57 protein-coding genes, 3 tRNA genes, 2 pseudogenes and 1 riboswitch are annotated in these 51,553 nt (G+C 64.1%); of the genes and pseudogenes, 21 read left to right on the top strand and 41 right to left on the bottom strand.

Features of this window, described 5'->3' with window-relative positions; all coding sequences use genetic code 11:
* The 3 genes from QZ378_RS01900 to QZ378_RS01890 all read left to right on the top strand — a co-directional run.
* On the top strand, window positions 1-883 hold an 883-nt coding region (locus QZ378_RS01900), incomplete at its 5' end, for a recombinase family protein (protein ID WP_291257124.1).
* A 51-nt stretch (window positions 884-934) separates the two neighbouring features.
* Window positions 935-1,642 carry a nucleoside recognition domain-containing protein gene (locus QZ378_RS01895; RefSeq protein WP_291257123.1) on the top strand — a complete coding sequence of 236 codons (708 nt, stop codon included), beginning with the start codon at window positions 935-937 and terminating at the stop codon, window positions 1,640-1,642.
* 154 nt (window positions 1,643-1,796) lie between these two features.
* Entirely contained in the window at window positions 1,797-3,842 is a 2,046-nt protein-coding gene (locus QZ378_RS01890; protein ID WP_291257122.1) for a serine hydrolase, read from the top strand.
* A 197-nt stretch (window positions 3,843-4,039) separates the two neighbouring features.
* Here the strand turns inward: QZ378_RS01890 and QZ378_RS01885 are convergent, their stop codons facing one another.
* From QZ378_RS01885 to QZ378_RS01875, 3 genes are all read right to left on the bottom strand, one after another.
* Window positions 4,040-5,434: a sodium-dependent transporter gene (locus QZ378_RS01885; protein ID WP_291257121.1), complete on the bottom strand. Its 1,395-nt coding sequence runs from the start codon at window positions 5,432-5,434 to the stop codon at window positions 4,040-4,042.
* A gap of 288 nt (window positions 5,435-5,722) precedes the next feature.
* Window positions 5,723-7,384, bottom strand: a complete 1,662-nt coding sequence (locus QZ378_RS01880) for a tryptophanase (protein WP_191378642.1) — start codon at window positions 7,382-7,384, stop codon at window positions 5,723-5,725.
* Between the two features lie 135 nt (window positions 7,385-7,519).
* Window positions 7,520-7,897: a RidA family protein gene (locus QZ378_RS01875; RefSeq protein ID WP_291257120.1), complete on the bottom strand. Its 378-nt coding sequence runs from the start codon at window positions 7,895-7,897 to the stop codon at window positions 7,520-7,522.
* A gap of 263 nt (window positions 7,898-8,160) precedes the next feature.
* Here QZ378_RS01875 and QZ378_RS01870 point away from each other — a divergent pair, with 263 nt between their 5' ends.
* The 9 genes from QZ378_RS01870 to QZ378_RS01830 all read left to right on the top strand — a co-directional run bounded on the left by QZ378_RS01870 (window position 8,161) and on the right by QZ378_RS01830 (window position 15,495).
* Window positions 8,161-8,877 carry a PAS domain-containing protein gene (locus QZ378_RS01870; RefSeq protein WP_291257119.1) on the top strand — a complete coding sequence of 239 codons (717 nt, stop codon included), beginning with the start codon at window positions 8,161-8,163 and terminating at the stop codon, window positions 8,875-8,877.
* Window positions 8,878-8,962: 85 nt separating this feature from the next.
* Complete coding sequence (locus tag QZ378_RS01865; protein WP_291257118.1) at window positions 8,963-9,751, top strand: GNAT family N-acetyltransferase; 789 nt, start codon at window positions 8,963-8,965, stop codon at window positions 9,749-9,751.
* A complete protein-coding gene (locus QZ378_RS01860) occupies window positions 9,748-10,410 on the top strand; it encodes a hypothetical protein (RefSeq protein ID WP_291257117.1) in 663 nt (220 codons plus the stop codon). The genes QZ378_RS01865 and QZ378_RS01860 overlap by 4 nt, the downstream gene beginning before the upstream one ends.
* A 48-nt stretch (window positions 10,411-10,458) precedes the next feature.
* Window positions 10,459-11,397 carry a LysR family transcriptional regulator gene (locus tag QZ378_RS01855; protein ID WP_291257116.1) on the top strand — a complete coding sequence of 313 codons (939 nt, stop codon included), beginning with the start codon at window positions 10,459-10,461 and terminating at the stop codon, window positions 11,395-11,397.
* A gap of 365 nt (window positions 11,398-11,762) precedes the next feature.
* Window positions 11,763-12,839, top strand: coding sequence for a hypothetical protein (locus QZ378_RS01850; RefSeq protein ID WP_291257115.1), 1,077 nt, complete (start codon window positions 11,763-11,765; stop codon window positions 12,837-12,839).
* A gap of 33 nt (window positions 12,840-12,872) precedes the next feature.
* Window positions 12,873-14,054 carry a M20/M25/M40 family metallo-hydrolase gene (locus tag QZ378_RS01845; protein WP_291257114.1) on the top strand — a complete coding sequence of 394 codons (1,182 nt, stop codon included), beginning with the start codon at window positions 12,873-12,875 and terminating at the stop codon, window positions 14,052-14,054.
* A 28-nt stretch (window positions 14,055-14,082) separates the two neighbouring features.
* Window positions 14,083-14,739 (top strand): nucleoside recognition domain-containing protein, encoded by a 657-nt coding sequence (locus tag QZ378_RS01840; protein ID WP_009260853.1) that lies wholly within the window; start codon window positions 14,083-14,085, stop codon window positions 14,737-14,739.
* Window positions 14,736-15,257 (top strand): nucleoside recognition domain-containing protein, encoded by a 522-nt coding sequence (locus QZ378_RS01835; protein ID WP_191378650.1) that lies wholly within the window; start codon window positions 14,736-14,738, stop codon window positions 15,255-15,257. The genes QZ378_RS01840 and QZ378_RS01835 overlap by 4 nt, the downstream gene beginning before the upstream one ends.
* Window positions 15,258-15,279: 22 nt before the next feature.
* Window positions 15,280-15,495: a hypothetical protein gene (locus QZ378_RS01830; protein WP_191378651.1), complete on the top strand. Its 216-nt coding sequence runs from the start codon at window positions 15,280-15,282 to the stop codon at window positions 15,493-15,495.
* A 123-nt stretch (window positions 15,496-15,618) separates the two neighbouring features.
* On the opposite strand, the gene QZ378_RS01825 is transcribed toward QZ378_RS01830, so the two are convergent.
* The 33 genes and pseudogenes from QZ378_RS01825 to QZ378_RS01665 form a co-directional block, all read right to left on the bottom strand.
* Entirely contained in the window at window positions 15,619-16,650 is a 1,032-nt protein-coding gene (locus QZ378_RS01825) for an ABC transporter substrate-binding protein (protein ID WP_366935112.1), read from the bottom strand.
* Window positions 16,651-16,837: 187 nt separating this feature from the next.
* Window positions 16,838-17,593, bottom strand: coding sequence for an ABC transporter permease (locus QZ378_RS01820; protein WP_291257112.1), 756 nt, complete (start codon window positions 17,591-17,593; stop codon window positions 16,838-16,840).
* Complete coding sequence (locus QZ378_RS01815; RefSeq protein ID WP_291257126.1) at window positions 17,590-18,345, bottom strand: ABC transporter ATP-binding protein; 756 nt, start codon at window positions 18,343-18,345, stop codon at window positions 17,590-17,592. The genes QZ378_RS01820 and QZ378_RS01815 overlap by 4 nt, the downstream gene beginning before the upstream one ends.
* Before the next feature lie 8 nt (window positions 18,346-18,353).
* Window positions 18,354-19,013 carry a thiaminase II gene (tenA, locus tag QZ378_RS01810; protein WP_291257111.1) on the bottom strand — a complete coding sequence of 220 codons (660 nt, stop codon included), beginning with the start codon at window positions 19,011-19,013 and terminating at the stop codon, window positions 18,354-18,356.
* Window positions 19,010-19,648 carry an HAD family phosphatase gene (locus QZ378_RS01805; RefSeq protein ID WP_291257110.1) on the bottom strand — a complete coding sequence of 213 codons (639 nt, stop codon included), beginning with the start codon at window positions 19,646-19,648 and terminating at the stop codon, window positions 19,010-19,012. Before QZ378_RS01805 ends, tenA begins: the two co-directional genes overlap by 4 nt.
* On the bottom strand, window positions 19,641-20,297 hold the full coding sequence (thiE, locus tag QZ378_RS01800; RefSeq protein ID WP_291257109.1) for a thiamine phosphate synthase: 657 nt from the start codon (window positions 20,295-20,297) through the stop codon (window positions 19,641-19,643). Before thiE ends, QZ378_RS01805 begins: the two co-directional genes overlap by 8 nt.
* On the bottom strand, window positions 20,278-21,114 hold the full coding sequence (gene thiM, locus QZ378_RS01795; protein WP_291257108.1) for a hydroxyethylthiazole kinase: 837 nt from the start codon (window positions 21,112-21,114) through the stop codon (window positions 20,278-20,280). Before thiM ends, thiE begins: the two co-directional genes overlap by 20 nt.
* 9 nt (window positions 21,115-21,123) lie before the next feature.
* Window positions 21,124-21,654 (bottom strand): energy coupling factor transporter S component ThiW, encoded by a 531-nt coding sequence (gene thiW, locus QZ378_RS01790; RefSeq protein ID WP_191378657.1) that lies wholly within the window; start codon window positions 21,652-21,654, stop codon window positions 21,124-21,126.
* A gap of 17 nt (window positions 21,655-21,671) precedes the next feature.
* Complete coding sequence (locus QZ378_RS01785) at window positions 21,672-21,968, bottom strand: thiamine-binding protein (protein WP_191378658.1); 297 nt, start codon at window positions 21,966-21,968, stop codon at window positions 21,672-21,674.
* Window positions 21,969-22,002: 34 nt separating this feature from the next.
* On the bottom strand, window positions 22,003-22,518 hold the full coding sequence (gene thiW / locus QZ378_RS01780; RefSeq protein ID WP_207728518.1) for an energy coupling factor transporter S component ThiW: 516 nt from the start codon (window positions 22,516-22,518) through the stop codon (window positions 22,003-22,005).
* Between the two features lie 23 nt (window positions 22,519-22,541).
* Window positions 22,542-23,351, bottom strand: a complete 810-nt coding sequence (gene thiD, locus QZ378_RS01775; protein ID WP_291257107.1) for a bifunctional hydroxymethylpyrimidine kinase/phosphomethylpyrimidine kinase — start codon at window positions 23,349-23,351, stop codon at window positions 22,542-22,544.
* 97 nt (window positions 23,352-23,448) lie between these two features.
* A riboswitch (TPP riboswitch) is annotated at window positions 23,449-23,549 on the bottom strand.
* Between the two features lie 53 nt (window positions 23,550-23,602).
* A complete protein-coding gene (locus QZ378_RS01770) occupies window positions 23,603-24,583 on the bottom strand; it encodes a lipoate--protein ligase (protein WP_291257106.1) in 981 nt (326 codons plus the stop codon).
* A 184-nt stretch (window positions 24,584-24,767) separates the two neighbouring features.
* A complete protein-coding gene (locus tag QZ378_RS01765; protein ID WP_291257105.1) occupies window positions 24,768-25,961 on the bottom strand; it encodes a hypothetical protein in 1,194 nt (397 codons plus the stop codon).
* Window positions 25,962-27,110: a hypothetical protein gene (locus QZ378_RS01760; protein WP_291257104.1), complete on the bottom strand. Its 1,149-nt coding sequence runs from the start codon at window positions 27,108-27,110 to the stop codon at window positions 25,962-25,964.
* Window positions 27,107-27,958 carry an ABC transporter ATP-binding protein gene (locus QZ378_RS01755; RefSeq protein ID WP_291257103.1) on the bottom strand — a complete coding sequence of 284 codons (852 nt, stop codon included), beginning with the start codon at window positions 27,956-27,958 and terminating at the stop codon, window positions 27,107-27,109. The genes QZ378_RS01760 and QZ378_RS01755 overlap by 4 nt, the downstream gene beginning before the upstream one ends.
* Window positions 27,945-28,694, bottom strand: coding sequence for a hypothetical protein (locus tag QZ378_RS01750; RefSeq protein WP_191378664.1), 750 nt, complete (start codon window positions 28,692-28,694; stop codon window positions 27,945-27,947). Before QZ378_RS01750 ends, QZ378_RS01755 begins: the two co-directional genes overlap by 14 nt.
* The gene (locus tag QZ378_RS01745) at window positions 28,684-29,223 is read right to left on the bottom strand and encodes a sigma-70 family RNA polymerase sigma factor (protein ID WP_191378665.1); all 540 of its coding nucleotides are present in this window, start codon (window positions 29,221-29,223) and stop codon (window positions 28,684-28,686) included. Before QZ378_RS01745 ends, QZ378_RS01750 begins: the two co-directional genes overlap by 11 nt.
* Window positions 29,224-29,791: 568 nt before the next feature.
* The gene (locus tag QZ378_RS01740) at window positions 29,792-31,165 is read right to left on the bottom strand and encodes a hypothetical protein (protein ID WP_291257102.1); all 1,374 of its coding nucleotides are present in this window, start codon (window positions 31,163-31,165) and stop codon (window positions 29,792-29,794) included.
* Window positions 31,166-31,192: 27 nt separating this feature from the next.
* A complete protein-coding gene (locus tag QZ378_RS01735) occupies window positions 31,193-32,548 on the bottom strand; it encodes an FAD-dependent oxidoreductase (protein ID WP_291257101.1) in 1,356 nt (451 codons plus the stop codon).
* A gap of 6 nt (window positions 32,549-32,554) precedes the next feature.
* Window positions 32,555-33,469, bottom strand: coding sequence for a dihydrodipicolinate synthase family protein (locus QZ378_RS01730; protein WP_087236936.1), 915 nt, complete (start codon window positions 33,467-33,469; stop codon window positions 32,555-32,557).
* Between the two features lie 27 nt (window positions 33,470-33,496).
* Window positions 33,497-34,675 carry an FAD-binding oxidoreductase gene (locus tag QZ378_RS01725; protein WP_291257100.1) on the bottom strand — a complete coding sequence of 393 codons (1,179 nt, stop codon included), beginning with the start codon at window positions 34,673-34,675 and terminating at the stop codon, window positions 33,497-33,499.
* A complete protein-coding gene (locus QZ378_RS01720) occupies window positions 34,666-34,959 on the bottom strand; it encodes a (2Fe-2S)-binding protein (protein WP_291257099.1) in 294 nt (97 codons plus the stop codon). The genes QZ378_RS01725 and QZ378_RS01720 overlap by 10 nt, the downstream gene beginning before the upstream one ends.
* Window positions 34,959-35,423 carry a 4Fe-4S dicluster domain-containing protein gene (locus QZ378_RS01715; protein WP_191378670.1) on the bottom strand — a complete coding sequence of 155 codons (465 nt, stop codon included), beginning with the start codon at window positions 35,421-35,423 and terminating at the stop codon, window positions 34,959-34,961. The genes QZ378_RS01720 and QZ378_RS01715 overlap by 1 nt, the downstream gene beginning before the upstream one ends.
* Window positions 35,423-36,520, bottom strand: coding sequence for an NAD(P)/FAD-dependent oxidoreductase (locus tag QZ378_RS01710; RefSeq protein ID WP_291257098.1), 1,098 nt, complete (start codon window positions 36,518-36,520; stop codon window positions 35,423-35,425). The genes QZ378_RS01715 and QZ378_RS01710 overlap by 1 nt, the downstream gene beginning before the upstream one ends.
* The gene (locus QZ378_RS01705) at window positions 36,517-36,831 is read right to left on the bottom strand and encodes a (2Fe-2S)-binding protein (RefSeq protein WP_191378672.1); all 315 of its coding nucleotides are present in this window, start codon (window positions 36,829-36,831) and stop codon (window positions 36,517-36,519) included. The genes QZ378_RS01710 and QZ378_RS01705 overlap by 4 nt, the downstream gene beginning before the upstream one ends.
* A 265-nt stretch (window positions 36,832-37,096) precedes the next feature.
* Window positions 37,097-37,765, bottom strand: a complete 669-nt coding sequence (locus tag QZ378_RS01700; protein WP_191378701.1) for a Crp/Fnr family transcriptional regulator — start codon at window positions 37,763-37,765, stop codon at window positions 37,097-37,099.
* A gap of 378 nt (window positions 37,766-38,143) precedes the next feature.
* Entirely contained in the window at window positions 38,144-38,587 is a 444-nt protein-coding gene (locus QZ378_RS01695) for an arsenate reductase ArsC (RefSeq protein ID WP_366765989.1), read from the bottom strand.
* Window positions 38,579-39,091, bottom strand: a pseudogene (locus QZ378_RS01690) (DUF5714 domain-containing protein); the annotation flags it as partial. The gene QZ378_RS01695 and the pseudogene QZ378_RS01690, both read right to left, overlap by 9 nt.
* A gap of 149 nt (window positions 39,092-39,240) precedes the next feature.
* Window positions 39,241-39,930, bottom strand: a complete 690-nt coding sequence (locus QZ378_RS01685; protein ID WP_191529341.1) for an alpha/beta hydrolase — start codon at window positions 39,928-39,930, stop codon at window positions 39,241-39,243.
* 54 nt (window positions 39,931-39,984) lie between these two features.
* Window positions 39,985-40,443 (bottom strand): metallophosphoesterase family protein, encoded by a 459-nt coding sequence (locus QZ378_RS01680; RefSeq protein ID WP_291257097.1) that lies wholly within the window; start codon window positions 40,441-40,443, stop codon window positions 39,985-39,987.
* Window positions 40,440-40,907: a flavodoxin family protein gene (locus QZ378_RS01675; RefSeq protein WP_191378675.1), complete on the bottom strand. Its 468-nt coding sequence runs from the start codon at window positions 40,905-40,907 to the stop codon at window positions 40,440-40,442. Before QZ378_RS01675 ends, QZ378_RS01680 begins: the two co-directional genes overlap by 4 nt.
* A gap of 11 nt (window positions 40,908-40,918) precedes the next feature.
* Window positions 40,919-41,329: a peptide deformylase gene (locus tag QZ378_RS01670; RefSeq protein ID WP_191378676.1), complete on the bottom strand. Its 411-nt coding sequence runs from the start codon at window positions 41,327-41,329 to the stop codon at window positions 40,919-40,921.
* Window positions 41,330-41,653: 324 nt separating this feature from the next.
* Entirely contained in the window at window positions 41,654-41,833 is a 180-nt protein-coding gene (locus QZ378_RS01665) for a hypothetical protein (RefSeq protein WP_191378677.1), read from the bottom strand.
* A 110-nt stretch (window positions 41,834-41,943) separates the two neighbouring features.
* Here QZ378_RS01665 and QZ378_RS12955 point away from each other — a divergent pair, with 110 nt between their 5' ends.
* Window positions 41,944-42,603 carry a helix-turn-helix transcriptional regulator gene (locus tag QZ378_RS12955; protein ID WP_366935110.1) on the top strand — a complete coding sequence of 220 codons (660 nt, stop codon included), beginning with the start codon at window positions 41,944-41,946 and terminating at the stop codon, window positions 42,601-42,603.
* Between the two features lie 65 nt (window positions 42,604-42,668).
* Here the strand turns inward: QZ378_RS12955 and QZ378_RS01655 are convergent, their stop codons facing one another.
* A complete protein-coding gene (locus tag QZ378_RS01655; RefSeq protein WP_191378679.1) occupies window positions 42,669-43,310 on the bottom strand; it encodes a hypothetical protein in 642 nt (213 codons plus the stop codon).
* Between the two features lie 172 nt (window positions 43,311-43,482).
* Between QZ378_RS01655 and QZ378_RS01650 the strand changes: the two are divergent.
* A pseudogene (locus QZ378_RS01650) lies at window positions 43,483-43,782 on the top strand (IS3 family transposase); the annotation flags it as partial.
* A gap of 75 nt (window positions 43,783-43,857) precedes the next feature.
* Here the strand turns inward: QZ378_RS01650 and QZ378_RS01645 are convergent.
* Together QZ378_RS01645 and QZ378_RS01640 are read right to left on the bottom strand one after the other, a co-directional pair.
* Window positions 43,858-45,054, bottom strand: a complete 1,197-nt coding sequence (locus QZ378_RS01645; RefSeq protein ID WP_191529335.1) for a coenzyme F420-0:L-glutamate ligase — start codon at window positions 45,052-45,054, stop codon at window positions 43,858-43,860.
* Window positions 45,055-45,186: 132 nt separating this feature from the next.
* Window positions 45,187-46,077, bottom strand: coding sequence for a LysR family transcriptional regulator (locus QZ378_RS01640; RefSeq protein ID WP_291257096.1), 891 nt, complete (start codon window positions 46,075-46,077; stop codon window positions 45,187-45,189).
* 110 nt (window positions 46,078-46,187) lie between these two features.
* Between QZ378_RS01640 and QZ378_RS01635 the strand changes: the two genes are divergently transcribed.
* Entirely contained in the window at window positions 46,188-46,322 is a 135-nt protein-coding gene (locus QZ378_RS01635) for a hypothetical protein (protein ID WP_291257095.1), read from the top strand.
* A gap of 98 nt (window positions 46,323-46,420) precedes the next feature.
* Here QZ378_RS01635 and QZ378_RS01630 read toward each other — a convergent pair whose 3' ends face one another.
* Entirely contained in the window at window positions 46,421-47,698 is a 1,278-nt protein-coding gene (locus tag QZ378_RS01630) for an adenylosuccinate synthase (protein WP_291257094.1), read from the bottom strand.
* Window positions 47,699-48,263: 565 nt separating this feature from the next.
* On the bottom strand, window positions 48,264-48,950 hold the full coding sequence (locus tag QZ378_RS01625) for an RsiV family protein (protein ID WP_291257093.1): 687 nt from the start codon (window positions 48,948-48,950) through the stop codon (window positions 48,264-48,266).
* Between the two features lie 153 nt (window positions 48,951-49,103).
* On the opposite strand from QZ378_RS01625, the gene QZ378_RS01620 reads away from it, so the two are divergent.
* The 6 genes from QZ378_RS01620 to QZ378_RS01595 all read left to right on the top strand — a co-directional run bounded on the left by QZ378_RS01620 (window position 49,104) and on the right by QZ378_RS01595 (window position 51,420).
* A complete protein-coding gene (locus QZ378_RS01620) occupies window positions 49,104-49,415 on the top strand; it encodes a YerC/YecD family TrpR-related protein (RefSeq protein ID WP_087239440.1) in 312 nt (103 codons plus the stop codon).
* Window positions 49,405-50,151, top strand: coding sequence for a class I SAM-dependent methyltransferase (locus QZ378_RS01615; RefSeq protein WP_291257092.1), 747 nt, complete (start codon window positions 49,405-49,407; stop codon window positions 50,149-50,151). Before QZ378_RS01620 ends, QZ378_RS01615 begins: the two co-directional genes overlap by 11 nt.
* 5 nt (window positions 50,152-50,156) lie before the next feature.
* Window positions 50,157-51,035, top strand: coding sequence for an Hsp33 family molecular chaperone HslO (hslO, locus tag QZ378_RS01610; protein ID WP_291257091.1), 879 nt, complete (start codon window positions 50,157-50,159; stop codon window positions 51,033-51,035).
* 120 nt (window positions 51,036-51,155) lie between these two features.
* Window positions 51,156-51,231, top strand: a tRNA-Val gene (locus QZ378_RS01605).
* Window positions 51,232-51,264: 33 nt separating this feature from the next.
* Window positions 51,265-51,341: transfer RNA gene (locus QZ378_RS01600), tRNA-Asp, on the top strand.
* 3 nt (window positions 51,342-51,344) lie between these two features.
* A tRNA-Phe gene (locus QZ378_RS01595) sits at window positions 51,345-51,420 on the top strand.
* Window positions 51,421-51,553: the final 133 nt, after the last annotated feature.

The raw sequence follows: 51,553 nt of genomic DNA, 5'->3' as shown, positions 1-51,553 counted from the left end.
GCGGGTACGGGACAACATGCGCCTGCTGGCCCGGACGGGGCGGTGGCTGGGGGGCGTGCCCCCCACCGGCTTCCGGGCCGAGCGGGCGGCGGAGGTGATCGTGGACGGCCGGCTCCGCACCGCCTGCCGCCTGGTGCCGGAGCCGGCGGAGTGGCTGGCGGCGGGGGAGATCTTCCGCCTGTTCCTGGCCCGGCAGAGCCTCACCGGCCTGCCCGCCGCCCTGGCGGACATGGGGGTGGTCAACCGGCAGGGCAAACCCTTCTCCCCGGCGGGCCTGCGGGAGATTTTGCAGAACCCGGTGTACTGCGCCGCCGACGGCGACGCCTGGGCCTGGTTCGCAGAGCGGGGGGCCGATCTGTGCTTCGTCCGGTCGGACTGCGACCCCCGCCGGGGTTTGCTGGCCTATCAGAAGCGGGACTACACCGGCGGCCGCTCCCCCCGCAATCCGGTGGAGAGATGGATCGTGGCCCTGGGGAGGCACCCGGCCCTGGTGCCGGGGCGCACGTGGATTGCCGCCCAGGCCCTGCTGACCCCGGGCCGCGCCCCGGCGGTGCACAACCCCAAAGCCCTGCTGTCCGGTCTGCTGGTGTGTACCCGGTGCGGCGCCCCCATGCTGCCCAAGGCCCGGAGGGGCGGGGCCTACGACTACATCTGCCGGACCAAGCTGCGGGGCGGTGTGGCCGCCTGCCCCTGCCAGAACCTGGCCGGGGCGGAGACCGACCATCTGGTGCTCTCACAGGTATTGGAGCACCTCCCCGGGAAATACGCGGCCCTGGCGGGGGCGGCGCTGGACCGGGCGGAACAGCGGGCCCTGTGCCGGGCCATGCTCCAGGGGTGCCGGTGGGACGGGGAGGCACTGACTTTGACCCTCTGCCGGCTGTGAATTTGCCCTTTCTCCGGAGGCCCATTCCCGACGCTGATTGCAATCCTCTCCATGTTCTTCGCGGGCACGGCGGGAGGGCTGGCGGGGGGCCTGCTGGCCGCCCTGCTGCTGACCGGGGTGATCCTGCTGGGCATCCTGCTCACCTTCTGGGCCTCCCGGCTCCTGTCCGCCACGGTCTTGAAGGGGGTGCCCTCCTCCTTCACTCTGGAGCTGCCCCCCTTCCGAAGGCCCCGGGTGGGGCAGGTGGTGGTGCGCTCGGTGCTGGATCGCACCCTCTTCGTGCTGGGGCGGGCGGCGGCGGTGGCCGCCCCGGCGGGCCTGCTGATCTGGCTGTGCGCCAACGTGCAGGTGGGGGGAGACAGCATTCTGAATTGGTGCACCGGCTTTTTAGACCCCTTCGCCCGCCTGCTGGGCCTGGACGGGGTGATCCTCATGGCCTTTCTGCTGGGCTTCCCCGCCAACGAGATCGTACTTCCCATCGTCATCATGGCCTATCTCTCCACGGGGAGCCTTGTGGAATACGAGAACCTGGCGGCGCTGAAAACCCTCCTGGCAGACCACGGCTGGACGTGGCTGACAGCGGTGTGCACCATGCTGTTCTCCCTGGCCCACTGGCCCTGCTCCACCACCTGCCTCACCATCGCCAGGGAGACCAGGAGCATCAAGTGGACGGCCCTGTCCATCGCCCTTCCCACCGGGGTGGGCATGGCCCTGTGCCTCCTGATGGCCTCCGCCGCCCGCCTGTTGGGACTGGTCTGATTTTAAGGAAAATTTAACTGTACATCTACCGGTGGTCGTGCTATCCTGAGCAGTGGATTCTTGACCTTCCACGGGGTGGAAGGTGTATGGTTCCCCCGTGGTGCGCCGGACACAGCCCCGCACCGCAGGAACCATGAAAAAGGAGGAATTGGATATGAAACGAATTTGCTCCCTGCTCGTGGCAGGGGCCCTGGTCTTTCCCCTGGTGATCCCCGGCGCCGGCGCGGCGGAGGCGGCCCCGGCCACCCTGGAGGAGACGGCCCAGGCCGCCGCCCAGGCGGCTTTGACCACCGGCGGGGCCCAGAGCATCCAGTACGCCGTCTGGCAGGACGGGGAGATCATCCTCACCGGCCACGCCGGGGACTACTCCCGGACGGAAAACCGGGCCCTCACCGACGATATGCTCTACGGCATCGGCTCGGTGAGCAAGGTGTACACCGCCGCCGCCGTGCTCAACCTGGCGGAGGAGGGGAAAATCGATCTGGACGCCCCGGTGACCGCCTATCTGCCCGATTTCACCATGGCGGATGATCGCTATACCGATATCACCGTGCGGATGCTGCTCAACCACTCCTCCGGCCTGCCCGGCTCCACCACCGCCAACGGCTTCCTGCTGAACGACCCGGACACCCTGGCGGCGGACACCCTGCTGGAGGAGCTCTCCGGCGAGACCCTGAAGGCCGACCCCGGCGCCTTCAGCGTCTACTGCAACGACGGCTTCACCCTGGCGGAGCTGGTGGTGGAGGCGGTCAGCGGCATGGACTTTGACGCCTATGTCCGCCAGGCCATTCTGGAGCCCGCCGGGCTGGACAACACCTGGTTCCCCGGCGAGGACTTTGACCAGAGCCTGCTGGCCAAAACCTACCTCACCGCTGAGGACACCCGTGCCCTGCCCAACGAGACGGTGGGCATCCACGGCACCGGCGGCATCTACGCCTCCGCCTCCGACCTGGCCGCCTTCGGCGGGCAGGTGTGGTGTACCGACGCGGTGCTCAATCAGGAGAGCCGCGCCGCCGCCCTGGCTGACGAGTACGCCCGCGGCCTGTGGCCGGAGGACGACGAGGACGTGGTGAGCTACGGCCTGGGCTGGGACAGCGTCCACTGGTATCCCTTCGCCTACAGCGGCATCCAGGCCGCGGCCAAGGGGGGCGACACCATCGTCTACCACGCCGGGCTGGTGGTGATCCCCGAGTACAACCTGGCGGCGGCGGTGCTGTCCTCCGGCGGCGTCAGCACCTACAACGAGATGGCGGCGGGACAGATGCTCATCGCCGTCCTGGCTCAGCAGGGGGTGGAAGTGGACCAGACCGCCCACACCCTCCCCGCCGCCGAGCGGGCGGAGATGCCCGCCGAGCTGATGGAATACGCCGGCATTTACGGGGATTCCTCCTCGGCGGCCATTGTCACCGTGACGGCCGACGGCGTCCTGTCCACCGGAAACACGCCCCTGTACTACTACAGCGACGGCTCCTTCCGGGATGAAAACCAGATCGTTATGCTCAAGTTCGTGGAGGAGAACAACGGCCAGGTCTACCTGTGGCAGAAGGGCTACTCCTCCATTCCCGGCCTGGGGGAGCAGCCCAGCTCCTCCTACATCTATGTGAAGCTGCCGGAGAATCCGGTCTCCCCGGAAACCCAGGCCGCCTGGGATGCCCGCAGCGGCAAGCTCTACCTGGCCCTGAACCTGAAGTACACCAACATCAACTACCCCCTGGCCCTCCCCGCGGCGGCCCTGGCCACCGACCCGGTGAACATGCCCGGCTACATGGCCTTTGACCGCATCGTGGACGCCAACCGGGCCGAGGGCGCGGCCCAGATCCCCAGCCTGTACGGCCGGGACTGGCAGAACATCACCATGACGGAGCAGGACGGGGTGGAGTACCTGTCCCTCATGGGGGGCCTCTACGTGGACGGAACTACCATCGAGACCCTCTACGGCGGCCCCTCCTCCCACTCCACCATCCAGGCCGACGGCTATGCCCGGTGGTATCAGATCGGCGCCGACGCGGCGGGCAAGACCCTGACCGTCCAGGTGCCGGAGCACGGCGGCTTCGCCGTCTACGACGCCAACGGGGCCAACGTGGCGGCCTCCTGGGCCTGGGGCGACACCTCCGCCACTCTGCCCGCAGGCGGCTGGGTGGTGTTCGCCGGCGACCCCGGTATGCGGTTCCACCTGGCCCTCACTGAGGCCGCAGAATGAGATTTCCCTTGGACCTTAAAAATGTCGCAGCTCAACAGAGAGGCGCGGAGATTTCCTCTCCGCGCCTCTCTCCTGCAAAAGAAACGCACCGCCCATTTGGGCGGTGCGTTTCTTTTGCAGGGATTCCCGTTCAAAACGATGGGATACCTGCGTGCCATACTTTTGCGGACTGCATGGATGGTTTTGTTCTGGTTTGATCAGCCGATGCCGCCCCACCAGATGCCCAGCACGAAGCAGGCAACACACAGGGGGACAAAGACATACTTGCCGAAGGGCATGAACCACTTCGTGATGGGCTTGTCGGAGCCCAGCTGAGCGGCGGCCAGGGCATCCTTCTTCTTCATGACCCAGAAGAACATGATGCCGGCGGCCACAGCACCCAGCGGCAGGATGTAGATGGAGACCATGTCCATCCACTGGGAGGTCCAGGGCTGGATCAGCAGCGCCACGATCACGCCCACGACGTGGATGAGGCCCACGGCCATCCAGCGCTTCAGGTGGAACTGCTGCTGCAGGAAGTTGACGGGCGTCTCAAACAGGTTGATGACGGAGGAGACGCCGGCGAAGAGGATGGCCACGTAGAAGAAGATGACGATCAGTCTGGCGATGCCGCCCATGCCGTTGAACACGGGGAGCACGTAGATGAACATCAGGCCGGGGCCGCTCTTATCCAGCTGGGCGCCGGTGGAGGCCATGGCGGGAATGATGATGAACATGGCCAGCAGGGCCGCGGAGGTATCCAGAATGGCGCAGATCACAGCGGACTGGCGGATCTTCACGTCATCGCCCAGATAGGAGCCGTACACCACGGAGCCGGAGCCAGCCACCGACAGGGAGAAGAAGCACTGTCCGAAGGCGTAGACCCAGACCTGGGGATTCAGCAGGCCAGCGGGATTAAAGGTGAAGATGTACTGATAGCCGGCGGCGGTGCCGGGGATGAAGATCATCACGATGGCCAGCACGATGAAGAGGACATACAGGATGGGCAGCATGATCTTGCAGGAGGCCTCGATGCCGTTGGACACGCCGGCCAGCATGATGACCAGAGAGACCACGATGCCGACGATGATCCAGAAGTTGTTGGCGCCGCCGGTGGCGAAGGTCATCTGAAGGGCCTCGGGGAGGCTCTGCGCCTCCGGAGCCATGGCTCCGAAGGTGCCGCCGATGACATCCATGTCGGTACCCATGGCGGTCAGCTCACCGGTGATGGCCATCTTGGTGTAGGCAAACACCCAGCCCATGACCACGGAGTAGCCGATGGCCAGGAGCAGGGAGCCCAGCACGGGCACGCCGCCGATCCACTCGCCGAGCTTCTTGGAGTGGCCGCCGTTCTCCATGGCCTTGCCGAAGGCACCGGAGGGGCCGCTCTTGGCCCAGCGGCCCAGAGAGAACTCCTCCATCATGCCGGACTGGCAGATGATGAATGCGAAGATGAAGTAGGGGATCAGGAAGGTCAGGCCGCCGTACCGGGAGACCAGCATGGGGAAGCGCCACACGTTGGCCATGCCCACGCAGGAGCCCACAGCGGCCATAATAAAGCCGAATTGGGACTTAAAGCCATCCTGCTTCTGCAGGGTGTTATTATTCGCCATAAATTGCACCTCTCATTCTTTCCCCGCTGCCTCCGCAGAGGCAGCTTCGAAACAAAACCTTTGCATTGCAAAAGGGCCGGCATCCAACAAACGAATGATTTTGTCTGCCGAACACCGGTCCTCCTTTTGATCCTGCATTGTTCCACGTCATGCAGTCACGCAAAATTGTGCCGGGAAAAGAACGGCGCCCAACAAACCAGACTATTCTGTTTGTTGGGCGCCGGTTCCGCCAGAATGGCCGCATTGTTACCACGTCATGCGGTCACGCAAAGTTGTCGGAAAGGGAGCTTACTTCTCCTCGTTGGGATAGGGCTCCAGGAAGGCGTGGAAGTGACGCATCGGCAGGTTGTGGCCCCAGACAATGCGCATGTTGGGGATGTTCTCGCGGTCCTTGTACAGGTCGGCCACGGCGGCGATGACGTAGTCCAGGTGCTCCTGGGTCAGGCGGCTGCGGTCGATGGCAAAGCGGACCACGTTGCAGACCTCGGCCTGCTGCTCGGGGGTCTTCAGGTCATACTCCATGGAGTAGTCGCCCAGCTCGGAGACACGGATGCCGTAGCGGCGGATCAGCTCCAGGCTGAAGCCCTCGCCGGCGAAGGTGTCATGGCCGCGCTTGCCGTCGAAGAACTCGTCCATGTTGATGTACACGGCGTGGCCGCCGGCGGGCAGCACGACGCCCTTGACGCCGGCCTTGTAGAAGCCCTCGGCCAGGTAGTTGCACTGGGCAACACGCTCGTTCAGGTAGTTGAAGTCGCAGGACTCATACAGGCCGACAGCCAGAGCCATGATGTCACGGCCGGACATGCCGCCGTAGGAGTCGTTGCCGTAGCAGGAGATCTGCTTCACCTTCAGCAGAACGCCCACATCGGTCTTAACGGTGCCGTCCTCGTTGAAGTCGGAGAAGTTCTTCCAGAACAGGCCCTTGTCGCGGAAGGCCAGCATGCCGCCCATGTTGGCGTGGCCGTCCTTCTTGGCGGACATGGTGAACACGTCGCAGTAGGAGAACATCTCGGTGGCGATCTCAGCGATGGACTTGTCGGCGTAGCCTTCCTCGTTGGTCTTGATGAAGTAGGCGTTCTCGGCCCAGCGGGCGGCGTCGAACACCAGGGGGATGTTGTACTTGTGGGCCACGCGGTTGATCTCCTTCAGGTTGGCCATGGAGACGGCCTGGCCGCACACCGGGTTGTTGGTGATGCAGGTGAAGATCAGGGGCACGTTCTCGGGGCCGACGCCCTCAATCAGCTGCTCCAGCTTCTCGATGTCCATGTTGCCCTTGAAGGGGTTCTTCTCGTACTTGCCGCCCTCGGGAACCTCCCACAGCAGCTCCTTGTTGTACAGGTTGCGGGGGATGGAGCCCATCTGCTTGATGTTGCCCTCGGTGGTGTCGAAGTGGCCGTTGGAGGGGATGGTGAACTTCTTGCCGGGATAGCGCTTGGCGAGGATGTTCCGCACGATCTCCATCAGGACGGACTCAGCGGCACGGCCCTGCTGGATGATGAAGGTGTTGGGGCGCTCCATCTGCGCGGCGCCGCCGTTGAACAGGCCGCCCTCGTACTCGCAGAGGTAAACCTCGTCCATCATCTTCTCAACGTCGCGGCAGTCGGTGCGGACCAGGTCGATGATCTTCTTCCAGTTCTTCTCGCCGCCGCGCTCGAAGATGTCGCGGAAGGTGTCCAGCAGCACATAGTAGCCGGTGTTGCGGCCATAGGCCTCGTCGCCCAGGAACAGGGAGGCCCACTGATGGTTGGTCATGGCGGTGGTGCCGGAGTCGGACAGCATGTCGATGGTCAGCATGCCGGCGGGGAAGGCGAACTCGTTGTAGTGAGTGGCCTTCAGGGCGCGCTCGCGCTGCTCGATGGTGACGGTGGGCACGTCACGGACGGCGAAGGTGTAGTGATGGGGGGCGGGAACGTTCAGGGGATAGTTCGGCAGATTCTTATCGATGTCCATTTTGATTACCTCCAATAATCTTGGCGCGATGCGCCTTTGTTTTCAGAGGATACCCCGGTCGTCGGAAGCGGGAAGACCCCGCTCCAGCAACTGGCGGACAGTAACCTTCCTGAACAAAATTGTGTGGGAACCTCTTTACAGTGCAGCGGTGACCTCGATTTCCACCAAGGCATCCTTGGGCAGACGGGCCACCTCGACGGCGGACCGGGCGGGATAGCTCCCCTCGGTAAAGAACGTGGCGTACACCTCGTTCATGGCGCCGAAGTTGTTCATGTCGCTCAAGAACACCGTGGTCTTGACCACCTTGTCCATGCCGCTTCCGGCGGCCTCCAGAATCGCCTTCACATTGGTGAGGGACTGTCTGGTCTGGGCCTGAATCCCCTCGGGGAACGCGCCGGTGGCGGGGTCAATGGGCAGCTGACCGGAAGTGATGATCAGTCCATTGAGGGTCACGGCCTGCGCGTAGGGCCCGATGGCGGCGGGCGCGCGGTCTGTGCTGACAACTTGCTTCATAGTCTGGGTTCCACCTCCCTTCAACTGTAATGATTTTATTACAAGGAGAATAGTGTGTCAAGATGGAATTGTTCATTTCGTTGAAAAGTATATTTTACGATGTATATTTTGTGTAAAATAGCAACAACAAAAGAGTTATAGCGCAATAATAAATTTTAGTTATAAGAATTTATTCAAACTCTTTGACAAAGCCTGATTCTCTTATTATAATAGGCTTAAGAGAAAACTCTCACGCTGCAAAAAATGAGGGGAGGGGACTGAATATGGCCAGCCAGTTGCTCCAGCAGTATGTAAAATTAACCGAATTTCTCGGCCATACACTGGGCCCGGACTATGAAGTAGCCCTGCATGACCTGACGGACCGGAACCGATCCATTGTGGCCATCGCCAACAGCCACGTCAGCGGCCGGAAACTGGGGGCGCCGCTGACCAATACGGCGCTGAAAATCCTACGGGACAAGAGCTATGAGAGTCAGGACTACCTGCTTCACTACCGCGGCGTCTCTGCGGATGGGCGGGTGCTGCGCTCTTCCACCTTTTTTATCAAACAGAACGGCAAACTGCTTGGGATGCTGTGCATCAATTTCGACGACAGCCGATACCATGCGGTGAGCGAGGAGATCCTGCGTCTGTGCCATCCTGACAAATTTGTGGATACGAATTTCCAGGTGGACACGGGCCGGGCTGACGAGCTGTCCGCCATTCCCGCCCCGCCGCCGGAGCGGTTTCACAGCTCCAGCGGGTCAGTGGCCGAGGAGGCCGTCTACCGGGCGCTGGACCGGCTGGGCCTTTCTCCGTTGCGCCTGACGCCGGAGGAACGGATGGAGATCATCGCAGGCCTGGAGGCTGACGGAATTTTCCTGCTCAAGGGGGCGGTCAAGCCGGTGGCGGATGCGCTCCAGTGCTCTCAGGCAAGCATCTACCGCTACCTGTCCCAGATCCGGCGTGAGCGGACGGGACAGCGTGTGCGCCCGGAATAGCGCACGCAGCCGCGCCGGCGGTCCGCAGGGCGGCTTTTATAGGAGAAGGAACAAGCAAAACAAAATATTGCTGGGAGGAGACATCATGGTGATGGAACTGACGCCGGAAAGAGCGGCGGATTTTCAGACTGCCTGCGCGTACGAACGTGTATTTGGCTCGGAGATTCTCGCTCTGCTGAGGGTTTACGGCCTGGATGACGGAAGGGTGTGCTTCTACCTGGAGGAGCAGGAGGGGAGCCCTGCGGCGGCCATCGCCCTGCAGGACAGGGCGCTCTGGGTGTCCGCCCGCCCCGGGACCGGAGTGGATGGGCTGACAGCCCTGGCCCGGAGTATCGACGGCCTGCTGGAGGTCAACGGAGATCTGGCCACGGCCCAGGCCCTCCAGCCCATACTTGGCGGCGAGATCGACAGCAGTGTCTACATGGTGTACCAAGGGGAGATGCCGCCGGCCGACCCGGCGGTGCACACGGGCACCCGGGAGGAGGTCTTTGATCTGCTCCAGCGGGGACACCCCTATTTCCGGGCCCACCATGCCGACTTCGCCCCCTGGGCGGAGGAAATGGCCCGTAAGCAGGAGCTGGGCCTGGCAGAGCTCTTTGTTATGGAGGCGGAGGGGCAGCTGGTGGGTACCGGCAGCATCGGCGCCGAGGATGACGAGTGCGGTGTGATTACTTCTGTGGCGGTGGTGCCCGAATTCCGCCGCCGGGGTTACGGCGGCCGCATCACCAGCGCGGTAACCCGGCGGATTCTGGAAAAGGGGAAGGTCCCCCGGATGAACGCCGGCTATGAGGCGGTAGCCCGCCTCTACCGCAGCTTGGGCTTTGTGGACTGCGGGAGATGGGGCTGCCTCTGCCTGGAGGGGCTTCCCACATGACAGCCGGATATATGCGGCGCATTGCCGATATCGTCTTGGGCATGGTGGTCAGCGCCGTGGGGATCGTGATGATGCTCCAGGCCAACATCGGCCTGGAACCATGGAGCGTCCTTCAGGAGGGCATGTCCAACACCCTCGGCATCACCTATGGCACCGCATCTATGATTGTGGGGGCCGTGGTAGTGGCGGTGTCCCTGCTGTGCGGGGAACCCATCGGGCTGGGTACAGTCCTGAACATCATTCTCTGCGCACTCTTTATTGACGGCCTGCTGGCCCTGGACTGGATTCCCCGGATGGAGACACTGTGGGGCGGCCTGCTCATGCTGGTGGCTGGGCTGGAGATCCTGGTCATCGGTACCTGGCTCTATATGCGGACTGCCCTGGGCTCCGGCCCCAGAGATTCCCTGATGGTGGCGCTGGCCCGCAAGACCGGACGGTCGGTGGGGATCTGCCGTGCCACGGTGGAGATTGCCGTGATTGTGGCAGGCTGGCTCCTGGGCGGACAGGTGGGCATTGGCACCGTCATCTCGGCGGTGGGGCTGGGCTCCCTGTTCAATCTGAATTTTAAACTGCTGCATTTCCATGCGTCAGAACTGCGCCAGGAGAGCATTCTGGAGACGCTGCGCAGCCTGTGCCGGCTTGGCCGGAAGACCTCCTGAGCGCCTCCCTTCCTTTGATATATGTTGGACTCAGAAAGGAGGGATCCTATGCAGCTGCAGCAGCTGATCTACTTTGTGACCGTGGCGGAGCAGGGCAGCATCAACAAGGCGGCGGAGAAGCTGTTTATTACGCAGCCCAATTTGAGCAAGGCCATCTCCAACCTGGAGAATGAGTTGAAGGTGCGGGTATTCAACCGCACCAACAAGGGCGTGGCCCTCACCGACGGAGGTAAGAAGCTCTATCAGTATGCCCGCACCATCCTCAACCAGATGGAGCTGATTCAGGGCCTGTCCCAGAAGGAGCGGCCCCGGATTCTCTCTGTTGCCGCCTATCCCATCATCACCATGGGCAGGCTGGCGGCGGAGTTCCACAATGCACACCGGCAGGACAATATTGAGATCAAGCTGGTGGAGCAGCGGCTCCAGGCGGTGCTGGAGAGCGTGGAGGGCGGCCATGCGGAGATCGGCTTCGTCATGGTCAACAACGCCCAGCTCAAGGAGTTCAAGCACACCGTCGCCTACAAGGATCTGGAGTTCCACCTGCTGGGCATGGACACCTGGTACCTGAACGTGGGCCCCCACAGCCCCCTGTACGGCCGGAGCGAGGTGACCATGGAGGATCTGCTGGACTGCTCCTTTGTCCGCCTCCCCGACGACTACTTCTCCAACCTGACCCACTACCTGGAGGTGGGGGGCATCCACCTGTACAAGATCCGCCGGGTGGTCCACGTCAGCGACAGCGCCGCCATCCTCACCCTGCTGCGCCAGACCGACGTGATCCGCTTCGGCCCCGCCCTCAGCGCCCCCGACTTCGCCGAGTACGGCATCCGCTCCATCCCGGTGCGCAACTCCGGGGTGGAGATCAGCATCGGCTGGGTCCAGCGCAAGCGTGAGCTGCTCACCCCTGAGGCGGAGGAGTTCGTGGGCCTGCTGAAGGGGCTGTTCCCCTCCCCCGGGGCGGCGGATCCAGAGCCGCATCCGCTATAACCTGTTATTCATATTTTTTATGGCCAAGTTATAACCGAATGGGAATATATGTTCAAAATGTCGAAAACAGTTTGAAAAACCTACAAAAAGAACGGCACTGTATTTGGTTACAGTGCCGTTCTTTTTGTCTGAACTGCATAAAATTTAGGCTCTTCTATCGCCTTTTTTACAAAGCGCTCCGGTTATAGCTACGTTATAACTATTAGGACTTGGACATGGCCGAAATTGACATGCTATGCTTTCCGTGACAAGAAAATCGCGAAAGGATGAGGGCCTTGGAACCGATTATCGCTCTGACTGTTCTATTCTGCGTCTATGCGGCGGGTGAGCTTATTGCCCAGAAGTCAAAGGCAGTCTTTTCCACTGTGCTGGGCATTGCAATCCTGCTCCTGGCCGGCTTCTGGAGCGGCATTCTGCCCCGCTCGGTGATCGAGGATGCCCAGGTCACCGGCTTCGGCAATGTCATCGCGGGAATCCTCATTGTCTCCCTGGGTACCACCATCGACTTTCCCGAGCTGCGGCGGCAGTGGAAAGTGGTCGTCACTGCCCTGGTCTGCGTCGTCGGAGCCACTCTGGCAATCATCCTGATCGGCTATCCCCTCATTGGAAAGGAGATGGCCCTGTCCGTGGCCCCCATCTTCGCCGGAGGCAGCGCGGCCACCCTGATCATGACCACCGCCCTGGATGAGATGGGCCTGGTGACCGCCAGCACCCTGTGCATTGTGATGTATGTGGTGCAGAAATTCATCGGTGTACCCATTGCATCTCTGCTGCTGCGGCGCACCGCCGTCCAGTTCCGGGACAACCCGGCGCTGGTGGCCGAGTACAGCCAGCAGCAGGAGACCGTCGCCGGCTCCCGCCGGGGCCTGCTCCAACTGCCCGCTTCCTTCGCACGCCCCTCTGTCTATCTGGCCAAGCTGGGCCTGGTGGCGGTGGCGGCCCACTTCCTCTCTGAGCTCACCGGCGGGGTGATCCACTACTTCGTCCTCTGCCTGGTGATGGGCGCGGTGTTCTTCGCCCTGGGCTTCCTGGAGAAGGGCATCATGTCCAAGACCCAGTCCGGCGGTCTGATCACCTTCTTCGTTACCATCCTGATCTTCTCCAATCTGGCCACCACGACCCCGCAGCAGGTGCTGTCGGTCCTGCCCGCCCTGCTGCTCTCCGCGGCCTGCGGCGTGGCCGGCACGGTGCTCCTGGGCTTCATCTGCGCCAAAGTGATGAACTTCCCCTTCGGCCTGGCCGTCTCCTTCGGCATCAGCTGCACCTTCGGCTTCCCCACCACCATGCTGATTCCCCAGGAGGTGGCCGAGGCCTTCGGCCGAACTGAGACAGAAAAGGCCGCCATTCTCAACTACCTGTTACCCAAGATGCTGACAGCGGGCTTTGTGACGGTAACCATCGCCTCGGTGCTCATCGCCGGCGTGGTCGTCCGCATGCTGTAGCTGATAGAGAACGAAACCAAAGGAGGAATTCGTATGGAGGAATTGTTTGAAAAGATCCGCCGGTATGTGGACGAACACCACGACGACATGCTGGCCCTCTGGGAGGAGATGGTCAACACCGAGAGCGGCTCCCGCCAGCTGGAGGGTGTGGCCGCTATGGACGCGATTCTCCAGCGCGAACTGGAGAGCGTTGGCGCCAAGATCCAGGTGCTCCCTGTGGAGAACGCCGGCGGCGTGCTGGTGGCTGAGTGGAACAGCGACAGCCCCAAGGCCCCCCTGCTGTTCATCGGCCATGTGGACACCGTGTTCAAGGAGGGGGCCGTCGCGGCCAACCCCTTCCGCATTGATGAAAACGGCTTCGCCCACGGTCCCGGTGTGCTGGACATGAAGGCCGGCCTTGTCATCGCCGTCTTCGCCCTCAAGGCCCTGGCCGCCGCTGGTTTTGCCGGCCGGCCCATCAAGTGCGTCTTTGCCGGTGACGAGGAGAATCTGCACATGCTCTCTAACGCCAAGCAGGTGATGATGGAGGAGGTCAAGGGCGCCGCGGCCGCCTTCAACTTTGAGACCGGCTTCATGGACAACCGCTTCGTGGTGGGGCGCAAGGGCGGCGGCCCGGTATCCCTGACGGTCCACGGCGTGTCCGCTCACTCCGGCAACGCCCCGGAAAAGGGCCGCTCCGCCGTGCTGGAGGCCGCCCACAAGATCGTGGCGCTGGAGGCCTGCAACGACATCCCCCGGGGCAAGCTCATCAACTGCGGCAAGATCACCGGCGGCATCGGGGAGAACACCATCCCGGATTTGTGTACCCTCAATATCGGTGTCCGCTTCCCCTCCACCGAGATCAAGAATGAGATCCTTGATGCCCTGGAGCAGGCCGCGTCCCACAGCACCGTCCCCGACACCTGGGCAGAGCTGGACACCAGCCGCCTGATGGAGTGCATGGACACCACCGACGGCGTCATGGCCCTGTTCCGCCACATCCAGCGCACCGCCGTCAGGTGCGGCATGGACGAGCCCGGCTGCTTCCAGGTGGGCGGCCTGTCCGACTCGGGCATCACCGTGGCCTGCGGCATCCCCACCGTGTGCGCCATGGGCGTGCGGGGCGAGGGAAACCACACCCCCACCGAGTATGCTGAGGTGAAATCGCTCTTCGAGCGCTGCATTCTGGCCGCCTGTGCGGCCGGCTCTCTGGAGGACGACTTCACGGAGCAATAAAACCGCGAAAGAAGGAGGAAACATCACCATGGAAGAGAAAAAAGCAAAGAGTGAGAAGGTCGGCGTAGGCGCATGGATTGCGCTCATCGTGCTGATCCTGATCCTCTCCGGCGCCTTCCGCACCATGGACGGCCCTATCAAGGTGCTGGACTTCACCAACCTGTCGGGTGCTTTCGGCACCATCGGAGACACGGGCGCCAACCTGATCGGCTCAGGCGGCACCGGCGCCAAGGACGGCTTTATGGCCGGCTTCAACCTGATCCCCGCCGTCATGTTCTTCTGCGGCCTGCTGGCCGTGTTTGAGCAGCTGGGCGCCTACAAAGCCTCGGAGATCCTGTTCCGTCCCCTGCTGCGCCCCCTGCTGGGCATCCCCGGCAAGTGCGGCATCGCTTTCATCTCCAGCTTTACCGGCTCCGACGTGGCCGCGGTTATGACCCGCGACCTCTATGAGGAGGGCTCCATCACCGATGACGAGCGCACCATCTTCGTGGCCTATCAGTACGCCGGCTCGGCCTGCATCAACAACACCATTACTGGCGGCGCGCCCCTGGTGGCCATCAGCCCGGTGGCTCTGGGCCCTTGCATCCTGATCATGGTCTTCTGCAAGATCATCGGCGCCAACATCGTGCGCATCATTCTGCGCCTGTCCGGCAAGAAACGCAGCAAGGAGGGAAAGACAGCATGAGCAACGAGACGAAAACTGCGGCCGTCCAGCCGGCCGCCCCGGCAAAAGAGAAAAAACCCTCTGTCGTCGATACCTTCCTGAAGGGCTGCGCCAGAGGCTTCAAGGTGGGCATTGAGAACATCACCCCCGCCATGATCCTGGGCTATGTGCTGGTGTATATCCTCCAGGAGACCGGCCTGATGGACCTGCTGGGCGTGGTCATGTCCCCCGTCATGAACCTATTCGGCCTGCCCGGCGAGGCCTTCGCCGTGCTGATCTCCGCCTTCTTCGCCAAGGCCTCCGGCTGCGCCACCGCCGCCTCCATGTACCAGGCTGGCACCCTCACCCTGGGCCAGGCTTCCATGATGCTGCCCGCCTGTATCCTGATGGGCACCCTGATCGGCCACTATGCCCGTATCGTGCTGGTCACCGGCTCCAACAAGAAGTGGCACCCCCTGCTCATCGTGGTCTGCCTGCTGGACGCGGCCATCAGCCTGGTGATCATGCGCGTCATCCTGGCGATCATGGGCATTCAGTAAGTTTGGAGAGGAGAGAATCAGCATGTCCAGACAGCGGGGGCGGCAGCTTCAGGGCTTTGGCTGTGTCCTGATCGTGACCGTCATGCTCATCGACCACTTTTTGTTCACCCTGCAGGACAATTTTGTACTTGCCTGCGCCATCGTCTCTGCCGTCGCGCTGATTGTCGGCATCCGCGTGGTCAAGCGAGCGGATGACCAGGAACAGGCGTCGGCGTGCGGAGTGCCGACCCGCCAGTGAGCCCGGCTCAGCCGGATGGTCGGCCTGCGATTCGGATGCCGCCATTTCCACAGTGATACAGTGATAAAAAAGGCTCAGGCCCGGACGTTTGTCCGGGCCTGAGCCTTTTTTCAGCAGATGTGGTCAGTTTTCGGTCAGCTCCACATAGAGGTCATCCAGGGCCGGGGCCTCGTCAATGAGCCCCTGCTCCAGCAGCCAGTCCACGTTCTCCTGCCAGCACGCCGCGCTCTGGGAGAGGAAGGGGGCCTCGTCGGTCTCCATCAGGGGGAGCAGAGTCTCCAGGCTCTTCTGCTCCACCGTCTCGGACAGGGGGAAATTCTCCTCGTTCTGGTTGTCCAGCAGGGTCTGGAGTCCTCCCGCCGGGTCGTTCTTCACGTCCGCGAAGCCCTTGGCGGAGGCCCGCAGGAAGGCCTGCAGCACCTCCGGCTCGTTCTGGATCATCTCGTCGCTGGCCAGGAACACCCCCTCGTAGTAGGTGGGCACGCCGTAGTCGTCCAGCTCGAAGTAGTTGACGGCGAAGCCCTCCTCCTCCATCTGGGGCACCTCGTGGTTCACCAGGCAGCCGATGGTGGCGTCCACGTTGCCGGTGGTCATGGAGCTCATCAGGTCAAAGCCCACGTCGATCATCTCCACGTCGCTGGAGTCCGCCCCCACATAGGCCATGATGGAGCGGATGAGGGCCTCGGACAGCTCGGTGCCCGCGTAGCCGATGGTCTTGCCCACCAGATCCTCCGGGGAGTGGATGTCCTTCTCCGCCAGGGAGAGGACGATGTTCAGCGGGGCCTGCACCACCGCGCCGATGGACTTCACCGGCACATCCTGGTTGGCCCGGGCGATGATCACGTCCTGCTGGTAGTACAGGCCGATCTCCGCCTGGCCGGCGGCCACCAGGGAGATGGCGTCGTTGGTGTTGGAGGGGAACTGGATGTTGACCTTCAGGCCCTCCTCCTCGTAGTAGCCCTTCTCGATGGCGTCATAGAGGAAGGCGTGGAGGGCGTTGGGGTACCAGTCCAGCACCACGTTCAGCTCCCGCAGCTCCCCGTCTGTGCCGCCGGTCTGGCCGGCGGCGGGGCTCTCCGAAGCCGGGGCGGAGGCGCAGCCGGTGAGCAGGAGCAGGGCGCCCAGGGCAAGGGCAAGTTTCCGTTTCATGGTCATTCATTCCTTTCCAAGCAGTTTGCCTCGCAGAGTTTTGCCGGCCGCAGCCGGCAAAATAAAATGAAATCTTGCTTTCTCCCAGGACATGCGCCTGGGAGAAAACACTTCTCAGCCCACAAGTGTGCCCAAAGGGCGCGCGCAGGGGGCTGCGTCTTTATCAAACAAGTGGCTTCGCCACTTGTTTGACTCAGGATTCGCCGCGCCAGCGAACCACTTTTCGCTCCAGCAGGGCCACGATACCCACCGCCAGCATGGCGGCGGCGGCCAGGAGGACGATGGGGGCGAACACCCCGGCCCCGTCCAGCTGGGTCATCATGCGGCGGGAGAAGTAGCCCAGGCCGCTCTTGGCCCCCAGCCACTCGCCGATGGCCGCGCCGATGACGCTCATGGGCACCGCCATCTTGACGGCGGAGAAGAAGTAGGGCAGGGCGCAGGGGATTTTGATCTTTTTGAAAATCTCCCATTGGGAGGCCCCGTAGGTCCGGAGCAGCTCGATCATCTCCACCTTGGCGGCGCGCAGGCCGTCGTAGACGGTGATGGTGATGGGGAAGAAGGTGATGAGCACCGTCACCAGCACCTTGCTCCAGATGCCGTAGCCGAACCACAGCACAAAGAGGGGGGCGATGGCGGTGGTGGGGATGGTCTGGGACACCACCACAAGGGGGTAGAGCATCCGCCGCACCAGCTCGCTGGCGTCCATGGCCACCGCCAGGGCCAGGCCCAGCACCAGGGAGATGGCCAGGCCGATGCCGGTGACGGTCATGGTGGCGGGGAGGTGGACCAGGAACAGGGGCTCCCGCAGCTCCCACAGCCGCTGTAAAATCTGCACCGGCGTGGGCAGGATATAGGCCGCGTCCATCTCCGCAGCCCCGGCCTGCCACAGCAGGAGCAGGGCAAAGAGGAAGATCAGGGCGGGCAGATTGGCCCTGCAGGCTTTTTTCACGGGCTCACCTGCTTTCTCAGCAGCGTAATCAGCCGCTCCTTCAGCTCCACCAGCTCCGGCCGGGCCAGGCAGGCGCGCTCCCGGGGGAAGGGGGCGGGTATGGGGATCTCCGTCAGGGTGCGGATGGGGGTGGACTCCACCACCAGCACGCTGGAGGAGAGGAAAATGGCCTCCTCCACATCGTGGGTGATAAACAGGATGGTCTTCTGGTGCCTCTGCCACTGCTCCAGCAGCCACTCCTGCATGGAGATGCGGGTGAGGAAGTCCAGGGCGGAGAAGGGCTCGTCCAGCAGGAGCAGGTCACTGCCGGTGAGCATGGTGCGGGCAAAGGCCGCCCGCTGTCGCATGCCGCCGGAGAGCTCGCCGGGCATCTTCCCGGCACACCCGGCCAGCCCCACCTCCGCCAGGGCGGCCTCCGCCCGCGCCTGCCGCTGGGCGCGGCTCAGGCCGCCAGCCACCTCCAGGGGGAGGGCCACGTTCTCCCCCACAGTGCGCCAGGGAAAGAGCAGATCCTTCTGGGGCATATAGCCGCAGTACCGCTTGCGCCCGGCGATGGGCGCGCCGCCCACCTTGATCTCCCCGGCCTTGGGGTCGAGCAGGCCGTTGATCAGGCGGAAAATGGTGCTCTTGCCGCAGCCGCTCACCCCCAGGATGCAGTGGAAGGAGCCCGGCTCCACCCGGAAGGAGAGAGCGTCGATGATGTCAAAGTCCTCGGAGGGGTACTGGTAGGACACCTTGTCAAATTCCAGGATGGACATGGCTACCGCTCCAGATTCCAGGACATGTCCCAGAAGCCCAGCTCGTACCGGCTGCAGGTGACGAAGATCTCCTCCAGCCGCCGGTACTCCGCCTCGGTGCACCCCTCCGCCAGATCGTCCATCAGCGCCACCAGGGCGTCGTTGGTCTGCTGGTAATCCTCTCCGGCGTAGCTCTGCACCCACTCGCCGTAGAAGGGGTGCTCCGCCGCCCCGGGGATGGCGGCCAGCCGGGCGCCAATCTCGGCGTAGCTCCAGGAGCAGGCCAGGATGGCCGCCACGATCTCCGCCGGCCCCCCGGCGGCGGCCGCCGCCAGCATGTAGTGGGTGTAGGACAGGTTGGACAGGGCGGGGCGCACGGCGAACACCTGCTCCTCCGTGATGCCCAGCCGGGCCATGTAGGCCCGGTGCACCTTCATCTCGCCCCCCAGGATGGCGTCCACATTGGCGGCGAATGTACGCATCAAATCCGGATCCCGGGCCTTCACCACCCCGTAGGCGAACACCCGGGCATAGTCAAAGAGGTACAGGTAGTCCTGGAGCAGGAAGTGGCGGAACTTCTCCAGCTCCAGGGTGCCGTCCCCGATACCCCTGACAAAGGGGTGGCTGTGGCAGGCCTCCCACACCGGGCGGGCGGCCTCATAAAGGCGTTGCGTCACGGTCATACCGCATTCCTCCAATCCAGGATGCACTCGTCCGCCAGGGCGGACAGCTCCGGCCAGTCCCCGGCATAGGACGGCTCGGGGACGGCCACGGTGTAGAAGCCCGCCTCCCTGGCGGTGCGGGCGGCGTAGAGGGCGTCCTCAAAGACGGCGGTCTCCCCCGGGGCGGCCCCCAGGCGGCGGGCCGCCTCCAGGAACACGTCCGGCCGGTTCTTGCTCATCCCCAGGGTCTCGCAGCTGAGGATGAAGTCGAAGAGGTGATCCACCCCCAGGCGGGAGAGGCACTGGTGGGACAGGGGCTCGGCGGTGGCGGTGGCCACGCACAGGCGGCAGCCCCGCGCCCGCAGACGCTCCAGATATTCCTTCACCCCCGGTTTGAGGGGCACGTCCCGGCGGTAGTGCTCCTCCATCATGGCCTCCATCTCGTCCACGATGCGCTGGGGCGGGCCGGGTATGTGGAAGGTGTCCATGAAATAGGCCGCCCCCTCCAGCATGGTCATGGCCTTCACCATCCACAGCAGCCTCTCGTCGGGGTGGATGCCCAGGGACTCCAGATAGTCCCTCCCCAGCCCCTTCCAGTAGTGCATGGAGTCCACCAGGGTGCCGTCCATGTCAAAGATGCAGAACCGCTTATCCATGGGCCGTCAGCTCCTCCGCCAGGGCCCGCAGGCGCTTGGCGGCCGCGCCCGGGTGGGGCTGGGCGAAGATGGCGGACACCACCGCCACCCCGTCCACGCCGCTGCCCCGGAGCGCCAGGATATTGTCCGCGCTGATGCCGCCGATGGCAACCACCGGGATGTCCACCGCGTTACAGATGGCCCGGAGCTGTTCCACGGTCAGGTTCTTGGCGTCCTTCTTGGTGGTGGTGCCGAACACCGCCCCCACGCCGATGTAGTCCGCCCCCGCTTTTTGGGCGGCAACGGCGGTGTCCACGGTGTTGGCGGAGATGCCCAGGATCCTGTCCGGCCCGATCAGGGCCCGGATGTCCCGGCCCTGGATGTCCGACTGGCCCACGTGAACCCCGTCGGCGTCACACGCCAGGGCCACCTCCACCGAGTCGTTGACCACGAAGGGCACGCGGTACCGGGCCGCCTGCTCCTTCAGGATTTTGGCCTCCGCCAGAAAGGCGTCGTGCTCCATCCCCTTCTCCCGCACCTGGAGGAAGGTGGCACCGTTGGCCAGCACCTCCTCCACCACCTCGGGGAGGGTGCGTTCCCCCAGCCAGGCCCGGTCGGTGACGGCGTAGAGCAGCATGGAGGCTCTGATTTCATCCCTGGTAAATTTCATAGCGTACTCCTTGTGTCAGTTGGGTTTCCGTGAGGTTGAACACGGCGTCGATCAGATCATTGCGGAAGGTGGCATTGCCCGTGCCGTTTTGCAGGCGGCGTTCCTCGGCCGCCTCCCCGGCCACCCCCAGGGCGGCCATGGCGGCGGCAGCGGCCTCAAAGGGGTTCTCCGGCGACGCGCCGCAGAAGGCCCCGGTGAGGGCGGTGAGCATACAGCCGCTGCCCGTGATGCGGGCCATGGTGGCCACGCCGTTGCGGAGGAAGATCACCGTCTCCCCGTCGGAGAGCACGTCCACCGCCCCGGACAGGGCGATGACCGCGCCGGTGCGGCGGGCCAGGGAGCGGGTCAGCTCCGCCGCGGCGGGGAGGGTGCCCTCGGTGACCGCGTCCCCGGCGGCCACGTCCACCCCGCTGCCGCCCCCCTGGCCCAGGGCCAGGGCCCGGATCTCCGAGGCGTTGCCCCGGATGACGGCAAAGCGCACCTCTGAGAGCAGGCGGCCCACCGCCTCCCGCCGCAGGGCGGTGACCCCGGCGGCCACCGGATCCAGCACCACCGGGATGCCCAGGGCGTTGGCCCGCTTTCCGGCCAGGAGCATGGCCTCCAGATCTCCAATGGCCCCCAGGTTGCACACCAGGGCCTGGACGCCGGCCACCGCCTCCTCCACCTCCCGCACGTCGTGGGACATGGTGGGGGAGCCGCCGGCGGCCAGGATGATGTTGGCGCAGTCGTTGACGGTGACGAAGTTGGTGATGCACTGCACCAGGGGGGCGCGCTCCCGCACCGAGCGCAGCCGGGCGGCAAAGTCAAGCTGTTCCATATCCGCCCCTCACCGGTTGAGCTCTTCCAGCATCCGATCCAGCACCCTGGCCCGCTTGAGCAGCAGGAGCACGGCGCAGCCCATCAGGCCGCCCACCACCGAGGCGGGCAGGTAGAAGGGGATGTAGTAGAAGGGGGACTGGGCGTCCAGGGCGTAGAAGAACTTCATCAGGGGGTAGGCCACCATGGCGCTGACAAAGCCGGTGCCGATGGTCTCTCCCAGCAGGGCGCCCCACAGCTTCTTCGTCAGCTGGTAGAGCAGGCCGGACAGGAAGGCGCCGAACACCGCCCCCACCACCGCCTGGATGGTGCGGCCGGTGAGCATCCGCAGCAGCCCGGTGAGCAGGGCGGCGGCGAAGTTGTACCAGGGCCCCAGGAACACCGCCCCCAGCACGTTGCAGAAGTGCTGGAAGGGGGCCATGGATGGAAAGTAGACAAAGGTGGACAGGACGAAGCCCAGGGCGCCCAGCATGGCGGTAAGCACCAGCTTGCGCACCGAAAGCCCCTGGGCGCGCAAGGTTTTGGCATTGGCTGTTTTCATGGGGGATTCCTTCTTTTTCACGGATTTTGGTATTTGCCGGTCTTGTCGTCGATCGTCCACACCCCGCCGGGCTTGTAGCTGATCTTCACATAGGCCAGCATGCTGGGCTCCCCGTGGGACACGCAGATGCGGCAGCACTCCTTCACGATGTCCAGCAGCTGATCCAGATCCCCCTCCAGGGTGGTCTCAAAGGGCCCCACCACGTAGTGCAGGCCGGTGGAGGCCAGGTAGGAGATCACCTCGTCCACGATGCGGCGGGTGTCCTCCTGCTCCATCACCTTGGGCAGCACCTGAATGGCAATGCTTGCGTTCATGTCTGTATCCTCCTCTTTTCCGGATTCTGTCGGCTCAGTGCTCCATGACCGCCTGCATGGCGTTGAGGCCGCCGGAGCGCTTCAGGGCGAAGAGCACCGCGCCGGCGATGATGGCCCCGCCCGCGGTGGACACCAGGAAGGGGCCGATATAGGCGTACACCGCCGCCGTCTTGCCCAGCAGGAACACCGCCACCGGCCAGGCCGCCAGGCCGCCCAGCACGCCGGTGCCGAAGACCTCCGCCCCGCAGGTGGCCAGCAGGCTGCGGGTCTTATGGTACATCAGGCCGCACAGCAGGGCCCCCACCATGCTGCCGGGGAAGGCCAGCAGGGTGCCCAGGCCCAGCAGGTTGCGGAGCAGGCTGGCCAGAAAGGCGGCGGCAAAGCCGTACCAGGGCCCCAGGAACACCGCGCAGAGGATGTTGACCATGTGCTGCACCGGGGAGCAGCGGGAGGCCAGCACCGGGAAGGAGAACATGCTCCCCACCACGGCCACCGCCACCAGGATGGCGGCCACGGCCAGCTTCTTGACGGAACTGTCGGATCTCATCATGTTTGATACACTCCTTTGCTTGCTTACAAATCCAGTCCGATGGAGCCGCCCTCCGGGACGGCGTAGTTGTGCTTCAGCGGGCCGCTGCCGGAGCCCAGGTCCAGCCCGGCCTCCATGCAGGCGGTGATGTAGGCCTTGGCCTTCCCCACCGCCCGGGGCAGATCGCAGCCCAGGGCCAGGAAGGAGGCGATGGCGGAGGACAGGGTGCAGCCGGAGCCGTGGTTATTGGGGTTGTCCACCCGGCCGGCCCGGAACCAGTGGGCCTCCCCCCGCCGCCACAGCAGGTCGTCGGCGTCCTCCGACCGGTGGCCCCCCTTCACCAGCACCCCGCCGGGCAGGGCGCTGCCGATGGCCTCCGCCGCCCGGAGCATGGCGTCCTCGTCCTCAATGGCGAAGCCGCACAGCCGCTCCGCCTCGGGGATGTTGGGGGTGATCACCTCCGCCAGGGGGAACAGCTCCTCCATCAGGGCGGTGAGGGCGCTGTCCTGCATCAGGCTGGAACCGCTGGTGGCCACCATCACCGGATCCACCACGATGTGCTCCGCCCGGTACTCCCGCAGCTTGGCCCCAATGGCCCGGATGATGTCCGCGCTGGACACCATGCCGATCTTCACCGCGTCGGGCCGGATGTCCCGGAACACGCAGTCCAGCTGCTGTGCCACAAACTCCGGGGTGGCCTCCAGCACGCCGGACACCCCGGTGGTGTTCTGGGCGGTGAGGGCGGTGATAGCGCTCATGCCGTACACCCCCAGGCAGGTCATGGTTTTCAGATCCGCCTGGATCCCCGCGCCGCCGCTGGAGTCGCTCCCCGCGATGGTCAGCACCTTTTTCATACACATGCCTCCTCTTTTTTGCAGACAAAAAAACTCGGAACGCCCCGCAGAGCGTTCCGAGTACCAGAAACAGACGCCATGAGCACCTGGCCCTGGCTGCTTCCCACTCGCCGCGTCCCTACGTTGGCATTATCCACATCAGGTCGGGTCGGGCATACGCCCCTCTCAGCCCTTTTCAGAGCTCCCCTGCGAACGATTCTGATTCAGTTTTCCTGAGTATAGCACAAAAGCGCGGAAAAGAAAAGCCTTTTTTATCCACGCAGCAGGCGGCTCAGCTCCTCCGCCGTGATGCCGCTCATGTAGTCCCCCACACGGAGGGCCTCCAAAGCATCTGTCAGGTGCTCGTCCAGGGGCAGGCCAGCCATGGCCCCCTCCAGCTCGCCCAGCTCACCGCCGAAGAAGTCCCCATAGAAACGGACGGCCTTGATTTTCCCGCCCTCCGCGCTCAGGTGGGCGGTGACCAGCCCTGCCGGGAACTTCATCTCCCGCCGCATGTCGTAGGCGGGGGAACAGCCGTAGTTCCACGCCCAGGTGGCGTACTTCTCGTCCCGCAGCTTCCGGACGGCGGCCAGATCTTCCTCCGTTAGAGTGTAGGGCTCCAGCGCCCCGCTGGCCATGGCGCACTCCTTCAGGGCCCCCTTGAAGTCCTCCATGGAGATGGGCGCAGGGGCGTGGGCGTTGATGGTGGTCACCCGGCTGCGCACCGACTTCACCGCCTTGGAGGCGAACTTGGCCTCCTTCACCCGCAGGGCGTCGGCCACGCTGGTCAGGTTGGAGTCCAGCATGATGCACCCGTGGTGGAGCAGCCGCCCCCGGCGGGCATACTGGGCGTTGCCGGAGAACTTCAGCCCGTCGATGGTCAGGTCGTTGCGGCCGGTGAACGCCGCGTGGACGCCGAAGCGGGCCAGGGCCTGGATCACCGGCTCCACAAAGATTTTGAAATTGAGGCCGGGGGCGTCGGCCCGGTCCACGATGAAGGTGAAATTCAGATTGCCCTTGTCGTGGTACACCGCCCCGCCGCCGGACAGCCGCCGGGCCACCCGAATGCCGTGGGCGTCCACATAGGCCTGGTCGATCTCCTCGGCAGTGTTCTGATATTTGCCCACCACGATGGTGTTGTCGTTCTGCCAGAGCATGAAGTAGGACTTGCTTTTGTCCATCCGCTCAAAGACATACTCCTCCAGGGCCAGGTTAAAGTAGGGATCCCTGGACGGGGATTCCAGATAGAACACGCGCTTCTCTCCTCTCGCCCGGGATTTTCGACGGACGGCCCTTCCGGCCTATACATATCCGGCGGAGCCCATCTTCTTCGGAGACGTTCCACCCCGGGCCGCCTTCCGGCTGCTTCCATAATAATAGTAAATCGGAAGAAGCAGCCTGTCAACAGAGAATGGGCATCCGCCGGGACCACCTGCACTACAGCAGGTCGCGCCGCCTCTGCCGCCGGCACACCAGGCCGCACAGCAGCAGGGCCAGGGCGGCGCACAGGGCGGCGACCACCCACTCCCCGCCGGGCAGGCCCAGCAGCCGGGCGGGATCCCCCCAGAAGGTGCCCGCCCCTTCCATGACCCAGGGCACCAGCCCCCACTCCAGCACGAACACCAGGGGCAGGAGCTTGAGCAGCATGGCCACATAGGCGCCGCTGAACCAGGAGAGGACCACGGTGAAGCCGGAGGTGGCCAGGGCCAACACCACCGTCAGCGCGCACAGGGAGAGCACGTACTGGCCATAGGTCCAGTCGAACCAGGGGAAAGCGAGCTGCCACACCGAGGTCATGGGGCAGCTCCAGAAGGTCAGGGCATCGGTGGACAGGAAAGGCCCCAGGTAGACGGCGAAGTTGACCAGGGTGAGCAGCAATCCGGAGAGCAGAGCCGCCCCCATCTGCGCGCCCAGCACCCCCCGCCCCCTGCGGGAGGCCCACAGCATGGCCCTGGTGCGGTAGAGCCGGTCCCGCACCAGGGTGGGGGCCAGGAGGAGCGCCGCGCTGAAAGAGCACCAGATGGCGAAGTAGTGGAAGAAGTCGTTGGTGTCGGACGTCACGCCCCCAGGCAGGAAGCCGAAGGCCTCCGGTCGTGCCGCTGCCTCCTCAAGGCGCCGGGTCTCCCATTCCGCCACCCAGTCGGGCCAGTCGGCCACATGGCCCAGGGCGCTCGCGTCCCCGGCGGCCAGCCGGTCATACCGCTCCAAAAAGGTCTCCAGGGCCTCAATCTCCCCGCAGTTTGTGTTGGAATGAACTGCCCAATAGAGGTCGCGGTTCCGCTCTCTCTCCGCCCGGGCATCCTCGTTATACTGATCTTCCCAGGCCAGCCAGGAGGGCCAGTCGCGGACGCCGGCCTCCGCCGCGCCGTCCAGCTGGGCCACCTGGGCGGAAAAGGCCGCCTTGGCCTCCGCCAGCTGGCCGTCCAACTCCGAGCGCTCGGCCGGCTCTATGGTGGTGCCGTACTCCTCCAGCCAGCGGTTGGCCAGCCCGATCTCGTCCTCCCAGCTGCTGCCCAGGTGCTCGATGTAAAATTCGGTGCGGATCTGCCAGAACACCAGCCCGATGAGGGCGATGGCGGCCAGCAGGGCGGGCCGCCAGATTTTTCTCAGTTCCCAGCCCAGCAGGGCCATTTACGCCACATCCTTTCTGTGAAACCGCCCCAGGGCCCACAGGGCCGCCCCGCCCGTCAGGGCCAGGCTGACGGCCAGGCCCGCCGTCTCCTGCCAGGGGACGGCGCCGTACAGCCCCATCTCGGTGAACCAGGCGCTCAGGGAGAGCCACAGGTTCACAGGAAGGAAGTTGGCCAGCAGATAGGCTGTCCACCACCCCGCTGTCGCCAGGCCGGACGCCGCCCCCACCGACAGGGTGCAGAACAGAACCACTCCGATGGCGGCGGCGTAGGCGTGGCCGGTCAGCAGGCCCAGCGCCCCGGCCAGCAGGGTGAATACCGCCGTCAGGGCTCCGCCCCCCGCCAGCGTGGCGGCCAGGTACTGCCCCACGGTGAAGTCCCCCCAGGTGAGGTAGGGCCGGATATAGAACATCTCGCTGTAATAGTTGAACTGGCTGGACACGCTGGATGCCCACAGCCCTCCGTAGTCCAGCAGCAGAAAATAGGCCCCCAGGGTGGCCAGGACCAGCAGTGCATACAGGAGCAGATCCACCCCCAGGGCGGCCAGCAGCTTGACGCGCCACAGCCTCCGCCCGGTGCGGGTGGCGCACAGCTGCCCCCCGGTGCGCCACACCCCCTCGCACCCTGTCAGGCAGATGGCCGATAATACCCCGGCCAGGATGCCCTCGGTGACCACCGCCCGGATGAGGGTGTTGAACAGGAACTGGTGGCTGCCGTGAGTGGCAGGGCCGGCGTAGAGATCCAGGGCCGCGCCAGTGTCCGCCAGGTGCTCCACCCGGCCCTGGAGCAGATCGTACTTCCAGGCCAGCCACCGCTGGGCCAGGAGATCCCCCTCGATCACGCTCTGATAGAAGTTCGCCAACTCGTCGGTGTCGTAGGCCTTGAAGGTGTTCTCCAGGCCGGCGACCGCCTGGAGGAGCAAGTCCCGTTCCTCCGTCTGCGGCAGCTGGGACAGCCCGGCCACGAAGTCCGCGCCCACCCGGACGCCCAGCGTCTCCGCCGCCTGGGAGGTCTGGTGGAAAAAGGCCTGATCCCCCGGCGTGACGGAGCCCAGCAGCAGGCCGTTGAAGGCCAGGCACAAGCCCAGGAATACCCACAGGGCGGGCAGGTGGAAGAGCTTGCCCCACTCGTAGGCCAGCAGCCGCCTCATATCTGCCCCTCCCGGTAGATGGCCAGGAAGGCGTCCTCCAGCCCCGGTTCCACCGGCGTTCCCCCGGCGGGCGGGGTATCGGCAAGCACCCGCAGCACCGGCCCGTCCGCCCCCTGCCCCTCGCTGAGGAGGAACTGCCCGGGCTCCAGCGCCGTCCCGGCGGGGAACTCAAAGACCCTGCCCCGGAACTGCTCCCGGATGTGGGTGGGGCTGTCGCAGCAGTAGAGCCGGTGGCCCTTGAACATGACGATCTGCCCGGCGATGGTCTCGATGTCCGAGACGATGTGGGTGGAGAGGATGACAATGCGCTCCCCGGACAGGGCGTGGATCAGGTTGCGGAACCGCACCCGCTCCCGGGGATCCAGCCCGGCGGTGGGCTCGTCCAGGATCAGCAGCCTGGGATCGTTCAGCATGGCCACGGCGATGCCCACCCGCTGGAGCATGCCGCCGGAGAACTTTTTCATCTTTTTGTCCGCCGCGTCGGACAGACCCACCAGCTCCAGCAGTCCGTCAATGCGGCCGTCCGCCTCCCGCCGGGGGATGCACTGGAGGGCGGCGGCATAGCGCAGGAACTGCCGGGGGGTGTGGTTGGGATAGTACCCGAACTGCTGGGGCAGGTAGCCCAGCAGGCCCCGGTACTCTGCCCCCAGGGCCTGGATGTCCTCTCCCTCCCATAAAATCTGTCCTTTGGTGGGGAACAGCAGGGTGGTGAGCATCTTGATGAGGGTAGTCTTGCCCGCTCCGTTTGGGGCCAGCAGGCCGTAGACCCCCGGTGTGAAGGTCAGGGAGATGTCCTCCAGGGCGGTGAAACTCCCATAGTTTTTGGTCACATGTTCAACGGACAGCATAGGAAAAGCCTCCTTCCACACAGCGCCGGCAGAAACAGCGCAGCTCCGCCAGGTACAGGGCCAGGGCCGCCCCGCAGAGCAGGCAGAAAACCACCGTCGGCACGGTATTCAGCCACTCCGCCGCTGTCGGCCACAGAATGGGGACCATTCCGGCCGCCAGCCAGACGGCCGGCGCGGCCAGCGTCCCCGCCGCCCCCCGCAGCCGCAGGCAGAACAGGGAGAGTGCGCCGTACAGGAACAGGCCGGACAGGGACAGGGACAGCATCCAGCTCAGGGAATACAGGCGGCCGGACATGATCCACACCAGGAGATTGGCAGGCACGCACACCAGCACGGAGGCGGCCCCGAAGCACAGCATCCGCAGGGCGTTCACCATCCGGGACGAGATTCGGAAGGTCCAGGTCCACTCCCGAATGCCGGTCTGCACATCCTTCCAGGTGGTCAGCAGGGACAGTGCGGCGTAGAGCAGGGGCGACATCAGGAGCAGAACCTGGGCCAGCCCGCCAGTGTAGCTGGCCAGAAACGAGGCCGGGAACAGGCCCAGGACCCAGACCAGGACCGCCAGCGCCAGACAATCCCCCACCCCGCAGAACAGAGTGTGGACGCCCGCGACGCGCAGGATGTCCCACAGCTCCCGCCGGAGGCTGACCGGCCGGAGCAGCCCCGCGTCCAGGATCTGAGAGATGGCCCGCAGTTTCTCCTGCTGGGTGGGCATGGGGATGTCGTCAGATTTCATCCGAACCAAACTCCTTTCTCAGCCGTCCTATCAGGCGGTAATAGCGGGATTTGACTGCCGCCTCAGATTCCCTCAGTGAGGCGGCGATTTCCGGAAAGGTCTTTTCCCCGTAGATCCGCAGGCGGAAGACCGCCTGCTCCCGGGGCTCCAGGCCGGAGACCCAGGCCTCGATCCGCTCCAGCAGTACACGGTCAAGAATCCGGACGGAAAAGTCCTCCTCCGCCGGCAGTTCCGCCTCCTCCCATGGTACCGGGACCGGCCGGGCACGGCGGCGGGCATCGATGACTTTGTTGGCGGCGATGCGGTACAGCCAGGTGCGGAAGGACGCCTTCACTGCCCGATAGCCGGGCAGTGAGCGCAGAGCGGCGATAAAGATGGACTGTGTCAGATCCAGGGCATCCTCTCTGCTGCCGGTCTGGCGGTAGACGAAGCGGTAGATTTCGTCGTAATAGACGCCGATCAGATGTTCTGCCGCCTCCCGGGAACCGTGGCGCTGGATTGCCCGGATCCACTTTTGCTCCTGCTCCACTGCCTCACCGCCCTTCAAAAATATATTCGCGTATGAGCGTGCCATCGTTTCCGGAAAAGAGAAAAATTGCCCCTCTGTAGGGAAAGCCGCAGCAAGGAGCGTATGTCCCCTTCCGCTGCTCCCCTCCCTTCTGTGAGCACTTTGCAGCCCCAAATCTGCCCCGCGGCTATCCCAAAACAGTCAGACCGGCAAAAATCATTGAATTTCCGCCGGTTTGGTCTGCGGGGCAGCATTCGCCCCCGCAAAGCCAGAGCCGCTGCCCACGGGTGCCCTAGCACCGGAAAAGACGGGCCGCCAGCGCGGGCACAGGGCGATCCAGAAGGGCGGCTCTTGGCGCGGAGATGAACCGTCAGGGATCCCTTTTGTGTTGGCTCAAACAACTTTTTGAAACTTTTCCGAAATTTTAAAAAGTTCATCAGCTTGGCGAAAAGCCTTTCTTTACAGGCAGAGCCGGCGGAAATCATTCGATTTCCGCCGGCTTCTGGAAGAGAGGCTGTGACCGGCCTGCTGGCTGCAGTCAGGATATGGAACGGGGAGCGGCTACAGAATACGCAGAGCGGCCAAGCATTCAGATGAACAGGAACAAGAAACCAACAATGACGAAGTAAATGGACATGGGCAATGTGAGTACCATCACCCGGATGGGGTCCACCTTACCGGCGTCCTTGCCCAGCTTCTGCACCAGGATGCTCTCCACCACGGCGGAGATGGCCAGGGCGGGGGCGCTGACGGGCGGGAAGGCCTGGCCGCCGGAGGCGATATGGGCGGAGGCCACGGCCGCATGGACGGGATCCACGCCCACAGAGGCCAGGGCGGGGGCCAGGAAGGAGAAGATGGTGTTCTGGCCGGTGGACTGGGAGCCGGTGAGGGCGGAGATCAGCAGGATGCCCAAGCCGCCGCTGACCTTCAGGGCGCCGGCCTCCATGGAGGCGGCGAAGGCCTGCACGGCCTCAATCTGGCCGGCGGCATAGAAGGCGCCCAGGAGCAGGGCGGCGCCCAGTTCCACCTTGACGGCGGGCAGTGCGCCCACCACGCCGTTTTTGACCACCTTGGGCAGGTTCTTGCGCACCGGCTTGAAGAAGAGGGAGACCAGGGTGGCGGTGATCAGGAAGGTGACGATGTTGTTGCTCAGACCCTTGAGGATGGTGATGTTGCTGAGCCAGCCCATCAGGGGCCCGGTGGCCATCTGTACCAGATTGATGCCGGCCGCCGTCTGGAGAATCACCAGCAGGATCAGCACGGCCAGGGGGAGCATCAGATGCCAGTTGCCGTGCATAATCTGGCCGGCGGTCTTGCTGGGAATCAAATGCTCGGGCAGGGCCTTGATCTTCACAAAGGCGAAAACCGCATAGATGGTACAAATCACAAAGCCGATGCCCACGGTGATGTAGGAGATATTGACCACGGGGGTGGTGTCCACCTGGGCCAGGGAGGAGGCCAGGAACACCGCCTGGGTGATGGGGGGCATGATGGAGCCCAGAGAGGCGCCCATCATGATGATGCAGCCGATCCCCGCCGCGGAGATCTGCATATCGCTGAGAATACCGATGACCAGAATGCCAACCACGGTGGCGCTGGCCACAGAGTCGCCCAGCAGGGAGCCGGCCAGGCCCAGCACCAGGATGATGGCCACGATGAGGCCCTTGGGAGAGCGGCCCAGTGAGACCCGGGCCACGTTCAGCACCAGATCCAGGGTCTTCATTTCAGTCTGGGAGGCGGCGTAGATGCTTCCAAAGATGTTCAGGGCCATGATCCAGGCCAGCTTGTCGATACCGTCAATCCAGGCCAGGACCCATTGCAGGGGGTTGAACACGCCGCCCATAAGCAGGGCCAGCAGGCCGGCAATAATCAGCGCATAGGTGACCTTTCCCCCGACAAAGGGGATTTTTTTCACCATGATCAGAACGATCAGGACGAGGACAGGGACGATAACAGTAATCATCTGCTCTCACCTCTCTTGATTCTGTATTTACGGGTTTACCAGCTTCATGGCCTGGCTGGCGGCGATCAGAATCGGGTCGTAGACCGGGGCCACCGGGGGGGCATAGACCAGATCCAGCTCGTTGATCTGGGCCACGGTCATGCCGGCGGTGATGGCGGTGGCGAACACGTCCACCCGGCCGGCCACGGTGGGACCGCCCACGGCCTGGGCCCCCAGCAGGCGGCCGGAGGCACGGTCCACAACCAGACAGATGTGCATGTCGGAGCCGCCGGGGTAGTAGGAGGCGCAGTCCCGCTTGCGGATCAGGCTGGCCGCCGCGTCATAGCCGGCGGCGCGGGCCTGCTCCAGGGACAGGCCGGTGGCCGCAATGTGCAGCTCAAAGACCTTGGTCACCATGGAGCCCAGCACGCCGGGGAAGGCGGCCTCCTCGCCGGCCAGATCCGCGCCGGCCACCCGGCCCTGCTTGTTGGCCGTGGTGCCCAGGGGGACGTAGACCGGCTGGCCGGTGAGCAGGTGGCGCATCTGCACACAGTCGCCGCAGGCCCAGATGGCGGGGTCGCTGGTCCGCTGGTGTTCGTCCACCACAATGCCGTCCTTCAGGCCCAGCTCCAGGCCGCAGGCACGGGCCAGCGCAGTGGCCGGGCGCACGCCGATGGAGATCAGAACGCCGTCCACCTCCACGCGCTGCCCGTCCGAGGTCTCTACGGCAGTCACCCGGCCGTCTGCGCCGTGGATGGCGGCCAGGGCGGTGCCGGTAAAGAGGCGCACGCCGTGGCGCTCCAGGGTCTGGGCCGCCGCCTGGGAGAAGCTCTCGTCCAGGAAGGGCAGCAGGCGGGGCAGCTGCTCAAAGACCGTGACCTCTGCACCGGCCTGGGTCAGCTCCTCGGCCATCTCCAGGCCGATGAAGCCGCCGCCCAGGATGGCGATGCGCCGGCGGGCGGCCAGGGCCCCCTTCAGGCGGATGCCGTCCTCCACGGTGCGCAGGTAGTACACCCCGTCCAGCTCTGTGCCGGGGATGTCCGGCCTGACGGGGGCGGCGCCGGTGGCGATCACCAGCTTGTCGTAGGGCCGCCGGAACTGCCGCCCGGTGTCCAGGTCGGTGACGGACACGGTCCTGGCGGCGCGGTCGATGGCGGTGACCTCGTGGTGGGTGAAGGTGGGGATCCCCCGCTTGTTGGCCATCTCGTGGGGGAACAGGGAGACCAGCTCGTCCGGATCGTCAATCATGCCGCCCACGAAGTAGGGCAGGCCGCAGGCGCCGTAGCTGATGTACCCGGTCCGCTCATAGACCTCGATGTCCAGGTCGGGGCGGACGCGCTTGGCCTTGGAGGCGGCACTCAGGCCGGCGGCCGTCCCCCCGATTACAATGACTCTTTCCCCCATGGGCGCTTACCGGACGCCGTACTTGTCGATGACGCCCATCTCGCCCATCAGGCGCTCCAGCTCGTCCCGGCCCTTGCCGGTGAACTCCTCGTAGGGGCGGCGCAGGTGGCCGCCGGGCAGGCCCAGGATGTCCAGGGCGGCCTTGATGCACACGGGGTTGGAGAAGGTGTAGAGCATCTTCAGCAGGGGATACCAGTGGGTGTACTCCCGGCGGCAGTCCTCCATGATCTCCATGCTGGTCCAGGGGCGGGAGTAGAGGGCGGACTCCTCGGGGATGATGTTGCCGCCGATGTTGGCCGTGCCGGTGCCGCCGACGGCCAGGGTGGGGATGACGATGGAGTACTTGGGGAAGTCGCAGCACATGATCTTGACCTTGCCCTGGCACTGGGCCTGGACCTGCACCAGCTGGGAGCAGTCGCCCATGGCCTCCTTGTCCAGCACAAAGTGGGGGTGCTTGTCGGACAGGTACTTGATGGTCTCGGGGGTCAGGTGGACGCCCAGACGGGAGGGGTTGTTGTACACGCCGCAGGGGATGCCGATGGAGCTCATGCAGGCGTCCAGGTGGTCCCGGGCGGCCCGCTGGTTCACCAGCACGTAGGGGGGCACGGTGAAGATGACGCCGTCGGCGCCCTCAGCCTCGCAGTACTTGGCCATCTCAATGGCGCCCTCGGTGGTGGTGGAGGCGGCGCCGAAGAACACGGGGATCTTGCCCCGGGTCATGGCCACCACCTCTTTGACGATGGCCTTCTTCTCCTCCACGGTGAGCAGGGTGGTCTCACCGGCGGAGCCCAGCACGAAGATCTGGCTGGTGCCGTACTTGATCTGGCGGTTGATCAGGGTCTCAAAGCCGTTGAAGTCGATCTTGTCGTCGGGGGTAAAGGGGGTGGGCATGGCCACAAAGGAGCCTTCCAGCTTAATCATAACAAATTCCTCCTCAAAAAGTAATGATTAAAAGAGATCAAAGCGGTTGGGATCAAAGCCGGGGGCGGCGGGCACGTCGGTCTTTCCGTCCACGATCAGGTCGCTCACCAGCTTGCCGGTGACAGGGGACAGGCAGATGCCGTCGCCCTCGTGGCCGGCCGCCAGGAAGAAGCCGGGCACGCCGTTGACAAAGCCGATGAGGGGCTTGCTGTCGGGGGGATAGGGGCGCAGGCCGCCCATGGTGCGGATGATGTTCAGGTTCTTCAGGCCGGGGATGATCCGGGTGGCGTTTTTCAGCAGCTCCCGGAGGCACAGGTAGGTGTTGCCCGTGTCGTAGCCCACGAACTCCCGGCTGTTGCCGAACTCGATGTTGCCCTTCTTGGACTGGACCAGGGAGATGGCGATGCCCATCTGGGCCTTCAGGGAGTGGTCGTTCTTCAGCATCTCGGGGTGGTGCTTGCCCACGATGTAGCGGGCGTTGTTGACCAGCTTGTGGACGAAGGGGGGCACGGCCTCGGTGATCACCGTCTGGCCCCGGCGGGGCTTGATGGGGATGTTCAGCCCCACCATCTTGCCCACGATGGGGGCCCAGGAGCCGGCGGCATTGATCACGATGGGGGCGTAGTAGGTGTCCCGGTTGGTCTTGACGCCGGCCACGGCCCCGTTGCGCAGGAGGATCTCCTGGGCGGCCTCGTGGGTAAACACCTTGGCACCCAGGGACACCGCCTTGTCGGCAAAGGCCAGGTTCAGGCGGAAGGGGTTCACGTCGGCGTCCACCTCGCTGTAGGAGGCACCCACGATGGCGTCCCGGTTCAGGCCGGGCTGGAGGTACATGGTCTCGTCCACGTCAATGATGCGGGAGTTGAGGCCCAGGGCGTTCTGCTTCTTGACGATGCCCTCCATGATGTGCAGCTCTTCCTCATTCTCGATGAGGAGCAGGGAGCCCTTCTGCTCGTACTCGATGTCCCGGCCCAGCTCCTGGGCGAGGGTCTTGTACAGCTCCACGCTGTACAGGGCCAGCTGCAGGTGCTCGTTGGGCTCCTTGGTGTTGGGGGCGATCATGGTGTCGCAGGAGCCGCTGGCGCCGCTGTTGAAGTAGCTGCGCTCCAGCTGGATGACCCGCTTTCCCCGCTTGGTGAGATAGTAGTTCACGGAGCTGCCGATCACGCCGCCGCCGATGATGATCACATCTGCTGTCAACGACATGCCTCATCCTCCTCTCTGGTGATGGCGGTCAGATCGCCCACGTTCAGCAGGCGGACCGGGAAACGCTGGTGGGTGCAGCAGGCGTCAAAGTCGACCTTTGCCTCCCGCAGCATCCGCTCGATGTTCTTCCGGCAGGTCATGCCCTGGCAGACGCCCATGCCCGCGTTGGTGCGCACCTTGATGTCCCGCACGCTGCGGGCGCCGGCCGCGATGGCCCGCTTGATGTCGCCCACCGTCACCTCTTCACAGCGGCAGACGTAGATGTCGTCCTCGTTGGGTACCATCACTGCCCCCCCTTTCTGTCGATGCCGCGCACATCCATGAGATACTCCTTGGGGATCTCAACGGTGACCACGGCGGTGTGGTCGAACGCCGGTACGTTCCGCACGCTGTGGACGGTGCCCTGGGTGACGAACGCGCCGTCCCGGCTGGTGCAGCGGACGGACGCCCCCGGCTCTGGCAGGGGCACGTACTCATAGGGGAAACTGACCAGCGACGTGGTCTCACTGTAGTTCTTGTGGAGATTGAAGATGGCCAGGCCGGGGCAGCGGGTGATGCAGATGCCGCAGCCGTTGCACTTGTCCGCGTCCAGCTTGGGCAGGGCGGTGATCTCAGCGCCCACCGTGATGGCCTTCTGGGGGCAGGCCGTCTCACAGGGGTTGCAGGGGATGCACTGCACGCACTCGATGCAGGCCACTGGGCCGCGTTCCAGCCGCTCCGGCGTGGGGATTCCGGGGGTGTGTTCCATCACTGCTTCCCTCCCTGATGATAGTAGTTGAGAATCTGGGCCTTGGCGTCCGCCCGCTTCTGGCCGAACTCGCCGGAGCGCAGGGAGGCCAGTCGGGCCCGGATGGCCTCCTTCTCCGCCGCGGCCTCGTCGGCGGGCACATAGCCCAGGGCCTCCGCGGCGGCGGTGCCGGCCAGGCGGCCCTCCTCCATGGCGGTGCTGGCCTCCTCAATGCCGGAGATGTCCCCGGCGATGTACACGTCCGGATTGCTGGTGCGCATGTCCTCGTCGTGGAGGGGGATCACGCCGCCCAGGGCCGGGATCTCGGCCAGCTGGCAGCCGGCCATGCTGGCCAGCTCGATCATGGGGGTCAGGCCCACGGCCATGCACACCGTGTCGGCCTCCAGCACCTTCTCGGTGCCGGGAACGGGCTGGAAGTGATCCAGCTCCACCAGCTCCACCTTCTGCACGCCCCCCTCGCCGGTGACCCGGTTGATGGTGTGGGACAGGTAGAAGGGCACGCCGGCCCGACGGAGCTTGTTGGCGTGGACGCCGTAGCCACCGATGGCGGGGGCGGCCTCCACCACACCCACCACGTCCATGCCCGCCTGAAGCATCTGGTAGGAGACGATCAGACCCACGTTGCCCGAGCCCACCATCACCACCCGGGAGCCGGGCTGGACGTGGTGCAGGTTCACCATGGTCTGGGCCGCACCGGCGGTCATGACGCCGGGCAGGGTGGAGCCCTCAAAGCAGAGGTTGTTCTCGTTGGCGCCGGTGGCGATGATGATCTTCTTGGTCTTGACGGTCTGGACGCCGTCGGCGCTGCCGTACAGGGCCAGATGGTCGTCGAAGATGCCGTAGACCGGATAGCCCAACAGCACCTCCACCTGGAGCTGCTCGGTCTCCTCCAGCAGCTGCTCGCCGATGCGGAAGCCCCGCACGCCGGCGTTGTGCTCCCGGGAGCCGAAGAACTTGTGGATCTGCTTGAACAGCTGGCCGCCGGGCCGCTGGTTCTCGTCGATGATCAGCACCTTGGCCCCGCGGCGGGCCGCCGCGATACCGGCCGACAGGCCCGCCGGGCCCGCGCCGATGATCAGGATTTCAACCTCCCTCACGCCTGCTCCTCCTTTCCGCCCAGTCCGTACTGGGTCTCCACCGTCATGCCCTCCTCCACGGGGGTCACGCAGGTGCGGGTGTTGGGTACGCCGTTGACGATCATTTTGCAGTCGTTGCACCGGCCGATGCCGCAGAAAATGCTGCGTCCGGTGTGGTTCTTGGCCGTGTACCGCAGGGTGCGCACCCCGGCGGCGATGAGTGCCGCCGCGATGGGCTCTCCGGTGACGGCCGGGATCTTCTTTCCCTCATAGAGGATGTAGGTGTCCGGTTGCCGGCCCACCTCCAGGATGGGATGCTGCTCGACTCTCATAAAGACCCTCCTATTCTCGAAACGTGGTATTGGACGATCTGGCTGGGCGTACCAGCGCGCCCCGCGGGGGAGCTGCATGCTGAACGAAAAAGAAAGGCAGTGCAGGATAGGTCGTCCCCCTTGATGGACCCTATCTTACACTGCCAATCGGCTATTGACGAGCAACCTGTAAACAAGTTGACCAAATATATTTTGTAAAAGAGCTTACAAACAAAGCGTTTTAACAAAACTGGCAAGTTGAATTTTGTTGGATATGTCTAAAATCTTACCAATCCTCCGGATTCAGTCTGGCATTTATCTGAATTCTCCGATTCAGCATTCGAATGACGCCCTCGTCACAGAGCTCCCCCAGCAGCTTGGATACCGTGATGCGGGAACTGCCGATGATGACGCTGAGGTCGCTCTGGCTGTAATGTACCCGTTGGTCATACCATTGGCCGTCAATCAGCCTGGTGCGGTCGGCGGCGACCAGAAAGAGCTTGATCAGACGGTCTCTGTAGGAGTTAAAGGTGATATTTTCAATCTCATGCCGCATGATAAGGGTCTTTTTGGCGCTTTCCATCAGTACCGCGTTCCGAAAGAGCGGGGATTCATCTGTCAGGCGGAGAAACGTGTCGTGATCCAGCCGGTACAGCGTTGTGGGAATATCTGCCTTCGAGATCACCGTACTGGGCTCATTCAAAAAATTGACTGCCTCTCCGAAGAACCACCCCTTGGACAGGGTGTAGAGCAGCTTTTCGCCGCCGTTCTGTCCGATGATATAGTGGCTGGTCCGACCCTCCGCAATATAGTACACGCCTCCGATGTTCTCACCAATTTTACAAAAAACTGTTTTGGGCGCTAACCGGATGATGGTACCGTGCTTCTGAATAAATTGTTCCAATTCGCTGTCCATCCCGTTTGGAAGGGTGAAACTGGAATAGGCAAACGCCATAAAACCACAACTCCTCTCCTGAGCAAGGGTATCAGAAATGGTTTGTTCCATAATGATAAGTTTACACCCTTAACCGTCAAAAGGCAATGCGATTTTGCTTCACCCGCCCCGCCCAGGCGGTGCTGGCAGGGCACCCAACCCCTGTTGCCTGCTGCGGGGCAGCTCGGTAATAAAAGAGCTGTCGAAACTGCCTTCTTGGCAGGGATACCATCTAAACGGAGTGACAAAGGACAGATCGGCGCCCCATGGCGACAAAAGGAAAGGTACGGCTTAGACTGTGTCTCTTTGTTGAAATGCCAAACTAATTTGGATATTACCGTTACAGCGTGTCTTTTTTTGGTGCCAGCCCCAGGAGCCGCCGGGATGCTCCTTCCTGGGCTAACCCAGCCCGCCGGCCTGAATGCGGCGTTTCAGATCAAGCACCTTTTCCTCGAGCTGCGCCATGACGGCGAGGAAGGCTCCGTCGCCCCTGCCGCTGGGGTCGTCCAGCCCCCAGTCCTCCCGGTGGGAGCAGGGCAGAGCCGGGCACTGCACATTGCAGCCCATGGTGACCACGATGTCCACGGGCGGCAGCTGGTCGAGGGACTTGCTTCTCTGGCTTTGCTCCATGTCGATACCGTAAACCCGCTTCATCAGGCGCACCGCGTCGGGATTGATGCGGGTGCCGGGATGGGTGCCGGCGGAGCAGCTTTCAAACACATCGCCGGCCAGCTTCCGGCCCAGGGCCTCCGCCATCTGGCTGCGGCAGGAGTTGTGGACGCAGAGGAAGGCCACCTTTGGCTTTTCCCGGCCGGCCGCCGAGAAGGGACAGCGCGCGCCAATGCACTGGCTGTTCCGCGCGCTGTAGGAGCATACCGGCACGGTGCGCGCCATCCCCACCCCCAGATGCTCCCGGACAAAGTCCACAGCGGCCAGGACGGCCAGAAAGGAGTCCCGCTTGCAGCACCGGGGGCCGCCGGCCCTGCCGATGGCGTCCAGGGCGCGGGCGGTCATCTGGTTGCTCAGTCCCCAGGGCTCCACGGCCAGCGGGGTGGACTGGGTGGCGATGGCCAGGAACTGCCCCGCGCCGACGCCCGCCCCGCAGGCGCCCCAGAAGCCGCAGGCCCCGCCGGGCACGGCCCTGCCCCGGCGGTACATCTCCCGCAGGGCGTTCTCCAGATCCAGCTGCCCTCCGGCGTTCCGGTAGGCGGTGAGCAGGGCCGCCCCCACCATCACATGGTGCTCCGGGCCGTGCATGTGGCAGAAGGGCATCGCCATCATCCGCCGGAGAATGGCGACGGGGTCGGCGGAGGCCTCGGAGAGGCACAGGCCGAAGATGCTGTCCATCCCCTGGGTGTGGCAGTCGCTGCACACATAGTGCCCGTTGACACAGCGTGTCTTGCTGGGCTCTTTCCTGTGACAGACGGCACACTCCATGGGTTGATCCTGCACCAGATATTCCAGGGGCGCCTGACAGATCAGGCATTCTTCCGTATTCAACTCTCCGTCTCCTCCCATTTTTTCAGTGCGGCCAGCTGCTCCGGGGTGTGGAACCAGTGCTCCCCGCCCTCCAGCACCGTGAGCCGGGCGCTGTGCCGCCGGGTATAGGCCTCCACGGTCTCCCGGGGCGTCATATTGTCCCCGCTCCCCCAGAGGATGCGGATGGGGCAGGCCCAGCGGTGCACCGGATGCTCCCGCACCCAGCGCAGGTATTTCCAGGACAGGAGCTGCCCCCGGGAGGTGGTGATCTCGCCCCGCTCCCGCAGCTGGGCCTCCGACACCCCGGCCCCGTTCATCATGGTGAGAATCAGCCCCTCCATGTCCAGGACGGGGGAGAGCAGCAGGGCGCGGGCCGGATTGGCAAAGGCCAGCATAGCAAAATAGGCCCCGATGCTGGTGGCCCGGAGGGAAATGCTCTCCCAGCGGCGTTCTGCCCAGTCCAGCGCGGCCCGGATATCCGGCACCGCCGTCCACGGAGCCAGCTCCTCGTCCCTGCCCTGGCGCGCCCCGTGGCCGGGCAGGTCGATGGACAGCACCTGATGCCCCCTGGGGCAGGCCGCCAGAGCAAAGGCCTCCGCCTCCTCCTTGCGGCCCATCTGCCCATGGAGGAACAGATAGCCCCGCCCCGCGGGATCACCGTAAAGAATGGCGGGAATCCCGCCGATGGAAATCTGTTCTGCTCTCATGCTCTCCTTTCCGCACGCCGCTCCTGCGGCGGCTGTCTAGGCCGTCCCGGCCCGTCACGTCGCCTGGTGGGGGATGGTGATTTTCTCCACCCGGAGCCGCCCGCCCGAGACCTCCGCCATCATCATGGTGATCTCCTGATGGAACCGCCGGGGGCCGCAGGAGCCGGGGTTGAGCCAGAGAAGGCCGCCCTTTTCCTCCTGCACATACCGGTGGGAGTGGCCGAACACCACCACATCGACCCCCGGGAGCTCCGCCGGGATCTTCTTCCGGTTGTGAATCAGGAAAAAGGTCACGCCGCCCAGGGTGACGGTGAGCTCGTGGGGAATGTCCTCCGCCCACTCCTTGTCGTTGTTGCCCCGGACAACATACAGCGGGCCATATCCCCGCAGCTCGTCCACAATGCTCTGCTTGTTGATGTCGCCGCCGTGGAGAATGGCATCGGCGGATTTCAGATGCTCCGCAGCCTCCGGCCGCAGCAGGCCGTGGGTGTCGGAGAGAATGGCAAGCCTCATGTATGCGCCCCCCGTTCACAGAGCTCCCGGAGCCCACGATAGAACGCCCGGGCGTTCTCCAGATCCCGCGCGTCCGGGCGGCCCTTGGCGATGCCGCCCACCAGCCGGAAGGGGCCGAAGGTGTCGTAGCCCCGGCAGCCGAATTCGCCCAGCACCGGACAGCCGCGGGATCGGGCGATTTCCGCCACGGCCCGGCTGCCGGCGCCCCGCGTGCCACCGCAGGTATAGACGAAAAAGACCGGCTTCCCCTGGGGCAGGTACTGGCTGGCGAAGGCCGCCACGGCCGGATGAAAGGCAAAGCCGTAGATGCCGGAGGCAAATCCGATGCAGTCATACCCGTCCAGGCGGACGGCCTGGCGGGTGGTCACGTCGATGAGGTCGAGCCCGCCCTCATCGGCCATGGCCTCCAGCACCTTTCTGGTGTTCCCGTGGTGGCGGGAGCAATAGCAGACAGCGGCTTTCATGGCAGTCCTCCTCAGATAATGATGCCGTCGCAGTGGTCGATCTCGTGCTGGATGATCTGGGCCGTCCAGCCGGTGAAGGTCTTGATGCGTTCCTGAAACTGCTCGTTCTGCCAGCGGACCTTGATGGATCTCCACCGCCGGGCCCGGCGGGTGCCGATGAGGGAGAGGCAGCCCTCCTCCGCCTCATAGGGGCCGGATTTTTTGATGATCTCCGGGTTGAACATGACCATGCGGGCACCCTCGTTGTCAAAGGCGATGATGCGCTTGTTCACCCCGATCATGTTGGCCGCCATGCCCACGCAGCCCTCGCGGTGTTGCTCCAGCGTGTCCAGCAGATCCGCTGCCGTCTGCCCGTCCTCCGGCGCGGCAGGCTCCGCCCTACGGGCCAGGAACGCCTCATCTCTGCAAATCTCACGAATCATGGCTGACTCTCCTTTTGAGCTTGAATGGCCGGCGCAAGGGCCGCGCCGCAATGTATGGCCCGGCCCACTGTGGCGGCCCCCGGCGACCGCTCTGTTGCTGGAGGCATTATAACACAGGGGCGGAGAAAATGCCATGGTTCTGCGGCTTTCGATGACCGGTGGACACACCTGTGGCCCGGAGCCAGCGGACGGTCAGTCCATCCGCCTCCCTCCGCGTCTGGCTCTGAAAGCACCAAACCGGTATATGGCATGTCTCCTTTCTGATGCTGGGGAGGAAAGAAGACACCGCCTCGGAGTCCCTGCGGCATCGCATGCCGGGGGCGCTCAGGCCTCCGGCACAGGCGACAGGCGGGCCGTCCGCTTTGCGCGGTTGCGGTCATAGACTTTGCGGCTGGGCCGCACCCGTGTTACCGGCGAGAGGCCGTGCCAGACGCCCCGCTGTGCGGCATGGTATGCCCGCTGGGCCCGCTTGCTCTGCTTGTTCAGCGGTACAGGCTGTTTCATGGGTTTTCATCCTCCTGAAAATATAACAGTTTCCTTACATCTTCCCGGATGCTCTTGCCTTTTTCCCCGGCATCCGGTATCCTGAGAGTCCCGATCGGCAACACGGGAGAATGGAGGCGGTTTTCATGCGTCAAAAGAACTTCCCGGTGATTGACCCTGCGGCCACCGGAGCAAACATCGTCCGCCTGCGCAGGGCGCGGGGTCTGTCCGTCCGGGATCTCCAGGCCTTCTTCGGCTTTGAGGAGCCCCAGGCCATCTACAAGTGGCAGAAGGGGAAGAGCCTTCCCTCCGTTGACAATCTGTACGCGCTGGGTGCCCTGCTGGAGGTGCCTATGGAGGAGATCCTGGTCTCCGCGGGTTCAAAGTGGAATGAGCTGGTTTATGAGCAGCAGGCAGATGCCTGCTGCTCTCCGCATTTGGGGGTGGTTTGTCCAGCAGCCGTGGATACGGCAGGAGCTTACGGCTCCCGCAGGCCATTTTCCGCTCCGCGCCCCGGCTGTTCCCGGAGGGAATGCCGGGGCGGCGTTGCGTCAATTGCCCCAAAGGGCAGCGTTTATCATCCGCCCATCCTTCCCGGATGGGCCGGGGATGGAGATGTGAGTGTGGCAGGGAGGGGGGAGTGGAGCAGTGTCACAGCGCAGGGCGCCGCCGTGCGGGGCGCTGAGGAAGCCGGTGAGGGCCTTCTCCGGTGTCAGAGACCGGAACTCCTGTATAAGCGCGGAATCTGCGCAGTCGTCAAATGTGCAGCGCTATGGTTCGTCTGCACCTGAACCGGCCTGGGCGGAGCCGCGCCCCTGCCGCATCCGCGGCCGCTGGACCCGGGGGCGGAGGGCGGTCAGTCCGCCTCCCCGGTAAAGACGCCGAAGGCCTCCGCGAAGGTGTCGTTTACGTCGAAGGGGGCGGCGTAGTCCACCTGGGTGGTGACCAGGGCGGCATCCAGCGCGGAGGACACGGCGTCAGCCTTCCGGCTCAGCTCCGCGCACATCTTCCGGATCCGGTTCCGGTCAAAGTTGATGGTGGTGACCCGCTTCACGTCGCAGCGGTAGGACACCTGGTTGCCCTCATTGTTGAAGCAGTAGCCGGTGCCGCCGTTTGGAATTACCACCTCCGAGCTGCGCAGCCCCGCCATCCGGCGCAGCAGGCGGGCGGCATCCTGACGCCTGGCGTTCAGGCTCACCTCGCCGTCCAGCCCGGCCGGCAGATCCAGCCTAGACTTGGCCCGGCAGACGGCCGCGGTCAGCAGCTCCCGCTCCCGTAGCAGGTAGAGCAGGAATTCCGCCACGGAGGTGATCTGCCCGCTGTACTCGGTGCTGGGCACCACCTCGGTGGTCTCATCCTCGAACTGCTTCATGACCTTTTTCCGCAGATAGGTGTTCTGCACCCGGGTGATGTTGTCCTCATTGCCCAGGATGGACTGTGCCTCCTCCATCAGGGACTGCAGCTTGTTCTGGAACCGGAACGCCTCTTTCAGATTCATCTGATGCCCTCCTTATCTGTCTTGCTGCATAGATTATACGGCAGACAGGGGGCGCTGTCATTAAACTGCTGGTTGAAAACGGGGATGTCCCAATGCACTGCACCTCATTTGCTAAGCAGTAATCTCCATGCTGGAGAAGGTGTTTGAGGCGATGCCAGATGGAACAGGATTGATCCTTTACTCTGACCAGGACTGGTAGTATCAGCACAAGGAATACCAACGCATGCTCAGGAGAAAAGGAATTTGCCAGAGCATGAGCCGTAAGGGCAACTGCCTGGACAATGCCGTCATGGAGAATTTCTTTGGCTTACTCAAAAGTGAGCTGCTTTATCTGCAGAAGTTCACATCTATGGAACACTTCAAGCAGGAAGCGGCGGATTATTTGGATTACTACAATAACCGCATAATCAAGACAAAGCGAAAGGGCTTGCCGCCTGCTCTTCACAGACAACAAGCCCCTTCAGGTGCTTGAACATTTCCTTTAAAAAATATTGTCTAACTTTTCGGGGACACTTTACCAAACGGGGCGGCCGGCTTGTGCTGTAAATTACTCGGTGGTGTAGTTGTCGAAGTAGCCCTGGATATAGACAATGGGGGTGCCCTTGTCGCCGGAGCCGGAGGTGAGGTCGCACAGGGAGCCGATCAGATCGGTGAGGCGGCGGGGGGTGGTGCCCTGGGCGGCCATCTTGCCCACCAGGGAGCCGTCCTTCTTCTTGATCTCGCCCTTGATGGCGTCCCGCAGGGCCTCGCCGGACAGGTCGGCAAAGTCGTTGTCCGCCAGATACTTCAGCTTGAGCTCGTTGGGGGTGCCCTCCAGGCCGGCGGTGTAGGCGGGGGAGACCACCGGGTCGGCCAGCTCCCAGATCTTGCCCACGGGATCCTTGAAGGCGCCGTCGCCGTATACCATGACCTCCACGTGCCTGCCGGTCTCCTTCAGGATGCGGGCCTGCACGTCCTCCACCAGTTGCTGGCACTCCTCCCGGGGGAAGAGCTTCACCTTGTCCTCGGTGGACTTGTTGGAGCCCAGCAGGCCGTACTTGGTGTTGTAGCCGCTGCCGCCCACCGGGGCGTTGAGGATCTCGTCCAGGCAGAACACCTTCTCCGCGCCGGCGGCGAGCAGGCGCCGCTTGGTACGGGCGCGGGTGTGGATGTCGCAGGCCAGGACGGTCTTGGTGTAGGGCAGGATGGCCTGGGGGTCATTGGCGAAGATGACCTCCACCTCGGCGCCGCACTCCCGGATCAGGTTGGAGTAGTAGTCCACATAGTCCACGCCGGTGAAGGGGTGGGTGGTGTAGCCGAACAGCGCCCGGTACTGCTCCAGGGTGAGCACATCCTTGTAGGGATCCACCCCCTTCTCGTCCATCACGTCCACGTCGATGAGGTGGTTGCCCACCTCGTCGGAGGGGTAGGACAGCATGAGGACGATCTTTTTCGCCCCCTTGGCGATGCCCCGCAGGCAGATGGCGAAGCGGTTGCGGCTGAGGATGGGGAAGATGACGCCCACGGTCTCCCCGCCCAGCTTGGCGCGCACGTCGGCGGCGATGTCGTCCACCGAGGCGTAGTTGCCCTGGGCCCGGGCCACGATGGCCTCGGTCATGCAGATCACGTCCCGGTCGCGGACGGTGAGGGCGCCCTCCCTGGCGGCCTCCAGGACAGAATTGGTGACGATCTCCACCAGATCGTCGCCGCTGCGGATGATGGGAGCACGGATTCCCATGGATACGGTGCCGACCATGCGGCTCATGTGACAACACTCCTATTATGATTCAGATGGGCGCGGCGTGCCCGCCGCGCGGTGCGGCCGCAGTGCGGCCGATTTGGCGGACAATATTATACTATAAAACCGCCGGATTGTACACAAAAACTTCCGATTTTCTCACCGGCCCGCCCTGGCCACCCACGCCCGGGCGCACTCCAGGAACCGGGTGGTGAGGGGGGAGGGGGGCCGTCCGCTGCGCACCGCCAGGACGATGTCCCGGTAGCGGGGCCGCTCCAGGGGGATGGCGGCGAAGCGGCGGCCGGTGTTGCGCAGCACCAGCTCCGGCCGGATGCTTACACCCAGGCCCTGCTCCACCATGGCCAGGGTGGCGAAATCGTCGTTGACCGTATAGTGCAGGTTGGGGCGGATGCCCTCCTCCTGAAAGATCAGCCGGATCTCCAGATCCCGCTCCTCCGGCGTGTCGATATAGGGATCCTCCGCCAGCCGGGACATGGGGTAAAACGGGGCGCCGGCCAGGGGGTGATCCGGCGGCAGCACCGCCATGAGCTGATCCCGGCACAGGGGATAGGTGTCCAGCCCCGGCCCCACGGGCAGGCCCAGAAAGCCGCAGTCCGCCTGCCCCCGGCGGAGGAGATCCTCCACCTCGGCGAACTCCCACTTGCTCAGCAGCTCAAAGCGGATGCCGGGATAGAGGGTGAGAAACTCCTTCATGATGGCGGGCAGCCAGTGGATGGACACGCTGGCGAAGGTGCCCACCCGCAGGGTGCCCCGGGCCAGGCCGTGGAGCTCCGCCACCTGCTCCTCCAGTTCCTTCTCCGCGTTGCACACCGCCCGCATATAGGGCAGCATGACCTCCCCGTGGGAGGTGGGCTCCACCCCCGTGCGGCCCCGGGTGAGCAGCTCCAGCCCCCACTCCCGCTCCAGCTCGGCCACTACCCGGCTCACCGCCGACTGGGTGTAGCCCAGGGCCTCCGCCGCCCGGGTGATGCTGCCCAGCTCCACCGTTTTCAGGAACACCAGGTACTTGCTCTGATTCACAGGTATCATTCCTTTTTCTCATAATCAACATGAAAAAGATTCGCTTGTGTCATGAGTAAATCCATTGTATACTAAAGCCGTAAGGAAGGCAAGAGGCTTTGACAGAAAGGAGCGTCACCATGAAAGAGAACAAGAAGAACCTGCACACCGGCGGCTATGCGCTGATGCATGCCAACCCCCTGTCCGTCAATACCATGCGGGAATACTGGAAGGGCAGTCCCTGGCGGGCGCTCCGCAGCCTGAGCCGGGGCTGATACAAACGCTTTTTTCCAACGATTGGGGAGATAAAGGGAGGGGCGCTCCGCCTTGTGCGGAGCGCCCCTCCCGATTTTTTTCCTGAAACGCCTCCGGATTATTTCCGGTAGCAGATCTCGTGGCGCTTGGGGCCGGTGGAGACGATGGTGATGGGGGCCTCGATGTGCTTCTCGATGAAGTCCACGTAGTCCCGGGCCGCCTGGGGCAGCTTGTCGTACTCGGTGATGCCCCGGATGTCGCACTTCCAGCCGGGCAGGGTCTCGTACACCGGCTTGGCCTGATCCAGCAGGGCGGGCACGGGGAAGTCGGTGGTGACCTTACCGCCGATGTCGTAGCCGGTGCACACCTTGATCTCGTCCAGGTAGCCCAGACAGTCGATGGCGGTGAGGGCCACCTGGGTGGTGCCCTGCACCATGCAGCCGTACTTGGTGGCAACCGCGTCGAACCAGCCCACACGGCGGGGCCGGCCGGTGGTGGCGCCGTACTCGCCGGCGTCGCCGCCCCGCTTCCGCAGTTCCTCGGCCTCGTCGCCGAAGAGTTCACTGACAAAGGCCCCGGCCCCCACGGCGGAGGAGTAGGCCTTGGTGACGGTGACGATGTCCTGGATGGCGGTGGGGGGCACCGCGCCGCCCACGGTGCCGAAGCCGGCCAGGGTGTGGGAGGAGGTGGTCATGGGGCAGATGCCCAGGTTGGGATCCTTCATGGAGCCCAGCTGGCCCTCCAGCAGCACCTGTTTGCCGTCCTTCAGGGCCTGGTGCACGAAGGTGACCGCGTCGCCCACGTAGGGCTCCAGGGCCGCCCGGTAGCCCATCAGCTCGTCAAACAGGGCCTTGGGATCCAGCAGGGGCTTGTGATACAGGTGCTCCATGAGCACGTTTTTCAGGGTGCAGATGTGCTCCAGCTGGCCCTTTAGCCGCTCCTCGTTCCACAGATCTGCCACCTGGATGCCGATCTTGGCGTACTTGTCGGAGTAGAAGGGGGCGATGCCGGAGTGGGTGGAGCCGAAGGCCGCGCCGGCCAGCCGCTCCTCCTCATAGGTGTCCAGCAGCACGTGGTAGCTCATGAGCAGCTGGGTGCGCTGATCCACGATCACGCGGGGGGCGGGCACGCCGCCGTCGGCCAGGTGCCTGAGCTCGGCCAGGAACTTCTTCACGTCCAGGGCCACGCCGTTGCCGATGACGTTGGTGACGTGGGGGTAGAAGACCCCGGAGGGCAGTTGGTGGAGCGCAAACTTGCCGTAGTCACAGATGATGGTGTGCCCGGCGTTGGCCCCGCCCTGAAAGCGGACGACCACATCGGACGCCTCGGCCAGGAGATCGGTGATCTTCCCCTTGCCCTCGTCGCCCCAGTTTGCGCCAACGATTGCTTTGACCATAATTCGTTCCTCCTGCCGCGGGGATTCGCGCATTGGCCTTTTCCCGCGCGCAACGCCCGTGGGAATCCTATCCCCATGGCGGTTTTTATTATAATACGTACTGGACAAAGCCGCAAGCCTTGACAGTCAGGATTTTCAAGGCCAAATGGCTTTGTCCAGGTGCAAGGTTTCTGCGCGAAACCGCGCAGAAACCTTGCACCATCCCTTGATGTGGTGCGCCACATCAAGGGATATCCGTATTGTAACAATGACTGAATTTCATCAAGACGGCTCAAAAAGCCGTCTTGATGAAATTGCGCGGCAGCGCGCCGCGCGAATCAACCGCATTGCGGTTGATTCAGCAGACATTATTATAGCGCGTTTTTTGTGGCGGTGACAAGAAAAAATCTGTAAAAAAATTGCTAGGGCTTGTTTGAAAATTGGCGATGTGTCCAGCGGCGAGGGATTTTGGGCCGCTGGCAAGCAATTTTTTCGCAGGAATCCTGACGGATTTCAAGGAAAAATTGCGCTGTCCAGGGGGCAAAAGGTCCGCCGATTGGGCATGTTGACATTTTTCAAACAAGCCCTAAAATTGGGCGGGAACCGGCGCTTCCTCTTGCGCGGGGAGGCGGAGCGGAAAGGTGGGGATGCCCTCCACATAGGGCCCCAGGGCGTACAGGGGAAAGAACACCGACGGCCCCTCTTCCGTGAGGAAAAACCGCTCCGGATCGAAGCTGCTGGCCAGGCGGCGCTCCCAGTCCGGCCAAAAGCGGGACTCCCCGGATGCCTGCCGGGCCCGCAGCTGCCGGGCGGCCTCCTCCAGCACCCAGCGCCTCCACCGAAACCCCGACGGGAACAGCTCGGCCAGGGTGAGGGGCATCCCCCGGGGCAGGGCCCAGGCGTCCCCCCGGCGCAGGGTGACGGCGTGGGGGTCGTCCAGCCGCTCGGCGGCCTCCCAGTACAGGCTGAGCCGCTCCGGGGTGTCCAGGGTGACCGAGGCGGACAGGCTGGCCTCCCAGGGGCGGAAGGGGCGGGACGCCGCCCGGGCCGCCCGGAGGGCGGCGCAGGCCCGGGGGTATAGGCTCTTTTCCCACCGGGCGGCCCACACCGCCTCCACGCGGCGGTAGCAGCGCTCCACCCGCGCCGGGACGGAGGGCAGCGCCAGGGCCCGGACGGTATAGACGAGCACCGGCTCTCCCTCCCAGGCGAGGGTTTTCTCCCGCTCCCGCCAGAGGTGGGCGGCGGGGGCGGGCTTGCAGAGCGGACAGGACATGGCGGACGCCTCCTTTTTCAGAAACTTGCGCCCCATTCTATGCCTGCCGGCAAAATTGGTGAAAAAAGAGTTTACTTCCACACTTCACTTTGGTAAAATAGGGATGGTTTCCGCAGAACGTGCATCGTTGCTTGAGGAGGTCATTTTTGTATTATGACGGCAAAACACGACAAGCAGGTCCATGGGGAGCTGCTCTACGAGGCGATTCTATCCCTGAAGGACCTGGATGAGTGCAAGAAGTTTTTCTCCGACCTGTGTACCGTGGGGGAGCTGCGGGCCATGGAGCAGCGGTTTGAGGTGGCCATGCTCCTGTCGGAGGGCATGATCTACAACGACATCCTGGAGCGCACCGGCGCCTCCAGCGCCACCATCAGCCGGGTAAACCGCTCCCTCCAGTACGGGGCGGACGGGTATCAGGCGGTGCTCCCCCGGATCAAGGAGAAGCTGGGCGAAGATGGCGTATGAGTTTCTGGCCGGGTGCTACGACGAGTTCACCGTCGACGTGCCCTACCGCCGCTGGGCGGACTATCTGGAGAAGCACTTCGCCCGCAGCGCTCTGCCCATCCATACCGTGCTGGATCTGGCCTGCGGCACCGGCAGCCTGACGAAGGAGCTGGCGGAGCGGGGCTACGAGATGATCGGTGTGGACCGTTCGGAGGAGATGCTGGCCCAGGCGGTGGAAAAGTGCCGGGGGGCGGGGGAGATTGCGCCTATGTTTCTCCACCAGAGCATGGAGAGGCTGGATCTCTACGGCACCATCGACGCCTGCGTCTGCTGCCTGGACAGTGTCAACTACGTCACCCGGCCCAAGGCCCTGGAGCGGGCCTTTCAGCGGGTCCACACCTTCCTCATGCCCGGCGGCCTCTTTCTCTTTGACATCAACACCCCGGAGAAGCTGCGGGGCCTGGACGGGCAGGTGTTCCTGGACGAGAGCGAGGACGCCTACTGCGTGTGGCGGGCGGAGTTCTCCCCCCGGCGGCGCATCTGCACCTATGGTATGGACGTATTCCGGCTGGAGCCCACCGGGCTGTGGAGCCGGGGCGAGGAGCTCCACGAGGAGTACGCCTACGAGCCTGCGGAGCTGGAGGAGCTGCTGCGGCAGGCGGGCTTCTCCCACATCAGACAATACGGCGAGCTGAAATTCCGCGCCCCCAAACCGGGGGAGGGGCGGATTTTCTTTGCCGCACGAAAGGAATTTTGACAAGCATGGCAGATCAGATCATTCGCGTACTGGCCAAAAACGCGCCTGTGAAGGCGTCGGTTATCACTGCAAGGGACATGGTGGAGCGCGCCCGGCAGATCCACAGGACGCTGCCCGTGGCCACGGCGGCCCTGGGGCGCACCCTGATGGCGGCCTCCATGATGGGCAACCAGCTCAAGGAGGACAACGGCTCCGTGACCCTGCGCATCAAGGGGGACGGCCCCCTGGGCGGCATTACTGCCGTGGCCGACAGCGCCGGCAACGCCCGGGGCTATGTGGTCAATCCGGCGGTGGATCTCCCCCTGAAGGGGCCCGCCAAGCTGGACGTGGGCTCCGCCGTGGGCCGGGACGGCTCCCTCACCGTGATCAAGGACTTGAACCTGAAGGAGCCCTATGTGGGCACCGTACCCCTGGTGTCCGGCGAGATCGCCGAGGACATCACCTCCTACTTCGCCGAGAGCGAGCAGATCCCCACCGCCTGCGCCCTGGGGGTGCTGGTGGATGTGGATCAGAGCGTGCTGTGCGCCGGCGGCTACCTGATCCAGCTGCTGCCCGGCGCGGACGACGCCGCCATCTCCGCCATCGAACGGGGGATTGCCCGGGTGGGCCCGGTAACCGAGGCCCTGCGGGGCGGCCTGGACGCCCGAGGCCTGGTGGAGCAGGTGCTCTCCGAGTTCGAGCTGGAGGAGCTCTCCGCTGAGCCGGTGGAGTACCGCTGCTACTGCAGCCGGGACCGGGTGACCCGGGCTCTCATCAGCATGGGCCGGGAGGAGCTGGAGGCCCTGCTGCGGGAGCAGGGAAAGGCGGAGCTCACCTGCCAGTTCTGCGACAAGGTCTACCACTATACCAAAGAGGAGCTGGAGGCCCTGCTGGCCTCGCTGTAAGAGGGACGGCAGAAAAAAGAAAAAAATTTGCGTGAAATGGTTGACAACGGTGGGTCGATTTAGTATAATAACCTTCGCCGCGTGACCGAGTGATAAAAATCGGACATGCGGCGAGGACAGGGGAGCATAGCTCAGCTGGGAGAGCGCATGCCTTACAAGCATGATGTCACAGGTTCGAGCCCTGTTGTTCCCACCACTCCCTCTGGGAGCTCCCGTACCCCTACCGTCTGGCGCGGTAGTTCAGTTGGTTAGAACGCCGGCCTGTCACGCCGGAGGTCGAGGGTTCAAGTCCCTTCCGCGTCGCCATTTGCCTCTGTAGCTCAGTTGGTAGAGCAGGGGACTGAAAATCCCCGTGTCGCTGGTTCGATTCCGGCCGGAGGCACCACTCTCCGGTGGATACCGCAGGGTATCCACCGGGGGATCTTCTAAATGCATGGAGAGCCGCATAGAATGGTTCCAGGCATGCAGGTGTAGCTCATCTGGTAGAGCGCCACCTTGCCAAGGTGGAGGTAGCGAGT

It is taken from the genome of Flavonifractor sp., from assembly GCF_019422385.1.
Taxonomy (GTDB): Bacteria; Bacillota; Clostridia; order Oscillospirales; family Oscillospiraceae; genus Flavonifractor; species Flavonifractor avistercoris.
Note: the sequence above shows the minus strand (reverse complement) of the source record. Positions and strands in the feature narration are given on the sequence as shown.

Coding starts and splice junctions, on each gene's coding strand:
- QZ378_RS01765 (WP_291257105.1), bottom strand. CDS start 25,961: ATGGCCCTGCTGGGCTGGGAACTGAGAAAAATCTGGCGGCCCGCCCTG.
- QZ378_RS01680 (WP_291257097.1), bottom strand. CDS start 40,443: ATGAGGCTTGCCATTCTCTCCGACACCCACGGCCTGCTGCGGCCGGAG.
- QZ378_RS01865 (WP_291257118.1), top strand. CDS start 8,963: ATGGTGATGGAACTGACGCCGGAAAGAGCGGCGGATTTTCAGACTGCC.
- thiW (WP_207728518.1), bottom strand. CDS start 22,518: ATGATGAGATCCGACAGTTCCGTCAAGAAGCTGGCCGTGGCCGCCATC.
- QZ378_RS01725 (WP_291257100.1), bottom strand. CDS start 34,675: ATGTCGTTGACAGCAGATGTGATCATCATCGGCGGCGGCGTGATCGGC.
- QZ378_RS01880 (WP_191378642.1), bottom strand. CDS start 7,384: ATGGACATCGATAAGAATCTGCCGAACTATCCCCTGAACGTTCCCGCC.
- QZ378_RS01830 (WP_191378651.1), top strand. CDS start 15,280: ATGTCCAGACAGCGGGGGCGGCAGCTTCAGGGCTTTGGCTGTGTCCTG.
- QZ378_RS01785 (WP_191378658.1), bottom strand. CDS start 21,968: ATGAACGCAAGCATTGCCATTCAGGTGCTGCCCAAGGTGATGGAGCAG.
- QZ378_RS01875 (WP_291257120.1), bottom strand. CDS start 7,897: ATGAAGCAAGTTGTCAGCACAGACCGCGCGCCCGCCGCCATCGGGCCC.
- QZ378_RS01640 (WP_291257096.1), bottom strand. CDS start 46,077: ATGATACCTGTGAATCAGAGCAAGTACCTGGTGTTCCTGAAAACGGTG.
- QZ378_RS01715 (WP_191378670.1), bottom strand. CDS start 35,423: ATGGAACACACCCCCGGAATCCCCACGCCGGAGCGGCTGGAACGCGGC.
- QZ378_RS01645 (WP_191529335.1), bottom strand. CDS start 45,054: ATGAGCCGCATGGTCGGCACCGTATCCATGGGAATCCGTGCTCCCATC.
- QZ378_RS01805 (WP_291257110.1), bottom strand. CDS start 19,648: ATGGATAAGCGGTTCTGCATCTTTGACATGGACGGCACCCTGGTGGAC.
- QZ378_RS01665 (WP_191378677.1), bottom strand. CDS start 41,833: ATGAAACAGCCTGTACCGCTGAACAAGCAGAGCAAGCGGGCCCAGCGG.
- QZ378_RS01700 (WP_191378701.1), bottom strand. CDS start 37,765: ATGGCGTTTGCCTATTCCAGTTTCACCCTTCCAAACGGGATGGACAGC.
- QZ378_RS12955 (WP_366935110.1), top strand. CDS start 41,944: ATGGAGGCGGTTTTCATGCGTCAAAAGAACTTCCCGGTGATTGACCCT.
- QZ378_RS01705 (WP_191378672.1), bottom strand. CDS start 36,831: ATGAGAGTCGAGCAGCATCCCATCCTGGAGGTGGGCCGGCAACCGGAC.
- hslO (WP_291257091.1), top strand. CDS start 50,157: ATGGCAGATCAGATCATTCGCGTACTGGCCAAAAACGCGCCTGTGAAG.
- QZ378_RS01615 (WP_291257092.1), top strand. CDS start 49,405: ATGGCGTATGAGTTTCTGGCCGGGTGCTACGACGAGTTCACCGTCGAC.
- QZ378_RS01885 (WP_291257121.1), bottom strand. CDS start 5,434: ATGGCGAATAATAACACCCTGCAGAAGCAGGATGGCTTTAAGTCCCAA.
- QZ378_RS01855 (WP_291257116.1), top strand. CDS start 10,459: ATGCAGCTGCAGCAGCTGATCTACTTTGTGACCGTGGCGGAGCAGGGC.
- QZ378_RS01685 (WP_191529341.1), bottom strand. CDS start 39,930: ATGAGAGCAGAACAGATTTCCATCGGCGGGATTCCCGCCATTCTTTAC.
- QZ378_RS01735 (WP_291257101.1), bottom strand. CDS start 32,548: ATGGGGGAAAGAGTCATTGTAATCGGGGGGACGGCCGCCGGCCTGAGT.
- QZ378_RS01840 (WP_009260853.1), top strand. CDS start 14,083: ATGGAAGAGAAAAAAGCAAAGAGTGAGAAGGTCGGCGTAGGCGCATGG.
- QZ378_RS01870 (WP_291257119.1), top strand. CDS start 8,161: ATGGCCAGCCAGTTGCTCCAGCAGTATGTAAAATTAACCGAATTTCTC.
- QZ378_RS01635 (WP_291257095.1), top strand. CDS start 46,188: ATGAAAGAGAACAAGAAGAACCTGCACACCGGCGGCTATGCGCTGATG.
- QZ378_RS01720 (WP_291257099.1), bottom strand. CDS start 34,959: ATGGTACCCAACGAGGACGACATCTACGTCTGCCGCTGTGAAGAGGTG.
- QZ378_RS01835 (WP_191378650.1), top strand. CDS start 14,736: ATGAGCAACGAGACGAAAACTGCGGCCGTCCAGCCGGCCGCCCCGGCA.
- thiD (WP_291257107.1), bottom strand. CDS start 23,351: ATGAAAAAGGTGCTGACCATCGCGGGGAGCGACTCCAGCGGCGGCGCG.
- QZ378_RS01655 (WP_191378679.1), bottom strand. CDS start 43,310: ATGAATCTGAAAGAGGCGTTCCGGTTCCAGAACAAGCTGCAGTCCCTG.
- thiW (WP_191378657.1), bottom strand. CDS start 21,654: ATGAAAACAGCCAATGCCAAAACCTTGCGCGCCCAGGGGCTTTCGGTG.
- QZ378_RS01620 (WP_087239440.1), top strand. CDS start 49,104: ATGACGGCAAAACACGACAAGCAGGTCCATGGGGAGCTGCTCTACGAG.
- QZ378_RS01845 (WP_291257114.1), top strand. CDS start 12,873: ATGGAGGAATTGTTTGAAAAGATCCGCCGGTATGTGGACGAACACCAC.
- QZ378_RS01825 (WP_366935112.1), bottom strand. CDS start 16,650: ATGACCATGAAACGGAAACTTGCCCTTGCCCTGGGCGCCCTGCTCCTG.
- QZ378_RS01740 (WP_291257102.1), bottom strand. CDS start 31,165: ATGATTACTGTTATCGTCCCTGTCCTCGTCCTGATCGTTCTGATCATG.
- QZ378_RS01730 (WP_087236936.1), bottom strand. CDS start 33,469: ATGATTAAGCTGGAAGGCTCCTTTGTGGCCATGCCCACCCCCTTTACC.
- QZ378_RS01675 (WP_191378675.1), bottom strand. CDS start 40,907: ATGAAAGCCGCTGTCTGCTATTGCTCCCGCCACCACGGGAACACCAGA.
- thiM (WP_291257108.1), bottom strand. CDS start 21,114: ATGGAACAGCTTGACTTTGCCGCCCGGCTGCGCTCGGTGCGGGAGCGC.
- QZ378_RS01750 (WP_191378664.1), bottom strand. CDS start 28,694: ATGAAATCTGACGACATCCCCATGCCCACCCAGCAGGAGAAACTGCGG.
- QZ378_RS01670 (WP_191378676.1), bottom strand. CDS start 41,329: ATGATTCGTGAGATTTGCAGAGATGAGGCGTTCCTGGCCCGTAGGGCG.
- QZ378_RS01860 (WP_291257117.1), top strand. CDS start 9,748: ATGACAGCCGGATATATGCGGCGCATTGCCGATATCGTCTTGGGCATG.
- QZ378_RS01630 (WP_291257094.1), bottom strand. CDS start 47,698: ATGGTCAAAGCAATCGTTGGCGCAAACTGGGGCGACGAGGGCAAGGGG.
- thiE (WP_291257109.1), bottom strand. CDS start 20,297: ATGAAATTTACCAGGGATGAAATCAGAGCCTCCATGCTGCTCTACGCC.
- QZ378_RS01890 (WP_291257122.1), top strand. CDS start 1,797: ATGAAACGAATTTGCTCCCTGCTCGTGGCAGGGGCCCTGGTCTTTCCC.
- QZ378_RS01625 (WP_291257093.1), bottom strand. CDS start 48,950: ATGTCCTGTCCGCTCTGCAAGCCCGCCCCCGCCGCCCACCTCTGGCGG.
- QZ378_RS01755 (WP_291257103.1), bottom strand. CDS start 27,958: ATGCTGTCCGTTGAACATGTGACCAAAAACTATGGGAGTTTCACCGCC.
- tenA (WP_291257111.1), bottom strand. CDS start 19,013: ATGACCGTGACGCAACGCCTTTATGAGGCCGCCCGCCCGGTGTGGGAG.
- QZ378_RS01895 (WP_291257123.1), top strand. CDS start 935: ATGTTCTTCGCGGGCACGGCGGGAGGGCTGGCGGGGGGCCTGCTGGCC.
- QZ378_RS01760 (WP_291257104.1), bottom strand. CDS start 27,110: ATGAGGCGGCTGCTGGCCTACGAGTGGGGCAAGCTCTTCCACCTGCCC.